Source organism: Streptomyces sp. NPDC093089 (assembly GCF_044754405.1).
Taxonomy (GTDB): domain Bacteria; phylum Actinomycetota; class Actinomycetes; order Streptomycetales; family Streptomycetaceae; genus Streptomyces.
Genome location: NZ_JBIVPA010000004.1, coordinates 400,766 through 458,436 on the forward strand (window position 1 = coordinate 400,766; position 57,671 = coordinate 458,436).

At 70.3% G+C, this 57,671-nt stretch carries 45 protein-coding genes, 1 tRNA gene and 2 pseudogenes (1 of these 48 cut by a window edge); 28 read left to right on the top strand and 20 right to left on the bottom strand.

Annotated elements, in window-relative coordinates:
- Positions 1-11 precede the first annotated feature (11 nt).
- The 5 genes from ACIQFX_RS11810 to ACIQFX_RS11830 all read left to right on the top strand — a co-directional run bounded on the left by ACIQFX_RS11810 (position 12) and on the right by ACIQFX_RS11830 (position 8,656).
- Positions 12-416 (top strand): globin, encoded by a 405-nt coding sequence (locus tag ACIQFX_RS11810; protein ID WP_402461241.1) that lies wholly within the window; start codon positions 12-14, stop codon positions 414-416.
- Between the two features lie 230 nt (positions 417-646).
- Positions 647-4,015: an FtsX-like permease family protein gene (locus ACIQFX_RS11815; RefSeq protein ID WP_402461243.1), complete on the top strand. Its 3,369-nt coding sequence runs from the start codon at positions 647-649 to the stop codon at positions 4,013-4,015.
- 113 nt (positions 4,016-4,128) lie between these two features.
- Positions 4,129-6,933, top strand: a complete 2,805-nt coding sequence (locus tag ACIQFX_RS11820) for an FtsX-like permease family protein (protein WP_402461584.1) — start codon at positions 4,129-4,131, stop codon at positions 6,931-6,933.
- Entirely contained in the window at positions 6,930-7,913 is a 984-nt protein-coding gene (locus tag ACIQFX_RS11825) for an ABC transporter ATP-binding protein (protein WP_402461246.1), read from the top strand. Before ACIQFX_RS11820 ends, ACIQFX_RS11825 begins: the two co-directional genes overlap by 4 nt.
- A 152-nt stretch (positions 7,914-8,065) precedes the next feature.
- Positions 8,066-8,656, top strand: coding sequence for a hypothetical protein (locus tag ACIQFX_RS11830; protein ID WP_402461248.1), 591 nt, complete (start codon positions 8,066-8,068; stop codon positions 8,654-8,656).
- A gap of 141 nt (positions 8,657-8,797) precedes the next feature.
- On the opposite strand, the gene ACIQFX_RS11835 is transcribed toward ACIQFX_RS11830, so the two are convergent.
- From ACIQFX_RS11835 to ACIQFX_RS11870, 8 genes are all read right to left on the bottom strand, one after another.
- Complete coding sequence (locus ACIQFX_RS11835) at positions 8,798-9,187, bottom strand: GNAT family N-acetyltransferase (protein ID WP_402461250.1); 390 nt, start codon at positions 9,185-9,187, stop codon at positions 8,798-8,800.
- The gene (locus ACIQFX_RS11840; RefSeq protein WP_402461252.1) at positions 9,184-9,849 is read right to left on the bottom strand and encodes a hypothetical protein; all 666 of its coding nucleotides are present in this window, start codon (positions 9,847-9,849) and stop codon (positions 9,184-9,186) included. The genes ACIQFX_RS11835 and ACIQFX_RS11840 overlap by 4 nt, the downstream gene beginning before the upstream one ends.
- Complete coding sequence (locus tag ACIQFX_RS11845; protein WP_402461253.1) at positions 9,846-10,271, bottom strand: acyl-CoA thioesterase; 426 nt, start codon at positions 10,269-10,271, stop codon at positions 9,846-9,848. The genes ACIQFX_RS11840 and ACIQFX_RS11845 overlap by 4 nt, the downstream gene beginning before the upstream one ends.
- Positions 10,272-10,276: 5 nt before the next feature.
- Positions 10,277-11,941, bottom strand: coding sequence for an energy-dependent translational throttle protein EttA (gene ettA / locus ACIQFX_RS11850; protein WP_402461254.1), 1,665 nt, complete (start codon positions 11,939-11,941; stop codon positions 10,277-10,279).
- A gap of 253 nt (positions 11,942-12,194) precedes the next feature.
- Positions 12,195-13,625, bottom strand: a complete 1,431-nt coding sequence (locus tag ACIQFX_RS11855; protein ID WP_402461256.1) for a Cys-Gln thioester bond-forming surface protein — start codon at positions 13,623-13,625, stop codon at positions 12,195-12,197.
- 223 nt (positions 13,626-13,848) lie between these two features.
- Positions 13,849-14,355, bottom strand: coding sequence for a single-stranded DNA-binding protein (locus ACIQFX_RS11860; RefSeq protein WP_402461258.1), 507 nt, complete (start codon positions 14,353-14,355; stop codon positions 13,849-13,851).
- A 306-nt stretch (positions 14,356-14,661) separates the two neighbouring features.
- Complete coding sequence (locus tag ACIQFX_RS11865; protein WP_402461587.1) at positions 14,662-16,509, bottom strand: GTP-binding protein; 1,848 nt, start codon at positions 16,507-16,509, stop codon at positions 14,662-14,664.
- Positions 16,510-16,519: 10 nt separating this feature from the next.
- On the bottom strand, positions 16,520-18,142 hold the full coding sequence (locus ACIQFX_RS11870; protein WP_402461590.1) for a dynamin family protein: 1,623 nt from the start codon (positions 18,140-18,142) through the stop codon (positions 16,520-16,522).
- Positions 18,143-18,443: 301 nt separating this feature from the next.
- Here ACIQFX_RS11870 and ACIQFX_RS11875 point away from each other — a divergent pair.
- Together ACIQFX_RS11875 and ACIQFX_RS11880 are read left to right on the top strand one after the other, a co-directional pair.
- Positions 18,444-18,516: transfer RNA gene (locus tag ACIQFX_RS11875), tRNA-Arg, on the top strand.
- Between the two features lie 468 nt (positions 18,517-18,984).
- Positions 18,985-20,187, top strand: coding sequence for an IS110 family transposase (locus ACIQFX_RS11880; protein WP_402461260.1), 1,203 nt, complete (start codon positions 18,985-18,987; stop codon positions 20,185-20,187).
- Here ACIQFX_RS11880 and ACIQFX_RS11885 read toward each other — a convergent pair.
- A complete protein-coding gene (locus ACIQFX_RS11885; protein WP_402461262.1) occupies positions 20,179-20,502 on the bottom strand; it encodes a hypothetical protein in 324 nt (107 codons plus the stop codon). The genes ACIQFX_RS11880 and ACIQFX_RS11885 overlap by 9 nt on opposite strands.
- Before the next feature lie 53 nt (positions 20,503-20,555).
- A pseudogene (locus ACIQFX_RS11890) lies at positions 20,556-20,786 on the bottom strand (DUF317 domain-containing protein); the annotation flags it as partial.
- 61 nt (positions 20,787-20,847) lie between these two features.
- Here ACIQFX_RS11890 and ACIQFX_RS11895 point away from each other — a divergent pair.
- Entirely contained in the window at positions 20,848-21,183 is a 336-nt protein-coding gene (locus ACIQFX_RS11895) for a hypothetical protein (RefSeq protein WP_402461264.1), read from the top strand.
- Between the two features lie 18 nt (positions 21,184-21,201).
- Here the strand turns inward: ACIQFX_RS11895 and ACIQFX_RS11900 are convergent, their stop codons facing one another.
- On the bottom strand, positions 21,202-22,698 hold the full coding sequence (locus tag ACIQFX_RS11900; protein ID WP_402461265.1) for a S1 RNA-binding domain-containing protein: 1,497 nt from the start codon (positions 22,696-22,698) through the stop codon (positions 21,202-21,204).
- Positions 22,699-22,791: 93 nt separating this feature from the next.
- On the bottom strand, positions 22,792-23,151 hold the full coding sequence (locus tag ACIQFX_RS11905; protein ID WP_402461267.1) for a hypothetical protein: 360 nt from the start codon (positions 23,149-23,151) through the stop codon (positions 22,792-22,794).
- Between the two features lie 81 nt (positions 23,152-23,232).
- Between ACIQFX_RS11905 and ACIQFX_RS11910 the strand changes: the two genes are divergently transcribed.
- A complete protein-coding gene (locus ACIQFX_RS11910; protein ID WP_402461269.1) occupies positions 23,233-24,057 on the top strand; it encodes an SUKH-3 domain-containing protein in 825 nt (274 codons plus the stop codon).
- A gap of 55 nt (positions 24,058-24,112) precedes the next feature.
- Here ACIQFX_RS11910 and ACIQFX_RS11915 read toward each other — a convergent pair whose 3' ends face one another.
- The 4 genes from ACIQFX_RS11915 to ACIQFX_RS11930 form a co-directional block, all read right to left on the bottom strand.
- Positions 24,113-26,260, bottom strand: coding sequence for a hypothetical protein (locus tag ACIQFX_RS11915; RefSeq protein ID WP_402461271.1), 2,148 nt, complete (start codon positions 26,258-26,260; stop codon positions 24,113-24,115).
- Positions 26,261-26,447: 187 nt separating this feature from the next.
- On the bottom strand, positions 26,448-27,887 hold the full coding sequence (locus ACIQFX_RS11920; protein WP_402461273.1) for a tyrosine-type recombinase/integrase: 1,440 nt from the start codon (positions 27,885-27,887) through the stop codon (positions 26,448-26,450).
- Entirely contained in the window at positions 27,884-28,096 is a 213-nt protein-coding gene (locus ACIQFX_RS11925; RefSeq protein ID WP_402461274.1) for a helix-turn-helix transcriptional regulator, read from the bottom strand. The genes ACIQFX_RS11920 and ACIQFX_RS11925 overlap by 4 nt, the downstream gene beginning before the upstream one ends.
- A 111-nt stretch (positions 28,097-28,207) precedes the next feature.
- Positions 28,208-28,492, bottom strand: coding sequence for a helix-turn-helix domain-containing protein (locus ACIQFX_RS11930; RefSeq protein ID WP_402461276.1), 285 nt, complete (start codon positions 28,490-28,492; stop codon positions 28,208-28,210).
- Between the two features lie 266 nt (positions 28,493-28,758).
- Between ACIQFX_RS11930 and ACIQFX_RS11935 the strand changes: the two genes are divergently transcribed.
- The 4 genes and pseudogenes from ACIQFX_RS11935 (at position 28,759) to ACIQFX_RS11950 (ending at position 33,364) form a co-directional block, all read left to right on the top strand.
- A complete protein-coding gene (locus tag ACIQFX_RS11935) occupies positions 28,759-29,652 on the top strand; it encodes a hypothetical protein (RefSeq protein ID WP_402461593.1) in 894 nt (297 codons plus the stop codon).
- Positions 29,649-30,342, top strand: a pseudogene (locus tag ACIQFX_RS11940) (ATP-binding protein). Before ACIQFX_RS11935 ends, ACIQFX_RS11940 begins: the two are co-directional and overlap by 4 nt.
- A 904-nt stretch (positions 30,343-31,246) precedes the next feature.
- Positions 31,247-31,693 carry a plasmid mobilization relaxosome protein MobC gene (mobC, locus tag ACIQFX_RS11945; RefSeq protein WP_402461278.1) on the top strand — a complete coding sequence of 149 codons (447 nt, stop codon included), beginning with the start codon at positions 31,247-31,249 and terminating at the stop codon, positions 31,691-31,693.
- Positions 31,694-33,364: a relaxase/mobilization nuclease domain-containing protein gene (locus ACIQFX_RS11950; RefSeq protein WP_402461280.1), complete on the top strand. Its 1,671-nt coding sequence runs from the start codon at positions 31,694-31,696 to the stop codon at positions 33,362-33,364.
- Positions 33,365-33,859: 495 nt separating this feature from the next.
- On the opposite strand, the gene ACIQFX_RS11955 is transcribed toward ACIQFX_RS11950, so the two are convergent.
- Genes ACIQFX_RS11955 through ACIQFX_RS11965 form a run of 3 tightly spaced genes read right to left on the bottom strand, consistent with a single transcriptional unit; the run spans position 33,860 to position 36,817 of the window.
- Positions 33,860-34,396 carry a flavoprotein gene (locus ACIQFX_RS11955; protein ID WP_402461282.1) on the bottom strand — a complete coding sequence of 179 codons (537 nt, stop codon included), beginning with the start codon at positions 34,394-34,396 and terminating at the stop codon, positions 33,860-33,862.
- A complete protein-coding gene (locus ACIQFX_RS11960) occupies positions 34,393-35,361 on the bottom strand; it encodes an FAD-dependent oxidoreductase (protein WP_402461284.1) in 969 nt (322 codons plus the stop codon). Before ACIQFX_RS11960 ends, ACIQFX_RS11955 begins: the two co-directional genes overlap by 4 nt.
- 10 nt (positions 35,362-35,371) lie before the next feature.
- On the bottom strand, positions 35,372-36,817 hold the full coding sequence (locus tag ACIQFX_RS11965) for a carph-isopro domain-containing protein (RefSeq protein WP_402461285.1): 1,446 nt from the start codon (positions 36,815-36,817) through the stop codon (positions 35,372-35,374).
- A 206-nt stretch (positions 36,818-37,023) separates the two neighbouring features.
- Between ACIQFX_RS11965 and ACIQFX_RS11970 the strand changes: the two genes are divergently transcribed.
- From ACIQFX_RS11970 to ACIQFX_RS12010, 9 genes are read left to right on the top strand one after another with little or no spacing between them, the layout of a single operon-like run.
- Positions 37,024-37,548 carry an ATP-binding protein gene (locus ACIQFX_RS11970; protein WP_402461286.1) on the top strand — a complete coding sequence of 175 codons (525 nt, stop codon included), beginning with the start codon at positions 37,024-37,026 and terminating at the stop codon, positions 37,546-37,548.
- Positions 37,549-37,592: 44 nt separating this feature from the next.
- Positions 37,593-38,903 (top strand): glycosyltransferase family 4 protein, encoded by a 1,311-nt coding sequence (locus tag ACIQFX_RS11975; protein ID WP_402461288.1) that lies wholly within the window; start codon positions 37,593-37,595, stop codon positions 38,901-38,903.
- On the top strand, positions 38,900-39,898 hold the full coding sequence (locus tag ACIQFX_RS11980; protein ID WP_402461290.1) for a D-2-hydroxyacid dehydrogenase: 999 nt from the start codon (positions 38,900-38,902) through the stop codon (positions 39,896-39,898). The genes ACIQFX_RS11975 and ACIQFX_RS11980 overlap by 4 nt, the downstream gene beginning before the upstream one ends.
- A 3-nt stretch (positions 39,899-39,901) precedes the next feature.
- Complete coding sequence (locus ACIQFX_RS11985; protein WP_402461292.1) at positions 39,902-41,011, top strand: radical SAM protein; 1,110 nt, start codon at positions 39,902-39,904, stop codon at positions 41,009-41,011.
- On the top strand, positions 41,011-42,129 hold the full coding sequence (locus ACIQFX_RS11990; protein ID WP_402461294.1) for a hypothetical protein: 1,119 nt from the start codon (positions 41,011-41,013) through the stop codon (positions 42,127-42,129). The genes ACIQFX_RS11985 and ACIQFX_RS11990 overlap by 1 nt, the downstream gene beginning before the upstream one ends.
- 16 nt (positions 42,130-42,145) lie before the next feature.
- On the top strand, positions 42,146-42,943 hold the full coding sequence (locus ACIQFX_RS11995) for a radical SAM protein (RefSeq protein ID WP_402461295.1): 798 nt from the start codon (positions 42,146-42,148) through the stop codon (positions 42,941-42,943).
- 23 nt (positions 42,944-42,966) lie between these two features.
- Positions 42,967-44,682 (top strand): carbamoyltransferase C-terminal domain-containing protein, encoded by a 1,716-nt coding sequence (locus tag ACIQFX_RS12000; protein ID WP_402461297.1) that lies wholly within the window; start codon positions 42,967-42,969, stop codon positions 44,680-44,682.
- Positions 44,683-44,687: 5 nt separating this feature from the next.
- The gene (locus ACIQFX_RS12005) at positions 44,688-45,302 is read left to right on the top strand and encodes an HD domain-containing protein (protein ID WP_402461298.1); all 615 of its coding nucleotides are present in this window, start codon (positions 44,688-44,690) and stop codon (positions 45,300-45,302) included.
- Positions 45,299-46,285 (top strand): glycosyltransferase, encoded by a 987-nt coding sequence (locus ACIQFX_RS12010; RefSeq protein WP_402461595.1) that lies wholly within the window; start codon positions 45,299-45,301, stop codon positions 46,283-46,285. The genes ACIQFX_RS12005 and ACIQFX_RS12010 overlap by 4 nt, the downstream gene beginning before the upstream one ends.
- Before the next feature lie 7 nt (positions 46,286-46,292).
- On the opposite strand, the gene gltX is transcribed toward ACIQFX_RS12010, so the two are convergent.
- Positions 46,293-47,669, bottom strand: coding sequence for a glutamate--tRNA ligase (gene gltX, locus ACIQFX_RS12015; protein WP_402461597.1), 1,377 nt, complete (start codon positions 47,667-47,669; stop codon positions 46,293-46,295).
- Between the two features lie 464 nt (positions 47,670-48,133).
- Here gltX and ACIQFX_RS12020 point away from each other — a divergent pair, with 464 nt between their 5' ends.
- From ACIQFX_RS12020 to pglZ, 6 genes are all read left to right on the top strand, one after another.
- Entirely contained in the window at positions 48,134-48,334 is a 201-nt protein-coding gene (locus ACIQFX_RS12020; RefSeq protein WP_356081587.1) for a helix-turn-helix domain-containing protein, read from the top strand.
- A 91-nt stretch (positions 48,335-48,425) separates the two neighbouring features.
- A complete protein-coding gene (locus ACIQFX_RS12025) occupies positions 48,426-49,055 on the top strand; it encodes a DUF1819 family protein (protein WP_402461300.1) in 630 nt (209 codons plus the stop codon).
- Positions 49,049-49,651 (top strand): DUF1788 domain-containing protein, encoded by a 603-nt coding sequence (locus ACIQFX_RS12030; RefSeq protein ID WP_402461301.1) that lies wholly within the window; start codon positions 49,049-49,051, stop codon positions 49,649-49,651. Before ACIQFX_RS12025 ends, ACIQFX_RS12030 begins: the two co-directional genes overlap by 7 nt.
- 4 nt (positions 49,652-49,655) lie before the next feature.
- Positions 49,656-53,147: a BREX system P-loop protein BrxC gene (brxC, locus tag ACIQFX_RS12035; RefSeq protein WP_402461302.1), complete on the top strand. Its 3,492-nt coding sequence runs from the start codon at positions 49,656-49,658 to the stop codon at positions 53,145-53,147.
- Complete coding sequence (pglX, locus tag ACIQFX_RS12040; protein ID WP_402461304.1) at positions 53,147-56,680, top strand: BREX-1 system adenine-specific DNA-methyltransferase PglX; 3,534 nt, start codon at positions 53,147-53,149, stop codon at positions 56,678-56,680. Before brxC ends, pglX begins: the two co-directional genes overlap by 1 nt.
- On the top strand, positions 56,673-57,671 hold the 5' end (the start) of the coding sequence (pglZ, locus tag ACIQFX_RS12045; RefSeq protein ID WP_402461306.1) for a BREX-1 system phosphatase PglZ type A. It continues 1,497 nt past the right edge of the window; only the first 999 of its 2,496 coding nucleotides appear in the window; its start codon is at positions 56,673-56,675; its stop codon lies off the right edge, out of view. Before pglX ends, pglZ begins: the two co-directional genes overlap by 8 nt.

Below are 57,671 nucleotides of genomic sequence, written 5' to 3' on the forward strand. Positions count from 1 at the left end.
ACGATGGAACGGTGAACGAGATTCCCGGGGAAACAGTGCAGGAGCAGACCTTCTACGAGCAGGTCGGCGGCGAGGAGACCTTCCGCCGTCTGGTCCACCGCTTCTACGAGGGCGTCGCCGGGGACCCGCTGCTGCGCCCGATGTACCCCGAGGAGGACCTCGGCCCCGCCGAGGAGCGGCTCGCCCTCTTCCTGATCCAGTACTGGGGCGGCCCGCGCACCTACAGCGACCACCGCGGCCACCCCCGCCTCCGGATGCGCCACGCCCCGTTCACCGTCGACCGCGCCGCCCACGACGCCTGGCTCCGCCACATGCGCGACGCCGTGGACACGCTCGGCCTCTCCCCCGCCCACGAGGCGGAGCTCTGGAAGTACCTGACCTACGCCGCCGCGTCGATGGTGAACACCGCGGACTGACGCTCCCTCACCCCGCCCCGTAGCCGCGGCAAGCCCCGCTCACACCCCGCCCCGGCATGGACGGACACATTCCGGAGAGTGTGCCCCAAATAACGGTCACAATCGCGTCAAGGTCGGTCTGCAAGCGGTTTCCAGCAGCCCGTGCACTCTGAAAGCATCCGAAAGAAGTTCCGGGGGCGTTCGTCGAGCGTTCGACGTGCGTGCCGTGATCAGGGTGGCCAGGGGGACGGGTGACGGGGTTCGTATTTCTGCGCGTCAGGGCGCACCGGCTACTGCTGTCCGCGGCGCTCCTCGCGGTGCTCCTGACCACCTCGGTGCTGGCCACGCTCGCGGCGTTCTCCGGCGCCATCGGGGACGCGGCGCTCCAGGCCGGCCTGCGGGGCCGGTCGGCGGCGGCCGCGTCGCTGCTCGTCACCGGCCAGATCACCGAGGCGAAACGGGCGAGCGCCGAGGCCGCCGTGGCCGACGGCGTGCGGCGCACCTTCGACGGACTGCCGGTCACCGTACGGCGCCTGGAGCGCTCGGGACCGTACGCGCTGCCGCGGAACCTCCAGCCCGCCGCCGCCCGCGAGGGCGACCCCGACCTGACGCACTTCGCCGCCCTCGACCGCTCGCGGCTCACCCTCGTCAAGGGCGCCTGGCCCTCGGCGACCCGGACCGCGGGCGTGGTCGAGACGGCGCTGCCCGAAGAGGCCGCCCGACGGCTGCGGGTGGAGCCCGGCACCGTCCTCGACCTCGGTGACCGGCTCGACGAGAAGCGGCCGGTGAAGACCCGGATCACCGGCGTCTACCGGCCCGTCGACACCGCCGACCTGTACTGGCAGCTCGACCCGGCGGGCGGACGCGGCGTGCGGACCGTCGCGTTCACCACGTACGGGCCGCTGCTCGTCGACCCGGCCGTGCTCGGCGCCGGGGTGCTGAGCACCGGCACCACCTCCTGGCTCGGCTCCGCCGACTTCACCGGCTTCACCACCGACCGGATCGACGCCCTGCGGGCCTCGGCGACCGCCGGCCCGCAGGCCCTCGCCGAGAACACCGACGCGTTCGGGACGACGGTCGCCGCGTCCACCGCGCTGCCGACCTCCCTGGAGCAGACCCAGCGCGCCCTGCTCGTCTCCCGCTCCACCCTGCTGATCGTCGCCGTACAACTGGTGCTGCTCGCCGCCTACGCCCTGCTGCTCGTCGCCCGGCTGCTCAGCACCGAGCGCTCCGGGGAGACGGCGCTGCTGCGGGCCCGCGGCGGTTCGCGGCGCCGCATCGCCGGGCTCGCCGGCATCGAGGCGCTGCTGCTCGCACTGCCGGCGGCCGTCGCCGCGCCCCTCCTGTCCGGACCGCTGACCCGGCTCTTCGCCGACCGGTCCGCCCTCTCCTCGCTCGGCGTCCGGCTCGACACCACGCCCTCGCTCCAGGTGTGGCTGGTCGCCGCCGCCGTGGCCCTGCTCTGCGCGGCGGCCGTCGTCGCCCCCGCGCTCGCCGCCGGCGACGGCTCCGGCGTCTCGCTGCGCAAGGCCCGCTCGGCGTCGCTGCCCGCCCCCGTGCGGGCCGGCGCCGACGTCGCCCTCCTCGCCGTCGCGGCCGTCGCCTACTGGCAGTTGCAGCGGCCCGGCGCCGCGGGCGGCACCCTCGGCGCGGACGAGGACGGCGGCGGCTCCATCGACCCCGTGCTCGTCACCGCGCCCGCGCTCGCCCTGCTCGCCGGCACCGTCCTGACCCTGCGCCTGCTGCCGCCCGCCGCCAAACTGGCCGAGCGGCGCGCGGCGGGCGGCCGCGGCCTCTCCGCCGCCCTCGCCGGCTGGCAGTTCAGCCGCCGGCCGCTGCGCGGCGCCGGCCCCGTCCTCCTCCTCGTCCTCGCCGTGGCGATGGGCATGCTGGCCATCGGGCAGAGCGGCTCGTGGGAGCGCTCGCAGCGCGACCAGGCCGACTTCCGCACCGGGGCGGCCGTCCGCGTCCTCGGCGCCGGGCCCGGCGAACCGACGGAGACCGAGCGGCTGGCCACCGTGCCGGGCGTGACGGCCGTGGCCCCGGTGTACCGCGCCGACACGGACGTCGCCGGGAAGACCGCGACCGTCCTGGCCATGGACACCCGCAACGCCGCCGGCAGCATGCTGCTCCGCGCCGACCTCACCGGCACCCCGGCCTCCTCCCTCCTCGCCCCGCTCGTGCCGAAGGCCGTCGACCGGCCCGGGCTCCGGCTGCCCGCGGGTACCCGAACCCTCGCCGTCGACCTGCGCGGCACCGCACCGGGCGGTACGCCCGAGAGCAAGGTCACGGCCGTCTTCGAGGACCCGAACGGCATCCCGTACACGCAGCTGCTGGGAACGCTGCCGTACGACGGCCGCACCCACCGGCTGACCGTCGACCTCAGCGCCATGACCGCGGGTCCCGGCACCGACGGGAGCCGCGGCTCCGGCGGTCTGCTCACCCTCACCGGCCTGGAGACCGAAGGCCAGATCGTCGACGGCGCCACCCACACGCAGTCCGTCCACGTCGAACGCTTCGCCACCGCCCGGCCGGACGGCACCGAGCAGGCGCACTCCCCGGGGCGGGTCCTGGCCTCCTGGGCGCACACCGTCGAACAGACCGAGAACGGCGACCCGGGCGGCGGCGGTGCCGCCCGCGGCACCGCCGGTCCCGCGGGCCCCGACGGGCGCCCCGCGCCGTACACCGTCTCGTTCGTCGTCACCGGCGGCGTCCCCGACGACAGCCACTGGGAGCCGGAGGAGTACACCCTGCGGATGGACGCGCCCAGGGCTCCGGCGCCCGAGCACCTGCCCGCCGTGGCCACCGAGGCCTTCATGCAGGCGACCGGCGCCGAGCCCGGCGACCCGATGGAGGTCTCCGTCGACGGCCGGCAGCTCGAGGTCTCCGTCACCCGCGTGGTCAAGGAGCTCCCGACCACCGGACCCGGCGCCCGGGCCGTGTCCGCCACCACGCCCGTCGCCACCCCCGAGGACGGCGGCGCGATCCTCTTCGACCTGGCGTCGGCCAACCGCTACCTCGCCGCCGACCCCGAGCAGAGCTCGACCCTGCCGCCCACCGAGTGGTGGTTCACCGTCGCACCCGGCCGCGCGGACGAGGTCGCCACGGCCCTGCGCGCCCGCCCCAACGCGGACCCCGCCCAGGTCCTCGTACGCGACGAGGCCGCCGGCGACCTCCTCGGCGACCCGCTCGGCGCCGGCCCCAACGCCGCCCTGATGGCGGTCGCGGCCGCCGCCGCCGCACTCGCCGCGGTCGGCTTCGCCGTCGGCTCGGCCGGCGCGATGCGGGAACGGTCCGCCGAGTTCGGCGTCCTCCAGGCGCTCGGCACCCCGCGCCGCCGACTCGCCCGGCTCATCGCCGCCGAACAGGGCATCCTCATCGGCATCGGCCTGCTCGTCGGCATCGGGCTCGGCACCGTCCTCGCCCGGGCCGTCGTCCCGCTCGTCGTCCTCACCGGCCAGGCCGCCCGCCCCGTCCCCGAGGTCCTCGTCGAACTGCCCCTCGGCCAGGTGGCCCTGCTCCTCGCCGGCGTCGCCACCCTCCCGCTGGCCATCGTCGCCGCCATCGCCCTGCGCCGCACCGATCCCGTCGTGACCCTGCGCCACCAGGGAGACCACTGATGCCCGCCGCGGACGACGCCGTGAACGGCGGGACGCCCGGGTCCCCCACCGGACCCGCCGACCCCGCCCCCGGAGCCACCGACACCCCCGCCGCACGCAGGAAGGCCCCCGACATGTCCCCGTCCCGGTCCGACAAGCCCGCCCGCGCCGTGGCGCCCTGGGTGCGGACCCGGCTGCGGACCGCGCCCTGGGCCGCCGTGTCGCTCGCCCTGCTCGTGTTCGTCACCGCATACCTCGCGGCGGCGCTGCCGCGCGCCGTGGACACGTACGAGACGGAGGGCCTGCGGCACGACATCCGAACCGCCGCGGCCCGCAACAGCGTCCTCCAACTGACCTCCGAGGCGCCCGGCCTGGAGCTCCGTCAGGCCGAGCGCGAGAAGAACCTGGCCCCCGACGTGCTCCGCAGGCAGCACGACCAGGTGCTCACCCTGATCCCCGAGCCGCTGCGCGTCGACCCGCGGCAGACCGTCCACGGTGTCCGTACGGTCACCCGGGTCAAGGGCCTCGACCCGTGGCTGCCCCGGCCCGACGGGATCTCCCCCGAGTTCCTCCTCTCCTCCCCGTCCGACCTGGCCGGCCACACCACGCTGCGGCAGGGCCGGGCCGCCGCCGGAACGGCACGCCACCCCGAGGCGGTGGTGTCGGCGAAGACCGCCGAGTCCCTCCGTCTGAAGCCCGGTTCCGTCGTGCACGTGCCGGGCCGGGTCAGCGCCGAGCCGATCGCCGTGACCATCACCGGGATCGTCGAGCCGCGCGACCCGGAAAGCGCGTACTGGGCCGTCGAGCCGCTCGTGCGCGCCCCCGCCCTCGCCACGCTCGTCGGCGACGAGATCAAGTACTACTGGCAGGCGGCACTGCTGGTCGCCCCCGAGTCGGCGCCCGCCCTGCTCGCCACCCTCGGCGACCCGGAGGTCTTCTTCCGGTTCATGCCGGAGGCCGACCACCTCACCACCCGCGACACCGACCGGCTCGCCACCGTGCTCGACTCGGTCGACGGCGGACCCGAGCTGGTGAAGATCCGCCGGGTCATCGGACCCACCGGCGCCTTCAGCACCGAACTCGACACGATCGTCGGCTCGTACCGCTCGATGCGCGACGCGATCAACCCGGTCGTCGCCGTCGCCGTCTTCGGCATCGGCGCCGTCGCGGCGGTCGTCCTCGCCATGACCGGCGGTCTCTTCGTCGCCCGCCGGGACAGCGAGCTGGCACTGATCCGCTCCCGCGGCGCCTCGCTCACCGGCATCGGCCTGCGCCTGCTCGGCGAGACCACGGGGGTCGCCGTACCGGCCGCCGCCCTCGCCCTCGGCCTCGCGGTGACGACGGTCCGCGGCCCGGACGGCGGATCGGGCGGCATCCCGCTCGCGCCCTCCCTCCTCGCCACCGCGGCCGTCGCCCTGATCGCGATGCTCGTGCTGCCCCTGCGGGCCGTCGTCGTCCACCGCGTCCCGCGGCTGCACGGCGGCCGGGACGACCTGCTCACCGCCCGTCCCTCCCGGCGCCGCACGGTCCTCGAACTCACCGTGCTCGTACTGACCGTCGGCGCCGTCGCCTCGCTGCGGCTGCGCGGCACCGCCGACGGGGACCACCTGGTGAGCGCCGCCCCGGTGCTCGTCGGCCTGATCGCGGCCATGCTGCTCGTACGGATCTACCCACTGCCGCTGCGGTGGGCGGCCCGCCCGGCCCGCCGGATGCGCGGGGCCGTCGGACCGCTGGCGCTGGCCCGCGCCGGACGCTCGTCCTCGACGGGCACGCTCCCGCTGCTCGCGCTGGTCCTCGCGCTGGCCACGGCGGCCTTCGGCGGCTCCGTCCTCGCCGGTGTCGCCGACGCCCGCGACAGGTCCGCGCTCCTCGCCGTCGGCGCGGACGCCCGGATCGAGGGCTCGGTCGAGTGGACACCGGTCCCGGCGGAGCTCACCGAGAAGGTACGCGGTACGGCGGGGGTACGGGACCTGGCCCCCGTGCAGGTCGAGTACGGGGTGTCGCTGCCGTCCCTCGAGGGCGTCTCCGCGCTGCCGATGACCGCGCCGCTCGTGGGCGTCGAACCCGGCTCGTACACCCGGCTCGCGCAGCGGACCGGCTTCGGTCCGTTCGCCGCCGGGCTGCTCGCCTCGACCGGGCGGGGCGGCCCGGGCTCGGTCGCGGACACCGACCGGGTGCTGCCCGCGATCGCCTCGCCCTCGGTCGCCGAACGGTTCGGCGAGAAGCCGCTGGAGATCGTGTCGGCGGCCGGCGTCTTCCGGGTGAAGGTGGTCGCGGTCCGGTCCACCACCCCGGCCCTCCCCGACGCCGACTTCCTCCTCGTCAACGCCGCCGACCTCACCCGCCGGGTGCCCACCGCCCTGCTCGTCACCGGGTCGCCGAACGCCACCGCGCTGCGCACCGCCGTGACGGACTCGTCCGGGTCCGGCGACTTCCTCGTGACGACGCGCGGCGAGGAGCGCGCCGCCTACGTGGACTCGCCGCTCCAGTCCGGCGCCGAGGGCATCTACCTGGGCGCGATCGGCGCGGGCGCCGGGTACGCGATGGTCGCCGTGCTGCTCTCCCTCATGCAGAGCGCGCCGGAACGGACCAAGCTCCTCGCCCGCCTCCGGACGATGGGCCTCACCCGCAAGCAGGGCCGGCGGCTGCTCGGCCTCGAAGCGCTGCCGCAGGCGGTCCTCGCGGCGATCGGCGGCACGCTGGTCGGCTGGGCGACGGTTCCGCTGCTCGCCCCCGGCATCGACCTGTTCCGGCTGGCGCTCGCGACGGCGCCGGGACTCGCCCGACTGGACAGCGCCCCGCTCCGGGCGGACCCGTGGTCACTGGTGCTGCCCGCCGTCGCCGTCGTCCTCCTCACGGGGCTCGCGGCGGCGGGACAGGCCTGGTGGGCGGGGCGCAGGGGCTCGATCAAGGAACTCAGGGCAGGAGACGCACGATGACCAAGACCGGGACCCCGAACGGGACGACGCTGACCGACACCGGTTCGGACACCACCCTCGAAGAGCTGGAGCGGCGGGCCACGGCGCGGCGCGACCGGCCCTCGTACGGCCACGACGCGCTCATCGCCTGCGACCGCCTCGTCCGGATCTTCACCACGGACGGCGTCGAGGTGCAGGCGCTCCAGGGACTCGACCTCCTCGTGAAGGAGGGCGAGCTGATGGCCCTGGTCGGCGCCTCCGGCTCCGGCAAGTCGACCCTGATGAACATCCTCGCGGGCCTGGACGTGCCGACCGCCGGCGCGGCCCGCGTCGCCGGCTGCGACCTGCTCGCCATGGACGGCAAGGCGCGCCTCCGCTACCGCCGCGAGGTCGTCGGCTTCGTCTGGCAGCAGACCGCCCGCAACCTCCTCCCCTACCTGACGGCCGCCCAGAACGTGACCCTGCCGATGCAGTTGCGGGGCCGCTCCCGGCAGAAGGCCGAGCGCGCCGAGGAACTGCTCGCCATGCTCGGCATCTCCGAGATCCGCGACCGGCGGCCGCACCAGCTCTCCGGCGGCCAGCAGCAGCGGGTGGCCATCGCGGTCGCCCTGGCCAACAACCCGGCCGTGCTCCTCGCCGACGAGCCGACGGGCGAGCTGGACTCCGCCACCGGCGAGCAGGTCTTCGCGGCCTTCCGCCGCGCCAACGAGGAGCTCGGCACGACGATCGTCATCGTCACCCACGACCAGGCCGTCGCCTCCGAGGTCCGCCGCACCGTCGCCATCCGCGACGGCCGCACCTCCTCCGAGGTGCTCCGCCGCACCGAGGTCGACGAACTCGGCCAGGAGTCCCTCGTCGCACGCGAGTACGCCATGCTCGACCGCGCCGGCCGCCTCCAGCTCCCCGCCGAGTACACCCAGGCCCTGGGCATGGAGCACCGCGTCGCCCTCGAACTCGAACAGGACCACATCGGGGTCTGGCCGGACGACGCGGAGCACTGAGCCGGGCCGGGGGTCCGAGGGCCGGCCTTCAAGGGCCCGCGCAACCGCGTACCGCCGAACCGGCGTCCCCGCCCACGGACCTGACCGCAGCAGTCGACGTCCACGTCACTCCCGACGGGGACCGGTCGACGTCACTCCCGGGGGGGGGACCCATGGGGAAGGCCCTGCCGTACGCCGGGGCGCTGCTCGTGCCCGCGCTCGCCGGAACGCTCCTGTGGACGTGGGCGGACCGGAGCCTGCGCAGCCCGCACGGGCTGCCCACCGCGCTGGGGGTCGCGGGCGGACTCGCGCTCACCGCGGCCGCGCTCCTGGCGCACAACGCGCTCTTCCGCGAGGGCGGCAGCATCGCCGCCGCCGTCCTCATGCTCGCGGGCCTCACGGCGGTCTGGGTGGAGGCCCGGGACTCCGCCGTCCGCGGCGCGGTCGCCGACTGCGTGGTGCTGGGCGAGGTCAAGGTGACCCACCACCCGACCTTCGGCGAGGGCGCACCCGAGGCCAGGACCCTCTACCACCACACCCTGGACTGCGCCGGCGGCTACCCCACCGACTTCTCGGCCGAGGAACGCATCGGCTCCTCCGGCACCGCGGTCCGCATCGCCTACGACCCCGCCCACCGGATGGACCCCGTCCTGGAACGGCAGAACAAGGCCCACGGCTCCCCCGTCGTCCCCGCGTCCCTGCTCGCACTGTCGGCGGCACTGTCCGCGGTCGCGATCTCCCGGGAAGGGCGCGGCGAGGAGTGACGGGCGCGGGGCGACGCGGCTTCGGGCGCGCGGGCTTCGGGCTTCGGGCTTCGGGCTTCGGGCGCGCGGGCTTCGGGCGGAGTCAGGCCGCCCTGAAGCCGTCAGGTCGTCAGGCCTTCAGGCCTTCAGGCCTTCAGGCCTTCAGGCCTTCAGGTCGATGAGTCCGGCGGCCGTGGGTCGGAAGCCGCAGCGCTCGTGGAACACGGCCAGGTGGGGCTCGTAGTCCACGTGCAGCCAGTGCGCGCCGCGCTCCCGGGCGGCCGCGGCGGCGGCGCGTACGAGGGCGACGCCGAGGCCCTGCCCGCGCGCGTCGGGGTGGACGGTGGTGTCCAGCAGGAAGGCGTGCACGCCTCCGTCGCCGACGACGTTCACGTACCCGACGAGCCGCCCGGCACTGCGAGCGGTGACCCGGAGCATGCTGCGGGCGAGGACGGGACCGAAGTCGGTGTCCCGGTGCCCGGGCCAGGCGGCGTGGAAGAGCGTGTTGAGCTCGTCTCCGGTGAGGGGGCCGTCGACCCGCAGGTCGGTCACCGGGGTGCGACGGTCAGGGACATGGAGGCGGTGCGCAGCGCGATCGAGCCGTACGGGGTACGGAGCCGCAGCCACGGGCCGGAGGCGAGGAGCGCGACGGCGCCCTCCTGCTCCGCCGGGGGCAGGAAGCCCAGCGACTGGGCGGCGTGCACGGCGCGCAGGGGCAGTCCGGTGGTGCCGAGGGTGCGGGACCAGATGTCGTGACCGATGCGGTCGCGCTCCGCCCTGGTCCGGCGCTCCTCGGGCAACTCCTCGTCGCGGGCGCGGAATTCGGCGATCGCGGCGGCGACCGCGCCCCGCATCGCGGCGGCGTCCGGCAGGCCTTCGACGGGCCGCCAGCCCGAGCGCGGCGGCAGGACGCCCGCCCAGGGCGGTCCGGTCACCGAGTCCGGGACGACCGCCTTGCCGGCCGACTCCTCGATGCCTTCGAGGAGCTCGCCGGCGGAGACGGTGACGTCGAGGTCCACGGCGTCGACGAGGCGGGCCGTGCGGATCGCCAGTACCTCGAAGGACGCCGGCCGCCCGAAGACGGCCAGCGCCCCGCCGCCCGCCTGGAGGCGGACGGCGGCGGCCCGGTCGTAGTGGACCAGCCGGGTCAGGAAGGCGGCGAGGGCCGCCGCCTCCCTGGCGTCGGCGAAGTGGAGCGGTGCGAGGACGGTCATGCGGCGGCGGACATCCCGTCGTCCACGAACTCCTCCAGGAAGCTCCGCTCCTCGGAGGTGATCCGCCGCGGGCGCTGCGCCTCCAGGTCGAAGGGCACGACGATCGTGGACGCGCGGACGTAGGTCACGTCCGGGTCCTTGATCTCGTAGGCGATCGTCAGCGACGCGGCGCCTATCTTCGTGACCCACGACTCGATGGTCACCGGCTCGTGCCGGTGGACCAGCGGCCGCACGTAGTCGATCTCGTGCCGGGCCACGACGGACCCGCCGGAGAACGAGGGGGAACCGTCCCCCGGCGCCAGCCGGAACATGAAGTCGATCCGCGCCTCTTCCAGGTACCGCAGGAAGACGACGTTGTTGACGTGCCCGAAGGCGTCCATGTCCGACCAGCGCAGGGGACAGCTGTAGATGTGCCTCGTCACGGACCTCAGCCTCGGGTCAGCTTCTTGTACGTGGCCCGGTGCGGACGGGCGGCGTCCGCGCCGAGGCGCTCGATCTTGTTCTTCTCGTACGACTCGAAGTTGCCCTCGAACCAGAACCACTTCGACTCGCCCTCGTACGCGAGGATGTGCGTGGCGACCCGGTCCAGGAACCAGCGGTCGTGGGAGATGACCACGGCCGCACCCGGGAACTCCAGGAGCGCGTTCTCCAGCGAGGACAGGGTCTCGACGTCGAGGTCGTTGGTCGGCTCGTCGAGGAGCAGCAGGTTGCCGCCCTGCTTGAGGGTGAGCGCGAGGTTCAGGCGGTTGCGCTCACCGCCGGAGAGCACGCCGGCCGGCTTCTGCTGGTCCGGGCCCTTGAAGCCGAACGCGGAGACGTACGCGCGGGAGGGCATCTCGACGTGGCCGACGTTGATGTAGTCGAGCTCGTCGGAGACGACGGCCCACAGCGTCTTCTTCGGGTCGATGTTGGCGCGGCTCTGGTCGACGTACGAGATCTTGACGGTCTCGCCGACCTTGACCGAGCCGGAGTCCGGGGTCTCCAGACCCTGGAGCATCTTGAAGAGCGTGGTCTTGCCGGCGCCGTTCGGGCCGATGACGCCGACGATGCCGTTGCGGGGCAGGGTGAAGGACAGGTCGTCGATGAGGACCTTGTCGCCGAAGGCCTTCGAGAGGTTCTCGACCTCGACGACGATGGAGCCCAGGCGCGGGCCCGGCGGGATCTGGATCTCCTCGAAGTCCAGCTTCCGCATCTTGTCGGCCTCGGCCGCCATCTCCTCGTAGCGGGCGAGACGGGCCTTCGACTTGGCCTGACGGCCCTTGGCGTTGGACCGGACCCACTCGAGCTCTTCCTTGAGCCGCTTGGCGCGCTTGGCGTCCTTCTGGCCCTCGACCTTGAGTCGCTCGGACTTCTTGGTCAGGTAGGTGGAGTAGTTGCCCTCGTAGGGGTGGGCGCGGCCGCGGTCGAGCTCCAGGATCCACTCGGCGACGTTGTCGAGGAAGTACCGGTCGTGGGTGATGGCCACGACGGTGCCCTTGTACTGCGCGAGGTGCTGCTCCAGCCAGTTCACCGACTCGGCGTCGAGGTGGTTGGTGGGCTCGTCGAGGAGCAGCAGGTCGGGGGCCTCCAGGAGGAGCGCGCAGAGCGCGACGCGGCGCTTCTCGCCACCGGAGAGGTTGTTGACCGGCCAGTCGCCGGGCGGGCAGCCCAGGGCGTCCATGGCCTGCTCCAGCTGGGTGTCGAGGTCCCAGGCGTTGGCGTGGTCCAGGTCCTCCTGGAGCTTGCCCATCTCGTCCATGAGCGCGTCCGAGTAGTCGGTCGCCATGAGCTCCGCGACCTCGTTGAAGCGCTTCAGCTTCCCCATGATCTCGGCGGCGCCCATCTGGACGTTCTCCAGGACGGTCTTCGTCTCGTCGAGCTTCGGCTCCTGCATCAGGATGCCGACGGAGAACCCGGGCGACAGGAACGCGTCACCGTTCGACGGCTGCTCCAGGCCCGCCATGATCTTCAGAACGGTGGACTTACCGGCACCGTTCGGGCCGACCACACCGATCTTCGCGCCCGGCAGGAAGCTCAGCGTCACGTCATCGAGGATGACCTTGTCGCCGTGCGCCTTGCGCGCCTTGCGCATCGTGTAGATGTACTCAGCCAAGAGAAACCGTCCGGCAAAGAGTGAGTGGGCAGATACACCCCATCTTGCCTGACCGCCAGCCTCCGGCGGAAACCGGTTCGGGTGGAGCGGGGGATCGGAGGGGGGCGTGCGGGGTGGAAAACAGGGGTGTGACGTGCGACGACCCCGGACGCGGGTGCGGTCCGGGGTCGGGCGGGAGTACGAGGCGGGCACGTGTGACGTGGATCACCCCGTGGGGGTACCGGGCGCGGGGCCCGGTACCCGTGGGTGGTACTTACTGACCGGCGGTCTTCTTCTTGCGGAGGAAGAAGACGGCGCCGCCGCCGACGACGACGAGCGCGGCGGCGATGCCGGCGATCATCGGGGTGGCGTTGGAGCTGCCGGTCTCGGCGAGGTCGCCGCCACCGGTGGTGCCGGCGGTGGTGTCACCCGTGGTGCCGGGGGTGGACGGGGAGGGCTCGACCGAGGGGGAGGTGGAGGGGGTCTCGGAGGGCTGCGGGCCGGGGGTGGCCGTCTTGCAGTCCAGGACGCCCTCGAAGGTCTCCTTGAAGCCGTTCGGGCCGGTGATCGTGAAGTTGTAGGCCTCGTCCTCGGCGAGCGGGACCGCGATGGTCTTCTTCTCACCGGCGGCGACCGTGTACGAGGTGCCCTTCAGGTCGAAGGTCCAGGCCTCGTCGCCCGCGTTGGAGGCGATGACCTCCAGGCCGCCCTTGGCGCAGTCCTTGGCGACCGTGACGGCCGGGACGGCACCCTTCTTGGCCCAGGAGACGCCGGCGTTGGCGGCGATCGTGGAGTCGCTGGAGTCGGCCAGGATCATGGTCTGGCTCGGGTCCTCGGCGCTGACGAAGGCGCGGCCGAGCGGGACCTTGGTGGTGGCCTCGGCCTTGACCTCGGCGGTGCCGTCGGTGGTGCCGGCCGGAACGTTGACGTAGACCTCGTCGCCGTCCTTGGCCGTGGTGACGGCCTTGCCGGTCTTGTCGACGAGGCTGACGCCCGCCGGGGCGCCCGCGACCATCGAGAGGACGGCCGAGGAGGCGTTGGTGCCGACCTTGATCGGGCCGATCCGGTCACCGGCCTTGCCCGAGACGGAGGACGGGGAGAGGCTGAGGGAGGCCTCGGGCTCCTCCACCTTCGTGGCCTTCTCCAGCAGGTACGCGGTGAGCTTCTTGCCCTGCGCGTCCTTCGGGGTGGCGTCGATCTTGTCGGAGAAGTGCCAGATCGCGGCCTGCGTGGCGGCGGCGGCGGTCTCCTCGGTCAGACCCTCGACCCCGGTCTTCTCCGCGAGCCCGGTGACCGAGACCTTCGGGTAGGAGTTCTCCAGGATCCAGAGGATCTTGCCCGCGTCGGCGTTGTTGTGGAGCGACGACTGGTCCCAGCCGACCTCCTTGTACTTGAAGTTCTCGTGCGCGCCGGTCCAGAAGTCGATGCAGTAGGTCTGGAGCTTGCCGCCGTTCTCGACCTTCATCTCGAAGAGGCCGGCGCCCACCTCCCGGACCACGTCCTGGCCGTTGACCTTCCTGACGTAGGTCACCGTGTCGGCGATCTTCAGCTGGCCGAGCGTGGCGGTGGCGCCACCGCTCGCACCCGGAACCTCATCGGCCGCAGCCGGTCCCGCGACGGCTATCGCGCCGGTGGCGACGAGGCCCGAGACCAGGGTGGCAGCGGCAAGGCGGCGAACAGTGCCCCGCCCACGAACTGAAAACATTGGATTCCCCTCCGGGCGGCAGCTCCGCGAACTTGGTCGATTCACGTGGGGGGAGCGCACGCCAGCAGACTCACAGACTCGATGGGCTCACGTGCCACATGAGTACCCGGGAATCCTAGGGACGCGGAACCCCCCGGTGCCCGGCCATACGGTCCGATAACCATTCCGTCTCGGAATCGTTATCCACCAGGCGAGTTGGTCGACAAATCCCCACGACGCATGGTCAGGAGGCGGTTACCAGAAGCGTCGTCGCCTCCTCCCCGGCCACTTCCCACGGGTCCCGGTCCACCCCTGGCGCCGCACCGGGCGGCTCCCCCTGAGCCGTTCCGACCAGCGGCCGAGGCCCTCCGTCGGGGCGGAGTTCGGGGTCCGGTCGGGCCGCGCGGCGGAAGGCCGCGGTCCCGCGGCTGAGATCGTGCCCCACGGCGAGCGCCGCGACGTCCACGAAGGTCTTGCGCTGTCCGTCGCGCTCGTCCTCACGCACCTTCAGGCGGCCGTGGACCACCAGCGGTTCGCCGACCGACACGGAGGCTGCGAGGTTGGCGCCGAGCGAGCGCCAGGCCGAGACCGTGTAGAAACTGGTGGGCCCGTCGGACCAGGTGCCCTGCTCGCGGTCCCAGCGGCGCGCGGTCACCGCGAAGCGGAACCTGGCCACCCCGCCCGCAGCCGTGTCCCGGTACTCCACCGCCGTCGCCACGTTGCCGACGAGCGTCACGGTCGTGTCGTTCATGTCCTGCCCCCTTGTTTCCCGTTGCGGCCTGCGGCCCGGACCCGTTGTCCGTTGCCCCGGGTTCGTTGCCCGTTACCCGTCACGTCCCGGGTCGTCCGCCGTTGCCCGGCCGCTGTTCGCCGGCCGCCGTTGGCCGACTGCCGTTGGCCGGCTGCCGTTCCGCGGCCGTCCCGTCCTGTCGTGTCGGCACCATGGTGGAGCGTCACGGGAAACCCCGCCGGGGCCTGTGGACGACCGGGCTTATGGGGACAACTCCCCCGCCCGGAAGGGGGACACCAGGCAAAGCGGAAGGGGGCGGGACCCGCGCTACCGTCCCCGTACGCCCGTGCGCGTCGCACCCAGCCGGGCCGTCCCGGGGCGGGCTCCGCCGACGATCCGGGCCGACGGGCGGGTGCCCACCACGGTGGCGTACTGCTCGCGCACCTCGCGGTAGCGCACCAGTTCCGCGGCCACGGGGTCGAGCACGCGGGCCCGGCCGCAGGCGGCGGCCGCCTCGCGCAGGCGGCGCTCGGCCTCCTGCCCGTACCGGCGCGCCGGGCCCTTCACGGCGCCCTCGCAGGCCCATTCGACGAGCGGGCCGCCGATGATGCCGCCGAGCATCACGAGGACCGGCGGCAGGAGGCCGGGCGGGACGACGCCGATGATCTGCCCGATCAGCCAGAGCGCGCCGAAGACCTGCAGGAGCGTCATCACGACCTGGGCGAGGACGGCCGCGGGCCACCAGGCGGGGCGCGGCGGCCGGGCGGCCGGGTCGCCGATGGTGACCGTCAGTTCGTCCAGGGCCTCCGGCAGCCCGTCCGCGCCGCGCTCCGCGGCCTCGCGCACGGCCTGCGCCCAGGGGACGGGCAGTCCCCGCGAGGCCTCGTCGGCGACGATCCGCACGGCCTGCTCGACGCGCTGGCGCGCCGTCATCTCCTCCTCGACCGGGGAGGCGGGGTTGGGGTCGGTGAAGCCGTGCGCGCGCATCCGCTCGTACCGGCGGTAGAGCCGCAGCCAGGGCGTGCCGCAGGCGCGGATGGCGCCCCGGCGCCAGACCCGCTCGGCGGCCTCGCCCGCGGCCTGGGCGCCGACGGCGACGGCGAGCCGGTCCGTGAAGGCGTCCCGGGCCCGTTCGTCGAGGCCGGACCGTCCGTCGGCGACGTACGCCGGGCGCAGCCGGGCCGCGGCCGCGTCGACGTCGGCGGCGAGCCGGCGTTCGGGGGCGGTGCGTTCCTGGACGAACCGGGCGACGAGTTCGCGCAGTTCGGGTACGCCCTCGCCGGTGAGGGCGGAGACGGGGAGGACGGTGGCGCCGGGTTCGCCGTGCTCGCCGAGGGCCACGCCGTCCTCGTCGAGGAGTCGGCGGAGGTCGTCGAGGACGAGGTCGGCGGCCTCGGTGCCGAGCCGGTCGATCTGGTTGAGGACGACGAAGGTGACCTCGGCGTGCCCGGCGTACGGCCGCAGGTAGCGCTCGTGGAGGGCGGCGTCCGCGTACTTCTCGGGGTCGACGACCCAGATGACGGCGTCGACCAGCCCGAGGGCCCGGTCGACCTGGTCGCGGTGGGCGGTGACCGCCGAGTCGTGGTCGGGCAGGTCGATGAGGACGAGCCCCTGGAGTTCGGTGTCGGCGGCGCCGCCCGCGAGGGGCTTGCGGCGCAGCCGGCTGGGCACGGCGAGCCGGTCGAGCAGCCCCGCCGCGCCCTCGGACCAGCTGAGCGCGATGGGCGCGGACGTGGTGGGGCGGCGCAGGCCGGTCTCGGAGACGGGGACGCCGGCGAGGGCGTTGAAGAGCGTCGACTTGCCGCTGCCGGTCGCGCCGGCGATGGCGATCACGGTGTGCCGGGAGGAGAGCCGCTGCCGGGCCGCGGCCTCGTCGAGCACCCGCCCGGCCTCGGCGAGGGCCTCGCCCTCGACACGGGCGCGGGAGAGTCCGACGAGCTCGTGGAGGGCGTCGAGGCGGGTGCGGAGGGGACCGCCGTAACTCCCGCCGAGGGGCGGCAGCGTGTCCTCCTCCCCGCCGTCGCCGGGCCCCCGGACGTCCGCCCCGGGGAGTACGTCCTTGGCGGTGGCCCGTTCGCTCGCGCGCCGCGCGATCAGCCCGTCGTCCCAGCTCTCCCGGCCCCGGCCGCCCGCCCCGCCCCGGTCCCGCCTGCGCCTCCGGCCGTCGGCCGTCACGTCCACCACGTCACTTCTCCTTCTGCAGTACGGAGAGCGCGGCGATCAGCTCCGCCTGCGGCTCGGGGGTCACGTCGAGCGATTCGAGGGGGGCGAGGCGCCGGTCGCGCTCGGCGTGCAGGACGCGGTCGACGTACGAGAGGACCAGCTCACCGCCCTTGTCGCGCAGCCGCAGGGCGGCCTGGGCGCCGAGGAGTTCGGCGAGGCGCTCGCCGGCGGACCGGGTGCGCCGGCCGCCGAGGAGCGAGGCGGCCAGGAGGGCGGCGACGGTGTCGGCCTCGGGCACGGCGGTGCGGGCCGCGCGCGAACCGGAGGGGCGCTCGACGTCGTGCACCTCCTCCTCGGCCAGTTCTTCGAGTACGCGGCGCCAGCGCCGCACCTCCACGCCGATCCGCTCCCCCGCCTCCCGGTCGCCCCCGCCGGTCCGGTGCGGGGCGAGGGGCTCCGAGGCGGGCTCGCGGCGCCAGGTGTCCCGTACGCGCTCCTCGGCGGCCGAGACCGCGCAGTGCAGGAGGGCGGCGAGGGACTCGGCGAGGGCGTCGAGGAGCTCCTCGGCGGTGCTGTCGCGCGGATAGCCGCGCCAGCGCGTCCGGGCGTCGCCCGCGAGGACGGCGCCGCGCCCCAACTGCTGCCGCACCCGCTTGGCCTGCTCCCCGTACGCGGTCTGGACGACGCCGCCGAGGCGGACCGCCGCGGCGTACTGGGCGGCCACCGCGCCGGCCAGTTCGGGGAGGCGGGTGTCGAGGGAGTCGATGATGCCGGAGGCGGTCCGGTCGGCGGCCTGCTGTCGGGCCGCCGGGTCCTGGGCGCGGTGGGCGAGCCAGCCGCGCAGGGCGGCGACGGCGCTGTCGGGCAGCAGACCGCTGCCGCCGCCCGTCGACTCGGGCAGCTCCGGGACGGTGAAGCGCGGCACCTCGCCGAGCCCCGCCTTGTCGAGCAGCGCCTCGAACTGCCGGGAGACCTCCCCGATGACCTGGTGCGGGACGCGGTCGAGGACGGTGACGAGGGTGGCGTCGTACTCCTTCGCGGTACGCAGCAGATGCCAGGGCACGGCGTCGGCGTACCGCGAGGCCGTCGTGACCATCACCCAGATGTCGGCTGCGCAGATCAACTCCGCGGCGAGCAGCCGGTTCTCCACGACCAGGGAATCGATGTCGGGCGCGTCGAGCAGGGCGAGGCCCCGGGGCAGCGTGGCGGCGGTCTCGACCCGGAGCGCGTTCTCCTCGGGAGGGTGCTCCTCCGCCGGGTGGTCCTCGTCGGTCTGCGGCAGCCAGACCCGGGTGAGCTGCGGAAGCACCCGCATCCCCGCGAACCAGTGGTGGTCCTCGGGATGGCACACGAGCACCGGCGTCCTGGTCGTCGGCCTCAGCACCCCCGCCTCGCTGACACGCCGCCCGACAAGGGAGTTGACCAGTGTCGACTTCCCCGCCCCCGTGGAGCCCCCCACCACCGCGAGCAGCGGCGCGTCGGGGTCCTTCAACCGTGGCACCAGGTAGTCGTCCAGCTGGGCCAGCAGTTCCGTCCTCGTCTGCCGGGCACGCGGCGTGTCCGGCAGAGGGAGGGGAAGACGCACGGCGGCGACACGGTCGCGCAGGGCGGAGAGTGCGTCGATCAGCTGAGGCCGTTCGTCCAAGGTCACCACATGCGAAGAATGCCCAATTTATGAGTGTTTTTGAAGCCTATTGCGGCCCTGCGCGCCGAAGAAAGGGGTCACAAGCGGAAGCCACGGCATAACGAGTGCACAACACCCGCCCCGAGCGACGTCAAAAGCGCTGCGCGAATCGCACCTGCCTGCGATTATCGTTCCGCTTCACCGAACCTCCACATCGTGCCACGCAGGTGAAGCAACCGGGCCAAGGCCACCGGAGCCCTATCCTTGTCCCGGCAGACCCCACCCCACCCACCCGGGCCTCCCGGCCCACCATCACCACCCGGCCCCCGTAGCTCAGTGGATAGAGCAGGTGCCTTCTAAGCACTTGGCCGCAGGTTCGAGTCCTGCCGGGGGCGCAACACCGGGACCCTCCTTCGGGAGGGTCCTTTTTGCTGGTCAGGGGATGTTTTCAGCCGGGGGCGGGGGTGCCGAAGAGGGAGCGTCGGATGGCTGAATCCGTCCGGCTGAAACCGGTCAGAGGCGGCCTCTGGCGGCTGGTTTTCCCGAAAACTTCCCGAAGTTTGGGCCGACCCGCAGCCACGCCTCAGTCCGACCGGCGGGCTCTCCTGTGGCGATCACCCCCCCCCGTTACCTTTTTCGTGGCTCCGCAATGGGGCCTCCGGCCTTCGGGTCCGGCATGACTTCCCCCCCCTTGTTGTTCATGATCCGGGGGGTGGTGTCACCGGGTCCGGAGGCATCGACGGACCGCTGATGAGGGGCTTGAGCACCGGCTTCACCCGGGCCGGAAGAGCTCTCCGTAACGTGGATGTGGCAGCTCGATGCCCAGGCAAGGCCGGACGAGAACGTGATGGAGGGGCCTGCACGTGATCGACATCAGCACCATCGACGTCTTCCTCGGCCTGGACGTCGGCAAGAGTGAACACCACGCCACCGCTGTGACCCCGGCCGGGAAGAAGGCCTTCGACAAACGGCTGCCCAACACCGAGCCCAAGCTCCGGGAGATATTCGCGAAGCTCCAGGCCAAGCACGGAACGGTGCTGCTCGTGGTCGACCAGCCGGCCTCGATCGGGGCCCTGCCGCTGGCCGTCGCAAGGGACATGGGCTGCCCGGTCGCCTACCTGCCCGGGCTGACGATGCGGCGGATCGCCGACCTCTACCCCGGCGAGGCGAAGACCGACGCGCGGGACGCGTTCATCATCGCGGACGCGGCCCGCGCGATGCCGCACACGCTGCGGGCGATCGACGGCGAGGACGAGACGATCGCCGAGCTGGAGATGATCGTCGGCTTCGACGACGACCTCGCCGGCGAGGCGACCCGGGTCGCCAACCGGCTGCACGGCCTGCTGACCCAGATCCATCCGTCGCTGGAGAGGGTGCTGGGACCGCGGTTGCAGCACCCGGCCGTCCTCACGCTGCTGGAACGGTTCGGATCACCGGCCCAGATACGCAAGGCCGGCAGGCGCCGCCTGATCACCCTGCTACGGCCGAAGGCACCGAGGATGGCCGAGCGGCTGGTCGAGGAGATCTTCGCCGCGCTGGACGAGCAGACCGTCACCGTCCCGGGGACCGAGGCGGCCGCGCTGATCGTCCCGAGCCTGGCCGGGTCCCTGGCCGCCGTCCTTGACCAGCGCAAGATGCTGGCCGGGCGGATCGAGGAACTCCTGGAGGCCCACCCTCTTTCGAAGGTCCTGATCTCGATGCCGGGCGTCGGCGTCAGGACCGGAGCCCGCATCCTGATCGAGGTCGGCGACGGCAGCACGTTCCCGACCGCCGGCCACCTCGCCGCCTACGCCGGACTCGCCCCGGCGACCCGCAGCTCAGGCTCATCGATCCGAGGCGAACAGCCCTCCAGACGCGGGAACAAGCAGCTCAAACGGGCCTTCTTCCTCTCCGCGTTCGCCGCCCTGGGCGACCCGGCATCGCGGGCCTACTACGACAAGAAGATAGCCCAAGGGAAGCACCACACCCAGGCCCTGCTCTGCCTCGCCAGACGGCGGGCCGACGTCCTCTTCGCGATGCTCCGCGACGGAACTTTCTATGAGCCCCAACCCGCCAGGTCAGGCTGAATCGCCGAGAGCCCGCCTCGCTTCAGCCCACAGTCGTTCGAACTCCTCCTCGGAGATTTCGGCTGCCTCGGGCTGGTCCTGCCAACCGTCCATGGGGCCTTCGGCGAGAACGCCGTACTGCCGTTCATAGCGGAACATCGACGCAAGATCGGCGTGATCACGCAAGTGCAGCACCTCCTCCAGAGAGGCCGCTGTCACCGGTCGGGAGTCCTTCCCTCGGACCTCAACCTGTCGCGCCGCCCAGCCCTCGTCATCGGCCTCGAAATACAGCCACAGATCTTCGTCCTCGTAGTAGGTCCGGAACCAGGTCGCCATGCCGCCATCCTGGCCCACGACCTTGACCAAAGAGATAGGGGCACCCCCCCCGGCCGGACGACGGTGAGCCACCCCTCCGCACCGGCCGACAGGGTGGAGCGGGGCACGGGGTGGGGCGAGACGACCGAAGAAGCGAAGATCGCAACCAAGTCGTGCGGCACGCTGGCGCTGAAGCTGGCGCACCACAGGTACGGATCCCCGACGACAGGCTCGGCCCACGCCTGCCAGCCGAGTCGGCCGGGCCGCGGATCGATATCACGGAGGAGCGGCGGCACCTCCTCCAGGAATCTACGGGGGCAGGCCGATGGCAGGGCGTTACAGTCCGAGGGCAGGAGAGGGGGCCTGATGGCGCTGAACAAGAAGGGTTCTCGGCGGATCACAGTCGACGGGGCCGCCTACCGCTGGCGGATCCGCCGGAAGCCGTCCTACACGCAGGGACTGTGCTGGACGCCTTTGGCCTACGCCGTCGAACTCGCCGACGACGACCGCCCGGGCAGGACGTTGGTTGTCACCACTGGCCAGCCGCACCCCAGTAACTGGCTGGGCGTTGAAGCGGAGCCCATCAGGCCGGATCATGTTGCCGCCAGTATCAAAGAGGCACTGGCGCATGGCTGGGAGCCTGCCGGGTCCGGCTCCCCCTTCCTGCTTGACCAGTCGGCGACTTTCGTCCCGTCGCCTTGATCGTCAGACGGCCTGGGGCTAGAGCCCCGAAACAGCTTGCCGGTGCGAGAGGGTGATTCGACGCCGGACCGTGTCGATGTCAAGGATCTTGACCAGTAGTGCGTCACCCACCTGAATGCCGAGCTGCGGGTCTTCCAGGTGCTCGTCGGCCAGCTCGGAGTTGTGTACCAGCCCCTCGAAACCGTTCTCCACCTCTTCAATGCGTACGAAGACGCCGAACGGTATGAGTTTGGTGACGCGGCCGACGAGGGTCTGGCCGATCTGCACGGTCAGCAGCGGCATCGGATCTTCGTGCAGGGCCTTGAGGGACAGTGATACGCGTTCGCGGACGGGATCGACGTCGAGAATTTCGGCGTTGATCTCCTGACCGACGGAGACGATGTCTGATGGGTGGTCGAAAGGTCGCCATGACAGCTCGGGGATATTGATCATCGCTTCGAAGCCGCCGATGTCCACGAAGGTGACGCCGAAGTCGGCGATCCAGGTCACCGTGCCGGTGACGGTCTCGCCTCGGTAAAGGGTCTTGAGGAAGGCCCAGTTCCGGTCGCTCGGCGTCGGCTCGGTCTGCCAGCGGGCCCGTACCACTCCGTCGTCGTCAGGCATGACAGCGGTGAAAAGGGGCGCACATTCATCGGCATACACGGACAGGAGCGCTGCAGCCTCGGCATTGGACAGCCGGGCGGCCAACTCCGCGAACTCATCCTCGTCAGCGACAGCGCTGTGGATCCGGCCGCCCTTGTCCTGCCAGACACATTCGACGAGGCCCTCGGCGGGGAGGGCACCGATGACTGCGTCGACGTCGGTGGACAGGTCTGGCCACACGGCCAGCCGGGCGCGGGGAGCGATCCCGGCGCGAACCGTGTCGATGGAGTCGCGCGTGAGGCGGTGCCACCGCGAGGCGCCTTCGATGTACGTCTCTTCCAGGAGCCCGGCGCGGCATGCGGCGACTGCCCAGCGCAGACCGGCCCAGAACTCGTCGTCGCCGGGCCGCTGGACATCTGCGCCATCCGTCTCCATCTCGTACGGAGAGGAGTCCAGGCGTTCCGGGAACAGCCCCAGCGCGCGGGTTCGGGCCAGCGCCTCCCCGCAAGGCCGGCTACTGCCGATATAGAGGTACTGGTCCCATCCCACATGGACCGCGAACGCGCCTTCTGCCTCCAGCCGGCACCAGGCGCCGTTGTCACGCAACATGGCGCGCACCAGCTCCAGAGCGATGTCGAGCGGTACCTCTGCCCCATCGTGAAAACCAGTCGGTCCGGCAGGGAAGAGCCCGGCCAATCCGAAGCCGTCCACCAGAGGCTCCGAACCGAAGTGCGCAAGGGACGGGACCTGCGGTTCACGTACGGCCAGGTGATCGACGCCGGTGTCTTGGGCGAAGGCCGCGACCGCCTGAAGATAAGACGCCTCGATCTCGCCGTGATCGCTGACGGTGTCCTCGCTGCCGGTGTAATGCCCGTGTTCGTCACGGTCGGCAGGGTCGTACTTGGTGACGCGGTAGACGTAGGGGAGCTGCACCGTCCCATCATCCAGCACGCTACCTGCCACCCCCGCGAGGAATTCCCATGGAGGTGAGACAGGCTTCCCGAGCCACCGAAGAAGGGAAGCCGCTCACCAGGAGATGAGACGGCCCTTCGGTGTGTGCATGAGCGTCACGCAGCCGATCCAGTCGCCGCTTTCCGGGTACTCCCAGTTGTCCGCGTCGGCCAGGGCGTTCAGTAGTTCCTCGCGGGCGAGGGGCGGACCGGGCTGGAAGCCGGCGCCTCCGCTCGGAGGCGTCCAGGGGATGACGCGGCACACGTCGATCCACCCCCTGTCGATCAGGGGAAGGAGGATGGGAACCAGCTCTCCAGGCGGCGCCGATGCGAGGGGTTCGTCCAGATCGCCGCGGACGCCCGGGAGGATGTCGATCTCAAAGGCGTTGAGCATGAAGGCGCGCTCGGCGGCGGAGAGGTCTTCTGGAGCGTTCACACCGGGATCGTCGCACGGCTGATGTCAGCGGCCACAGGGCCGTCCATTGACGGAAGCGTTCGGCGCCGTCAGGGTCGGTGCATGGATTCCACCTCCGCGTCGCCCGGGCACGCCGCAGCCTGGTCGAGGCTACTGGAGACGCACCGCCTCCGGCCCGCTGACGAGCAACAGGGTCCGCCGTCCCTTGGATGCCTGATCGAGGCAGCCGGCCGCAACGCCACGCTCGGCGCGATGTACCCCTGGGTGTCGATGCAGCAGCTGGGCGTGTCCACGGGGAACAGATGGGAGGAGTGGGGACATGCCCCGCTTCCGGCGATGTTCGCCCGCCCCGACGGGTACGAGGTCACAGGCCGCGACAAGCGGGGAGACGTCGTCCGGCTGGCGACGCCCGATCCGGCAGAGGCCGTCGTGTTCGCAGCGGGCCTGGTGCGCACCGATGACGCCGTGAGGCCGGTGCAGCCGCACCCCTGGTCGTCCGAGGTGGAGCGAGTCCTGCGGGAAGCGGGCTGGCACGCCGGACGGACCGTCGATACGGCGGGTTGGAAACAGCTACTGGAGCAGGACGGCTTCCGCTCTCATGCCGCTGCCGAGAGCTTCCTGCGCGAGTTCGGCGGGCTGGCGGTCGGGCACGGCGGCGCCGGCATCACCCGCGCCAGGGAACCCTTCGACCTGGACCCGCTCCTGGCACTGGGCGAGGCCGACCGGTTCGACGGGTGGGGCGAGGAGATCGGCCACCACCTCGTCCCGGTCGGAGAACTCGCCGGCGGCCACGCGTTCCTCGGGCTGGACGAGGACGGTGAACTGTACGTCGTCGACGACTGGCTGGCCCGATTCGGCCGTATGCCCGAGGCCCTGGAGAACCTCGTCCTCGGTGTCATGCCCGTTCGCATGCCGGAACACGGGTAAGCCGCGGCGCGGGAGGACATCCCGCGCCGCCGGCACAACACTCGTGGTCGTCCGCTCAGGACGCCGCGGTGTTCCCGAACGTGGCGAGGAGCGCCCGGGCGCGGCCACGGAAAGCTTCGTCCTGGCGAATGATGCGGTTCTCGACTCCCGAGCGGACGACGCGGGCGTCGCCGTCTGCGAGGACTTCGAGCCTGCGCAGGTGGTCGCCGTTCAGGGCTGCGCCGCCGAGGGCCTCCAGGGCGTCGCAGGCCCCTGCCGGATCAGCGTCCCACTCGGCCGAGGCCAGGACGGCGGAGGCGAGTGCGGCGTGGTCCAGAGCGGCAGGGTCCGCAACGGCTACGAGGGCCCGGACGACGGCCGGCGCCTGCACCGGATCGCTGAGGGCCGCTTCCAGCCTGGCGGTGAGCGGGCGGCCGGCAGGGCCGAGGAGCGCGGTCGTCCGGGCGGCCCTCACCACCGCCCAGCGGGCCCACTGGCTCTGCGCGGCGCGGTCAAAGACCGACGTGAGGACGGCGACGACAGGTTCAGGGTCTCCTGTGACGCGCCACAGGGCTTCGGCGAGGGCCGTATCCGTGTCCAGCGCGGGCGTGGTGTCCTTGCCCGGGTCACTGAGCGCCCCGCGCAGGAGTGGAGCCAGAGCCGCTCCGCGGGAACCGAGTACGGCAGCGGTCCTGGCTGCGTCGCGCGGATCGCGGCCACCCCGGCCGAGTTCTTGTTCGAGGCATCGCAGCAGCGGCGCGGGATCGTCCGTGAGGTCGTACAGGGCCTTCGCCGCCGGGAGGACATCTCGTTGGGCTGCCGCACGCAGCGCGGTGACGGCCATGTCGCAATCCGCTGGAGCGCAGTCTGCCGCGACGGAGGCAAGGGCACGTACGGCCTGGCCGGGAATATGGGCGACCGCTGCGCACAGCTCGGGCAGCGCAGCCGCCGCCTCGGCGCCCCACCCGGCCAACAGGCTGGTCAGCTGCCACGGTTCGTTGCCGCTGAGCGCCGCGGGCCGGGAGAGGCGGGAGCGAACGGCATCGAGGAGTTCCATGTCGAACGGGAAGGCCGCGCTCTCCGCGTCCCACAGTCCGGTCGCCGCGTCGCGGGCACGCGGGCGGTGCTCGAGGCCGGCGGCGAGGAGTGGGGCAGCCTGCTCGGGTGCGACGAGCACGAGTGCGGCCAGAGCACGGTCGGCGTGATCGTCCTCCCGGTCCGGGTTCCGTCCGGCGAGAGGGGCGAGCACGTCCGCAGCGGGTTCGGCGGCACGGCCCAGCCGCGCCAAGAGAGACGCCATGTCCACCACTGCCTTGTCGTCGACAGCCGCCGCACGCAGGCTCTCCACCAACTGCTGTGGGGCACTGCGCGAGAGCATGCAGGCGCGGTCGGCCGCCCAGGCGCCTTCGGCCCGGACCTCGGCCCGGTTGTCGCGCAGGGCCGCGTCGACCAGGGCGAACGCCGCCTCCCGCTCCGGTCCGTGACCCCGGCCCAGGAGGGTTTCGACGACGGCGGCCAGCGGTTCGCCGCGTTCGAGGTCGAAGTCGGAACGCAAGGAGTCGGCCGGCAGGAGCGACAGCATCGTCGCGTGCAGGGAATTAGACCACGGAGCGTCGGCATCGAGGCAGGCGAAGAGTGCGGCCAACCGCACCACGGCGGGCTGGGACGGGTCCAGGACGGAAACCGCCTCAGCCGCTCCACGCTGCGGGTCGAGCCGAGCGGTCCCGGCCAGGACCTCGGCCCGGACGGCGAGCTCGGTCTCCTCCGCCCAGCGGATCTCCAGGGCGGGCAGGACGGTTCTGCCGTGGCGGGTGTGCGAAACCGCCCAGGCTGCGGTTCGCCGGACGTCCGACTCGGCATCGGCCAGCAACGGCAGAAGCAGCTCCAACTGTGCGGCCACTGCCGCCCGGACACCGCCCGGCGCCACGCCGTACTCGTCCTCGCTCTCGGCCATGCCGCCGAGCAGCCCGAGGACGTCAGCCGTACGGTGGCCCGCCGCCGCGATCCTGGCGAGGAACGGCACCGCTTCCACGCTGGCCGCGTAGACCGTCCCCTGATGCAGCACGCTCCCGTACAGCTCGGACAGCGCTTCGTCCGCCGCAGCGGCGTCCGTGCCTGTCAGAGCCCGGAGCAGGTCGGGAACGTCTTCCGCGCTGCCGTACGCGTGGGAGGAAGAGGCCCAGGGCACAGCGTCCAGGCCGTCGAGCGGGTGTGCGAGATCCATGCGGGGCATGGTGCCATCCGCCCCTGACAGAGCCTCCCCGCAGCCAGCTGCAAGGCTCCTCGGGTGCCCTTCCCCGCTGGTTGAAGCAACCGGCCGCATCACGCGACGGCACATCGGACACATCGGACACAACGGCCTTCAACGCGCGGCTCGGTCGGCAACGCACGAGAAGCACCACGCCGAGGCGTCATCGTGCCCGAGCATCTCTCGACGAAGAGACTGCGGCACGAGCAGGGCCGACACTCGAAGGCAACCGCGGACCGGGCAGGGCCTGGGGGCCTTCGATGCGCTGCTGGAGTTCGGCGATCTGGCCGGTGATGCAGCGGGCGTAGGTGGAGAGCAGGACCGGGACGCTGTTGCCGGCCCATTCGGCGACCTGGGCGGGCGGGATGCCGTTGTTGAGCCAGGTCGTCAGGCAGGTGTGCCGGAGGTCGTACACGCGCTTGCCCACCGGGGAGTTGTACTCGTGCTCGGGCAGGACAGCCTCACGGGCCTTGGCCCAGATGCGCCGGTAGACCGAGCCGGCCAGGAGGCCGCCCTTCTCTCCGGGGAAGAGCAGGTCGCCTGGCTTCAGCTGATCGCGCGCGATCAGGCCCCGAAGGCTCGCGACGAGGGCGGGGTGGACGGGGACGGTGCGGGTGTCGCCGGATGCCCGGCCCTTGAGGTGGCGGGTCTCGTGGGTCTCGCCGTCGTCGGTCCAGTGACTGCCGACCTCGGGCTCTGCCGTGTGGACGCGGAGCTCGCCCCAGCCGGTCGCCGGGAGGACGGCGTCCTCAACCCTCAGGGCGACCGCTTCCTCCGGGCGAAGGCCGGCGTAGTAGAGGGCCGCGAAGAACACGGTGAGCCGGTGGCCGGTGCGGGGGCGGGCGACGATCCAGGCGAGCAGGGCGGCCACCTGGTGGGGGTTGAGGAGGGAGCGCTTGTCGACGGCGCCGGAGGTCTTCGGGGCGGCGTTCTCCTCCTTTCCCTTGGGCATGGGGTTGGCCCGGAGGATGTTCTGGCGGACGGCATGGCGCAGGGCCACGTTGAGGATGCGGCGGTACCGCTTGGCGGAGCTGGCGGCGGCCGGCGTGCCATCGAGGACGGTGTCGAGCGTGTGGAGGACGGCATCGACGTGCTTGGTGTCCTCCCAGGCGCTCATCGGGAGCGAGTGGCGCCGGATCCAGGCCAGGATCGCCCGGTACTCAGGCGGAGCCTCGTTCCGACGGTTCTTGTTGAAGGCGTACTCGCGCAGCGCCTTGCGGACGTCGACGCCCTCGTACTGCACGGGTTCGGCCCGGAGGAGGGCGAGCGTGGCCTTGGTCAGGGCCTTGGCGGTGCTGATGCGGTTGTTCGCCGAGATGCGGGACCACTTCATGTCCACGTACTGGAGGGCGAAGTCGTACCAGGTGATCTCGGTGGACGGCGCAGCGTGGGAAGCAGGCCGGCCGGTGTCCAGGTCGAAGGGCTCGCCATTGTTGGCGGCGACGAGCAGGGTGGCGCGGAAGGACTCGGCGAGCGCGCTCTTCTTGAACGTCTCGCCGTGCCGCCGGCCGTCGACCGACCAGCGGACGGTGTAGGTGGTGCCGCGCTTCCCCTCGTAGACCTCCGTCTTGTAGAAGCGGACCTTGTAGGACCGGTTGGTCACGCGGCGGCCTCGCAGTCGGAGAGCCAGTTCTCCAGGTCGCTGCGGCGAACGCGCAGGCTGCCGTTCGGGAGTTTCACGCACTGGGGCGCGCGTCCCTTCTGGCGCCATTCGTAGAAGGTCGACCGGGAAATCCGGAGCTCTTCACAGAGCTCGTCGACGGTGAGTTTTGCTTCGGAACGGCGGGTGGCGGATATCGGGGGTCGGCGCAAGGTTTCTCTCTTCGGGAATGGACATAGCTCCGGCAGGGACCGGCACGACGGGCGTTCCGGGACCCACAATCATCCGCAGAATTCCCGGTTAGGCTAACCGGCGATCGTCGGCTATGTTGCGCCCGCGCCGACCGGCTCCGGGTGCGTGCGAAGGCCGGCGAGGAGGGCCTGCGGGGCGACCCCGAGGGCCGTGGCGATGGCGACGAGGTCGTCGATGTCGCAGCGCCTGACCGTGCGTTCGATGCGGGAGAGCGCGGTGAACGTCATGGGCCGGCCGAGGGCGGTGACGCGAGCGGCGAGCTGGCGCTGGGAGTAGCCGCGGGTGGTGCGGGTGCGTTCGATGGCGTGGGCGGCGGCTTGTCCGGCGGGTCCGATTTCGAGGGGGCGTGGCGGCATGGGTGGTGTTGTAGCTTGCACGCCGGCCCTTTTGGAAGGGCATTCCTGTCTGCCGTGAGCGATGCGGATCACGCGGCGATTTCCGGCGATGGTTTTGTCAACCGGGATTTCTGGTCTACGGTCACCTGGCCACGGGCGAGACGACTTGTGAAGGGTTCCAGAACCAAGTCTGGACTTTCACGCACCGGGTGTGGCTGTGTTGTCCACGCACCCCGGCGCCGCCGGATTCCCTGCCCCTTCCCGTTTTCGAATGGTGGTCGATCGACATCGCCCGTATCCGCACCATCAAGCCCGAGGCGTTCGCGTCGGAGTCCCTCGCGTCCGTGTCGCTGTCCGCCGAGCGGACCTTCTTCGGTCTGCTCACCCAGGCCGACGACCAGGGCCGCCTCCGCGACCAGGCCGCCGTCATCGCCGGCCAGCTGTGGTCGCTGCGCCGCGAGCACGGGCCGGTGGAGGTCGAGGACGACCTGACCCAGCTCGACGGGGCCGGGCTGATCTGCCGTTACGAGGGCGACGACGGCAAGCGGTACCTGCACATCGTCACCTTCGCCAAGCACCAGAAGATCAACAGGCCCAGCGGAGTGCGCACTCCCCCGTGCCCGCACCACGATCTCGGCGTTCCGCGTGAGCCCTCACCGCAGGTGCTCGGAGCGGTCACGGAGCCCTCCGTGACTCGGCCGGGAGGACTCACGGAGATATCCGCGAACAGCGGATCCGCAGGTCAGGACGGATTCCGTCAGTCCTCACCGCAGACACAGGGAGGGCTCACGGAGCCTGCGGTGAGCCCTCACGGTCCGGATCTAGGACCTAGGAACAGGGATCTAGGAACTACCCCGTCGGGGGGCGCGAGCGCCCCCGCGCCCCAGACCGTCTCGGCGAAGGACCTCATCGGCGAGTACGCCGCCGCGTGCACGCACCGACCGCCCCGAGACGTCCTCAGCCATCTCGGCGGGCAGGTGCGCAAGCTCATCGACGAGGGCATCGACCCCGTCCACGTACGGGCAGGTCTCGCACGGCATCGGGCCAAGGGCCTGCACCCGAGCACCCTGCCCAGCCTCGTCCACGAGGCCATGAACGCCACCACGCCCGCGCCCGCCGCCGCCCACCGCCCGTGGACCAACCCCACCGACGTGGCCGCCGCCTACGGAGGTGACCTGTGACCGCCACCCTCACCCGGGACCCGCACCAAGTCGGCCGGATCGCCGACCGCCTCGGCACCATCCTGACCCAGCGGGGCATCGGCTCCGACGTCATCGCGCACGAGCCGCCGCCGGAGCCCGTCACCGCGCTGGAGCTGGCCGACGCCCGCATCCCCGCCCGCTACCGGCGCGCCCTGACCGACCACCCCCACGTCACCGCCTGGGTGGACGAGATCGCCCGCGCAGGCCGCCCAGGACCGGCAGGCGCACCGGGAATCTCGGAGGGCTCGTCCCTGCTGATCGCCGGCCCCACCGGCACCGGCAAGACCCACCAGGCATACGGCGCCATCCGCGCCCTCCTCGCCGCCGGAGTCCGCCTACGCTGGGAGGCCGTCACCGCCGCCGACCTGTACGCCCGCCTGCGCCCGCGCTCCGGCTCCGAGCGAGCGCGAGCTACAGGCCCTGGCAAAGTGCCCGCTACTGCTCCTGGACGACCTCGGAGCGGCCAAGACCAGCGAGTGGACCGAGGAGCTCACCTACCGGCTGATCAACCACCGGTACGAGCACCTGCGCCCCACCCTGATCACCACCAACCTCCCCACCGCCGACCTACGCACCGCCCTCGGAGACCGCGTCGCCTCCCGCCTCGCCGAGATGACCGAACGCGTCATCCTCGACGGCCCCGACCGCAGGCGCCGCCCCGCGGCCTGACCTCCCTCCCGGGGCACCGGAACACCGCGTTAGTCCCCGGCCTGCGGGGATCCCGACAGGTCCAGCGGGGACCGTACGCGGGACCGAACCCGCCGGAAGCGGGGACCGTCCCCCGCCCTAGGGACCGTCCCCCTGACGACCTGTCGGTCCCCGACGAATACCGGGGACCGGTCCCCGACGCTCGTGGGGACCGGTCCCCAGCCAGAGGTCGCGGCAGAAGCGGGACCGGGGACCGCAAGGATCTGCGCCAGGGGACCGATGAGGCCGGAGGGAACGGGGCGCAACCCGCCGCCACAGGCACGAAACCGCTGCTCAGGGCACCGCGAGGACGGTCCCCGCGTCCGTCCCCTGCGGCGTGCAGAGGCGGTCCCTGGGGAGTTCGCACGCCGGGACCGTCCTGCTCGGTCCCCGATCGGTCCCCAACAGAGCGAGGTACCGCCGCGGCAGGAGCATCGGTCCTGGGGCCGAGTAATGGGGGACCGTCCCCGCTACGAGGCGGTCCTCGATGCGGGACCGACCACCGGGGACCGAAGCCTCGTGGGGACCGGTCCCCAGGGGACCGGGGACCGCGGTGGGGACCAGGGACCAAGGGCTCAGGAACGGGGACCGAGCACGGCGTCCTGCGCAGCCGACCACGGACCCCGCGGATCTCCGACTCAGCTGCGCTTCGCCACCGCGTGCATGCCCTCACCGACCATCCACACAACGACGAGAGAAACGGAGACCAGACATGCGCAACCCGCACCACAAACTTCCCTCCACGCGGCAGGAGGTGACCACCCCTGCCCCGGGCGGAGCAAGGTATGGCGTTGGACCGTCCAAGGGCCGGTCCCACGCGGAAGCCTCCGCCCCGGGGGTGGCGGAGGCAGGTCCCCGGCGCGAGGGCGCGCCAGGGACAGGGGGTGTGCGTGCCGCCGACGAGGCCGCGTTGCGCCGTGTCGCCCGCCGTCGCGCCCGCCAAGAAGTGCAGCGCAAGGAGCGTGTCGACGTCCGCTACAGCGTCGACGAGAAGCAGGCGATCCTCGCCGAGGCCCGCCGCCACAACCTGGCCGGCGCGCATCTCGTCGGCGCCATCGTCATGGCCCACCTGATGGGCGACCTTGCCCTGCCCGAGCAGCGCACCGCCACAGACGACCTGATCGACGAGTACGCGGCCCTGCGCGAGCAGGTCGCCATTATCGGCCGGAATGTGAACCAGATCGCCAAACGCCTCAACTCCGGTGACGAGGCACACCCTGTGGACGCCGCCGTCCTCGCCGAGGCTGGCCGGCTCTTGACCCTGGTGCAGGAGACGGTCACCGCGGTCGACACCGCCGCCCATGTGGCCGCCACGAACCGTTGGGCGGCCTGATTGATCGCGAACATCGTCAAGCCCGGCCACAAAACCCGGGGCGTCCTGAACTATCTCTACGGGCCCGGCCGCGCCAACGAGCACACCGACCCCCACCTCGTCGCCGCGTGGGACGACTTCGTCCCCGACCCCGGCCGCAACCCCGCCGCCACCCTCGCCCAGCTCGCCGACGTCCTCGACCTGCGGGTCAAGCAGGCCGGCCCGAAGGTGCCGAAGAACCACGTCTGGCACTGCTCGATCCGCGCCGCCCCCGAAGACCGCCACCTGACCGACGACGAGTGGGCCGCCATCGCCCGCCGCGTCCTCAACGCCACCGGCATCGCCCCGGCCGGCGACCCCGACGCCTGCCGCTGGATCGCCGTCCGCCACGCCGACGACCACATCCACATCGTCGCTACCAAGGTCCGAGGAGACCTCCGCCCACCACGGAACTGGAACGACTACCTGCGCACCGACAAGGAACTCGTCGCCATCGAGAAGGAGTACGGGCTCCGCCAGGTCCCGCGCGGCGACCGCACCGCCGCCAAGCGCCCCACCCGAGCCGAACAGGAGAAGGCCCGCCGCACGGGAAAAGCCCGGACCTCCCGCGAGCACCTGCGCACCATCGTTCGCACCGCCGTCTCGGCGGCCACCACCACCAAGGAGTTCTTCCGGCTCGTCGAGGAGGTCGGCGCCCTCATCGACGTCCAGTACTTCCCTTCCGGCGACGTCCGCGGCTACAAGGTCGCCCTCGACGGCGACACCAACGCCCAAGGCGAGCCCGTCTGGTTCTCCGGCTCCAGCCTCGCCGCCGACCTCTCCTACCCCAAGATCGCCGAACGACTCGCGACCAGGGAAGCACAGCCTGCCAACCAGACCGAAACCCCGGCCTGGCGACGTCTTTCCATCGCCATCGACCGGATACCCGACCACCTCGCCTACAGCAAGGACCAGGCCGGACAGGCCCACATAACCGTCCTCGCCGAAGCCCTCGACGCACTCCCCCTGGTCGCACCCATCAGCCTCCAGGCCCAGCTGTTGCAGGCAGCCACAACGTTCGAGCGCGCCAGCCGCTCCCGCATCCGCGCTAATCACCAGCAGGCCCAGGCCACTCGACGGGCGGTGAAGGCCGTCCTGCGCGTGCCCCCGCCCAGGGACGGAGCACTCCTCGCAACCGTCCTCGACGCCCTCCTGCTGGCGGTCATCGCCACCCAGCACTGGCACCGCACCCGCAACCACACCCAGCAGGCCGAAGCCGCCCGACAAGCAGCCGAGCACCTCCGTGTCGCCTACCGTGCCGCAGCCACCGAGCCGCTGGCCGTGATCCACCACCGGGGTCAGCGCCTCGCCCGGCCGCTCCAGGAGCGGCAGGCCGCCGCGGTTCGCCAGGTGCTCCCCGACCTGGCCGAGCAGATCCTCGCCGAACCAGCCTGGCCCACCCTCGCTGCCACCCTCAACGACGCCACCACAGCCGGCCATGACCCCGCCGCTCTCCTCACCCAAGCCGCACGCCACCGCGAACTCGACACCGCCACCAACCTCACCGAAGTCCTCACCTGGCGCCTGAAGCGCCTTCCGGACCTGGCAGTCGGAGAGCCCCCGCACGACAGGCCGGCAGACAGAGTTCAGCCTGGGCCTGCCACACCCACGCCAAGGGCGACGCGGTCAGACTCCCTTCCAAGGAACCGCTGACACGGCCCCTGCCCCAAGCGGCTCGGCCGCACGTTCACCGAGTGAGCAGCCAGGGCACCCACTCGGTGAACATCCGCAAGGTTCACCGGGTGAACAGGTCACGGCTCGCTCTCAGGGATGCCGTTCCGCGTCGGAACAGCGACTTCATTCCGGCGCGGAACGCACCCCTTGTTCCGCCCCGGAGCACCGGCGGACCGCTGTTCAGTTTCTGAACAGCGGTGGTGTTCAGAAACTGAACGGCCGTCCTGTTCTGTTACTGAACAAGGCGGCGACTGCCGGTCCAGCAGAACCCGCCCCCATACTGGCGTACGAAGGCGGGCCGTTCCTTCAGGGAACACCGGATGCGTTCCCTGAAGGAACGGCCACCGTGTTCCCCGAGGGAACAGCGCTCGCGTTCCGATTCGGAACACCCGCACCGTTCCGTTTCGGAACAGAGCACCTGTTCCGAAACGGAACAGGTGCGCCACACTCATGAGCGCGCAGGCCGGATCACGTTCAGTCGATCTTTCCCTCCAGCAGCTCCAACGCTTCCTCCCACCGGAAGCGGTCCGCTCCCCCACCCGCCTTCGGGCGGTGCGGCTCGTACGCCCCGACCAGCACGCCCATCTCCCGCACCTGCTCCAGGCTCCGCCCGTACGCTGGGTGCGCGGCCATCGCTGCGTTCACGTACGGCAGCACGACCGTCGGGATGCCCATCCCGTACGCCTCGCACAGGATGCCCAGCGCAAGGGTGTCTGCGATGCCGGCGGCCCACTTGTTGATCGTGTTGAAGGTGGCCGGCGCGACGGCGATGGCGTCGGCGGGCGGGAGCGGGCGCGGGTCGCCGGGACTGCGCCAGGCCGATCGGATCGGATAGCCGGTCTGAGCCTCGATCGCCTTGATGTCGAGGAAGCCGAGCCCCTGTGGTGTGGCTATGACACCGACGCCCCAGCCCTGTTCCTGCGCAGCGGTGATCAGCTTGTGGGCGTCGCCCGCGATGCCAGCGGCGCAGACGACCACATAGAGGAAGGGCTTCCTCGGATGGTCGTTCACTGCCCGTCTCCCCCGTCGGCGGTCAGGAGACTTGCAGCTTCTTCGGCGCAGCCCCACGACAGCGTCACGCCAGCGCCCCCGTGCCCGTAGTTGTGCACGACCGCGGTGCCGTCCTCCAGCCGCTCCGGCTCCACGCAGACCGTGGCCCGGGTCGGTCGGGTGCCGATCCGGTGCTCCAGGACGCGGGCCTCGGCGAGGCGGGGTTCGACCTCGGTGCAGCGGGCCAAGATCCCGGCCGCCGCCTTATCATCGGCCGCGAGGTCGCCTTCGCCGTCGATGGCGGTGCCGCCCAGGACAACGGTGTCGCCGTGGGGGTAGAAGCACAGCAGGTCCGGGGAGAGGCCGGTGTCCTCGGAGAAGAACTCGGTCAGCCCTGGGTTGGTGACGACGACGTGCTGTCCGCGGATGGGCCGAAGGTCAGGGTCCGGGAGCAGATTCTTGGCACCGAGGCCCGTGCAGTTGACGATCGCGGGAGCAGGACCGGCGTCCGCGAGCGAAGCCAGGCGTCGCCGCTCGACCGTTCCCCCAGCGGCATCGAGGCGACGCAGAAGGTAGTCGAGGTAGGTGGGCATGTCGATCAGCGGCACCGTGAACCGGTAGCCGGCCGAGAACCCGGCCGGCAGTTCAGTCGGCTCGCACGGCCGGAAGCCGGGCAGGGTGGTGGCCCAGTCTGGTGGCTCCTCGGCTGTGCGGGACGCCTCCACACCGCTGGTGAGCCGGACGCCCGTCGACGGGTCCTCGGCCAGCTTGCGGAAGATCTCCAGCGACCGTTGTCCCCACCGGTCGACCTTGTCCTTCGGTTCGACCAGGTACGGCCCCCACATCGCCCCCGCAGCCAGCGACGTGACGCCCGGCACCTGTTCGGCGATCACATGCACCGAGGCACCGGCCTCGGCGAGAACGACGGCGGTGGTGAGCCCTGCCACCCCTGCCCCGACAACGACAACGCGCTCCCCTGCGGTCATGATCCTGACCCTAACGGCCAGGTGGCGCCGCCGGGGCGTGTTCGGCGAGGGCATGCTCCAGGGCTGGCAGGAAGCTGCGCACGTGGGCGTTGCGCTGTCGGCGGCGCAGGTCAGCGGCGAGCTGGTGGAGCAGGGCCGCGCTGCGAGGTGAGCGCACGACGTCGAGGCGGTCGGCGACGATCTGGCCGACCTCGCAGGCGGCCTCCAGGTCGCCATGGGCGCTGTGGCCCAGGGCCAGCCAGGCTCCTTCGAACATGGCCCTGCGCTGGCTGGGGTCGCCGCGTGGAACGTCGTACGCCCCGTACCGGAGCATCTCCGCCCCCTGGGCGATGAAGCGCCGTGCCTTCGGGCCGCCGTCCGCCTTCTGCTGCGCGCGGCCCATCTGAATGAGGCCGTACCCCGCCTGGCAGTCCAGGTGGTTGTCGGTGAGGAAGTACATCCAGCGAGGCTCCTCCTGGCTACCGTCCCGGCCGGCGATCAGCTCGCGGGCGGCCCCGCGGGTGTGGGCGAAGTCGTTGTCGCGGCCGGCGGCGGCGTACGCGTACGCGAGCCGCGACAGGACGGATGCCCGGACGACCGGCGGGGCGGCGTCACTGGCGCGACGGGCGGCCTCGCCGAGGGCGATGGCGTCCGCCGGGTGGCCCCGGCTGGCGGCCTGGAAGGAGAGGTCGCCGAGGATGTGGGCGCAGAGGGGCAGGTCGTTGACCTGGTGTGCTGCCCGCAGCGCCGTGGCGAAGTAGCGCTGCGCCAGACCGTGGTCGGCGGCGTCGAAGGCCATCCAGCCGGCCAGCTGGCCGATCTCTGCGAGCGCGCGGATGAGGCGGCTGGCCACAGCGGGAGGGTGACCGCCTTCGCGGATCAGCAGCCCGACAGCGCGGAACTGGGCACCCACGTACGGGAGGTGGCGCGCTCCACCGTGCTCGTCGTCGAGTGCGGAGAGCATGGGCAGGTGTTGCTCGACCTGGTCCACGAGCGGATCGGCACCCACGGACGGCGTGATCCGGGGCGCGTACTGGCCGCGCCCCGCGGTGCCGTCGAGGTACTGGGCGACGATCGCGAGGAGCCCCGCGCCCGAGATCGCGAGGAACCGGCGTCGGTCGACGAGCCCTCCCATCACCCAGTCCTCCACGATCGCCTCCATACCCTGCACGGTCCAGGGCCGTGCGAGATCCGTGTCAGCCGGCACGAGCGCCGAGGAGTCGCCCACGCGGCCCTGCCAGAGTTCGGCCACCGAGACAGGTCTACCCAGTTCCTGGGAGAGCACGTAGGCGGCCATCATCGGTAACGGCGAGCGCGGCAGCGAACCGGCGTCCCGCCAGTGGTACGGCGCCGACTCGGCCACCGTCCCCGCTCCGAACACCCTGTTGAGCTTGCGAGCGAGCGCCTTCGGGCTCCACCCGAGTTCGTCGAGGCACCCCGCCAGTACGGCGTTGGGTTCCCCTGCCTGCGGTGCCACGTTCGACCACCTCTTGCCCCAGTGGTACGGCCATCACTTCTCGCGCCTGCTCATGGTGACGCCCTCGGGCGGCTGATTCACCTCCTTCTCAAGGAAGTTGACCGAGTTGACCCGTTGATCGGGTCCTGCGCGACCGGCCTCCTCCGGTGTTCTTGGATCCCGGCGGAAGGCGCCGCCTTCGGTGCCGACGGAGAAAGGGGTGGGCCTTGAGACACCGCACGAGCACCTCCCGAGCCCGTACGAGCAGCGTGCTGGAGCGCGGCGTCGGACGACCGGCCCCCGTCGCCGGGCAGGCCGACGCCGGGGCCGTCCACGCGACCACGCTGATCACGGATCTGCCGTACGGGCCGAAGGCGGCCGAGGTCGCCCGGGAGGCAGTGGCGGTCGCGCTCCACGGCACCGAGGCGGACCTCCTCGATGACGCCCGGCTGATCACGTCGGAGCTCGCAACGAACGCGTTCGCCTCGGGCAGCCCGCCCCTGGTCCTGTGCGTCGACCGCACAAACCCGACCGCCGGCGGCCTGGAAGTCGAGATCACCGTCACCGACGGAGGCTGCTCTCACCCCGCGCCGTCCTCTCCTCCAGCGTCCGGAGAGGAGGCCGAATCGGGACGAGGGCTCGTCATCGTCGAGGCCCTGGCCGACGCCTGGTCGCTGACGACCGCCGCCCATGGCACCCGCGCCTGGTGCCGACTCACCCGCGGGGTCCGCCCTTCGACCGCCAACACCTGAAGCCCACTCCCGCTATATCCCGACTTCGAAGGAGGCACCACACGGTGCGCATCGACCATGCGACTCCACCACCCCCGCCTACGGCCATACCGGAGGTGGTCCGCCGGCCCCGGGTCGTCGTCGCCCTCCACGAGGGCTTCTACGGCGCGGCGTCGGGCACCGGCTTCAGTAACCGCGCCTTCCTCACGGCGCTGGCCCGCCTGTTGCCGCCGGGCCGCCTCTCCGTGATCACCCCGCACGTGCCGGAAGCGGCCGGAGCGCACGACCGGCGGTGGGCCAGCGAGGTCCAGCAGATGCTGCGACAGGCCAAGGCCGAGGTCATCACGATCCCGGAGGTGCAGGCACCCCCGGACTCGGTCCACGGCTCCGTGCAGCTGTGCGACCTGGCAGGCGAGGCGGCCGTACGCATCGCCGACCAAGCGAGCCGGTGCCTCCTCGTCGGCCTGGACATCCCCTTCCTTGGGCTCGCCCCCTACACGTCGCCGACCACGGACCTGCTGCTCGTGCCCCGCTCCACAACGGCGCTGACGAGGCCCAAGGACATGTCCCGCGTCCGCTGGGAGCGGGACGCCCTGCGGGCGGCGACCGTCCGAGGCGGGCGGATCGGCGCCATCTCGTCCCACATGCGCGGCCACCTCGTCGTCAGTTACGCCGTCCCCCGGGGAAGCATCGTCAGCGTCCCGAACGGACTGATCCAGGAGGAGAAGGCCCCGCCTACGAGCGCGCCACCCCTGCCGTTCAAGGCCCGCGCCGGGTTCCTTCTCGCCATGGGCCGTGCCGTGCCGACGAAGGGCTTCGACGACCTCCTGGATGCGTTGCACCTTCTCAAGGAGCGCGGGGTCCGCGCCCCGCATCTGGTCCTGGCGGCCGTGACCTCGGACGAACACGAGCGCCCGACCTCGTACCAGGAGGACCTGGCGGCGCGCATTCGCGCGTACGGCCTGGACGCGACCCTGATCACGCGCTTCACCCCCTCGATCCGCGCCTGGCTGCACAACCCGGCCCTGCGTGCGGTCGTCGTCCCCTCGCGAGAGGAGCCCTTCGGGCGCATCCCCCTGGAGGCGTTCGCAGCCGGAGCGGGTCCCGTGGTGGCGACCACGGCCGGCGGGCTGGCCCAGACCGTCGTCGAGGGCGAGACCGGCTTCACCGCCATGCCACGTGACGCCAGGTCTCTGGCCGCTGCGCTCCACCGCGCCCTGACCGTCCTGCCCCGCGAACGCGACCGGCTCCGGAGCGCCGGGGCTGCCCTCGTGCGCTCGCGCCACGACTACGAGGCCAGCATCGGCTCCGTCGTCGAACGCCTCGCCCCATGGGCTCTTGTGCCGGCGTCCAGCGCGGAGGGCCGAGCGCGATGAACCGGCCGGTCGTGTTGATCAGTCTGGAGTCCCCGCACTCCTTCTGGCGGCTGTCCGCCGAGCACGAGCAGGCGCTGTCCGCCGCCTTCCCCGGTGTCGAGTTCCGTACGGCGACCGAGGGAGCCGTGCCGCACCAGCTGGCTGAGGCGCACGTCTACTTCGGCTGGACGTTCAAGCCGTCGTGGCTGTTCGGCGCGCCTCATCTGAGGTGGATCGCCTCCCCGGCGGCCGGCACCGACCATCTGCCCGTCGCCGAGGCCCACTCCGTCGGGGTAGCTCTGACTCGTTCGTACGGGTTCCACGGGAGGCCCATGGCCGAGCACGCCATGGGGATGGTCCTGGGCTTCTCTCGCGGGCTGTTCATGAGCCGGCTCGCCCAGCGGAACCGGACTTGGTGGAAGGACGACCTGGCCGAGGAGTTCTTCGACCTGGCAGGGGCGACGATGACCATCGTCGGCTGCGGCAGTATCGGCGAACACCTCGCGCGTGCAGCCCGCTCCTTCGGGATGGACATCATCGGCGTACGGCGGACGCCTCCGGTGGCCGCCGAGGGCGGGATCACATGGATGCACACGTCGGCGGTGCACCAGGCGGTCGCCGTCGCCGACGTGGTGGTCGATCTGCTGCCCGCCAACCGGGCCACGGACCGGTTCTTCGACCACGACCTCTTCACGGCGTTCAAGCCGAAGTCCCTCTTCATCAACCTCGGCCGTGCGGCGACCGTCGACCAGGCGGCCCTCCTGGCCGCCCTCAACGCCGGCCACCTTCGCGGCGCCGCTTTGGACGTCTTCGACCCGAAACCGCTGCCCGCCCGCCATCCGCTGCGGCTCCACCCCCGGGTCGTCCTCACGCCGAAGAGCTCCACTCTCAGCCACACGTACATGAACGAGGCGGCCGCGTTCTTCGCCGACAACCTGCGCCGCTACCTCACCGACCAGCCGCTCAACGGCCTGGCCGAGGTGCCCGCTGCCCGCTTTCCCCTCGTAGGAGGCTGACCGATGCCCGCCACACGCCACCGTGACCTGGCCGCCGCCTTCGCCGCGACCGGCCGCAACCACCCCTACCTGGCCTTCACCCTGAACTCGCTCTGCAACCTGGACTGCGTTTTCTGCAAGCCCCGCTGCATGCCGGACTATGGGCACAAGGACCGTCCTCTGACCGCCTCCGACTACGCGGCTATCGCTGCCGAGGCCGGTGCCTGGGGAATCAAGAAGGCGCACTGCTCCGGTGGTGAGCCGACCCTTCGGGCGGACATCCTCGACGTGATCGCGGGCCTGGCCGACGGCCTCGGGGCCGACGCAGCGATCGGCATGACCAGCCACGGCAACCTGCGCCGCGGTCTGAGCGTCGAGAAGCTTCACGGTGCCGGCCTGACGTACCTCAACCTCAGCCTCCACAGCCTCGGCCCCGACCGGTCCGCCGTGATCATGGGCGGCGGCGACCCGCGCATCACCCGGCGCACCCTCGACACCGCCCTCTCCCTCGGCCTGCGCGTGAAGATCAACTGCGTTCTCCAGCGCACCTACCTGGACGACGCTTTCGCCGTCGCCGAACTCGCCCGCGACCTGCCCATCGCCGTCCGGCTGATCGAACTCCAGAACATCGGCCCCGCCCAGGCACTCTTCGACACCGAGTTCATCAACGAGGCGGAGGTACGCGACCGCCTCCACGAGTGGTTCGCGAACGCCGACGAGGTCCGCAGGGACGAGCTCGGGGTCCGCAGCCCCGGGCAGTACCTCCGCCCCGACGGCTGGGCGGGCTCGATCGGCTTCATCTCCAACTCCAGCTGCGCCACCTGCTCCGACGCCAACCGCATCAAGATCACGCCCACCGGTGTGGCCCGCCCGTGCATCCTCCACAACCGGGACATCCCCCTGAAGCCCCACCTCGCCGAGGGCACCCTCGGCGACGCCTTCGCCCACCTCTTCCAGGCCATGCTCGACCGCAACACCAACGATGCCTGGCAGGGCTTCCACTACGTCGACTACGACCTGCGCTGGGACCGGATGGAGCGCCCCGAAGGCGCCCCGGTCCTGCCCCTGCTCCCGCTCCTGACCACGGACGGGGCCGGGCCCGCCTGCGCCCGCGCCTCCACGGGGGAACGGTGATGACGGTGGTCGAAGCGCCGCCCCTCTACTCGGGGCTCGGAGCGCTGTACGAACGCGAGCTGGACGCCCACGGCGTCGGGGCGGTGATGCTCACCCACAAGTGGCAGCCGGCCGACCTGCTGGCTCCCCACTCCGACATCGACGTACGGGTCCTCGTTCCCCAGGCCCCGGCGAACTGGGAGGAGTGGAACCACCGCCTGGCCGCCGCGCACACCGCCGCCGTCGGTCGGGAGGTATCCCACCGACGCCTCCTGGAGCACCCGCCCGGCTTCGCGTTCACCGTGGCCGAGGCGGACGGACGGCTCGTCTCCGCGCCGGAGCTCGCGACCTGGTCGCTGATCAGCGGGAGCGCCCGGGACTTCCAGCGCTGGAAGTCCCGGGCCCAGATGGCGCCCTGGTGCGAGGTCGACGAACGGTTCTACCGGGGAATCCTCCAGGGGCGGCTGGGCGGCCGGTACCAGCTGGCAGCGGACAGCACCGACAACGTGGTGGAGAACATCGCCGCGTACCGGCGCCACTGTGTGGCCTGGCACTACCTGGCCCCATGCTGGTTCGCCGCCTCCGCGCTCGCGACACGGACCCGCTGCCCCGGTAAGACGGCCGCCCTCACGCAGTGGAGGCCGGACGGGCTCGACGGGTACGCCGAGCTGTTCCTCGGGCACGCCGAAGACCGACCCGATGCCCGTCCGCGGAGTCCGCGGCACCTGCTCCGCACGGCCCATGTCGCTCTAGAGGCTGCGATGCGCCGCGTCCCCGACACCAACATCCCCGTCGGCCAAGGCGAGGAACAGGCCCGTACCGACTGGGTGATGACAGCCGGGATGCTCCGTGTCCGCGTCGCCCGCTGGATGTACTACCTCGACCCGCCGCCCGGCGTGGCGACCGACTACCTGATCCGGCGCGAGGCGAAGGAACTCCAGTCCGCCGCATGGACCCTGAACGCGCTCGCGGCGGACCAGAGCACCTCTGTCCAGCGGCTGGCCGCCCGGATGGCGACGCTGATACCCACCGGACCGACCACCGCCGGCACCCTGCGCGCGACCCTCTCGCTCTGGCACCGGCAGAAGTCCACCGTGCAGGACTTCCTCAGCCTCACGCCCGCTGACGTCCACCCCTGACCCAAGGAGTTCCGACATGCCCGCGCGTGCGCCCCTGCCCCGCGCCCTGAAGACGGCGAAGATCAAGATCACCACGAAGTGCAACCGGTCCTGCGACTTCTGCATCTTCGCCGACGGCGCCCAGGGCGAGAACATGTCCCAGGAGCTGTTCTCCACCATCCTGACCCGGCTGGAGACCATCCCCTTCCAGCAGCTGCACATCAACGGCGGCGAGCCCACCGTGCACCGGGACTTCCCCGCCCTCAGCGACGCGGCCCGCACGCGCCTGCCGGACAAGGTCATGGTCCTGGGCACGAACGCCATCACCCTGGCCCGCAACAAGCGGATCATGGAGGCCACCCTCCGGTCGTACGACCAGGTCCTCATCGGCTGCGACGACGAGCACGAGAACTACGACGAGGTCCACGCCGTCGTGCCCCGCCTCCGCGCGGCAGGCAAGACCGTAGTCATCAACAGCGTCCTGGAAGGCATCAGTTCCACCCGCCTCACGCAGCTCGCGAGGCTGTGCGACAGGTACGGCGCCATCCATGTCACCAACCACGTGCACCACGTCGACGTCGGCCAGCCGGCGAACGAGCTGCGCGGCATCTGCGACCGCTACCTCGACCAGCACCTGATGATCGAGATGGACGGGTCCTGCTACCGCTGCTTCAACGCCATGGCGAAGGACGACAGCGAATTCAGCATCTGGGACGAGGACTTCGCTGCCAAGGTGTTCGCGCCCCGAGGTCACCACTTCCGGTTCTGCCTGCGCTGCCACGAGTACACCGACTCCGGCGCCGCCCTCCTCCCCGCCCCAGCCCTCGCCGTCTGACCCCAGACCGGAGGTACACCACCATGCCCGCAGTCCTCGGACTGAACTTCCACCACGACACCAGCGCCGCCTTACTCGTCGACGGTCGCCTCTACGCGGCCGAGGAGGAACGCTGGAGCGGCGTCAAGCACAACCACCCCACCCGCAAGGGCACGCTCACCTCCCCGACCCGCGCGCTCCAGTGGTGCCTGGAGGCCGCCGGCCTCGAACCGCATGACATCGACGCCGTCTGGGCCGCCTCCATGCGCCCCAACCCCGCCGCCGGCTGGTGGCTGGCCGAGGAGCGCGACGAGCTCGCCGCCCTCCTGCCCGCCCCACTCGGCGAACACCTCCGCCTCCTCTCCCACCACACGGCCCACGTGCTCTCCGGCTACCTGCTCTCCGGCCACGACCACGCGGCGGGCCTCGTCATCGACGCCGGCGGCTCCTCCCTGGGCTCCGACTTCGGCCCTGGCCGGGAGCGCGTCACCGGGTACGACCTGCGCCCCGATCGCATCGACCGCCTCCACCAGGGCATGCCGACCGTCGTGCCCAGCCCGGCCGGCCCCCGGCGCGTCCACTCCTCCCTCGGGCACTTCTACCGGAACCTCGCGCGGCGGGTGATCCCGCCCGGCGACGAGCCCGAGGGCAGCATGATGGCGCTCGCAGCCTTCGGCGATCCCCAGCGCTACGGAGCGCAGATCCGCGAGCTGGTCCGGCTCGGCGACGACGGCGAGCTCCGCATCGATCACCCCTGGGGTTCCGCGGACAGCAGCACACCACTGCTGCTCGGGGGCCGGGCCTGGACCGCCGACAACGTCGCGGAGCAGCCGGACCATAAGCGGGCCGACCTGGCCGCCGCCGTCCAGGAGGTCTTCGCCGAATCGGTCGTCCACATCGCCCGCCACCTGCAACGGCTCACGAGGGCCTCGGCGTTGGTGTTCTCTGGCGGGTGCGCCCTGAACTCCCACCTCAACGGTCAGCTGGCCGCCGACAGCGGCTTCGACACCCTCATCGTGGCACCGGCCCCGCACGACGCGGGCACCGCCGTCGGCGCCGCGCTCTACGGCTGGCACTACCAGCTCGGCCAGGAGCGCCTCCCTGTGCCGACCGACGCGGCCTGGGGTCCGCACCCGGGCGCCCTGCCGGCCACCGCAGTACCGACCGGGTACCGCGCGCTGACCGGCCTCGGCCCGGGTCTGGCGCCCACGGTGGCCACGCTCCTCGCGGAACACCACATCGTCGGCTGGGTACAGGGACAGCTTGAGTTCGGGCCGCGAGCCCTCGGCCATCGCTCGATCCTCGCCCACCCCGGCCACGCCGCCACGCGAGACCGGCTCAACGCGATCAAAAAGCGAGCCACCTACCGCCCCTTCGCCCCGGCCGTCCTCTCCGAGCACGCCACGGAGTGGTTCATGTCGGCGGGCGACCCCTTCATGAACCGTGTCGCCCGCGTCCGCCGATGCCGAGCGGACCGCATCGCCGCAGTCACCCACCACGACGGCACCGCCCGCGTGCAGTCCGTCGCCGCCGACCACCAGGGCCTGCGCGAACTCCTGGACCACTTCCACGACCGCACCGGACTACCGCTACTGCTGAACACGTCCTTCAACCGCAAGGGCACCCCAATCCTGCGGACCGCCGAGCAGGCCGTGTCGGCGACGGCGGACCTGGGCCTCGACGCCCTAGCGGTCGGGGACACCTTGCTGCTCGCCGACCACGTTCCCGACCCCCGTGCCACGGCCCTCCGTAGGAGGTGAGGCGGATGAACCCCACCGACCTGGACCACGTCCTAACCGTGCTCGGCGCCGCCGCGTGGGCCAGGGACGAGCAGTCCCGCGCGCGCGTCGTCGGCGCCCTCGCGCTCACGGTGTACGACGGCCACACCCGCGACCAGGGCACCCCGTACCTGGAACACCCGCTGGCCGTTGTCACGCTCTTGCGCACCGAGATCAGGGTCAGCCACCCCGAGACCCTGCTCCTCGCCCTCCTTCACGACGCCCTGGAGGTGGCCCCCGAATCGGAGGCGCTGCTCGTCCAACACCTCGGCGCCCCTTTCACCTGCCGCCTGCGGGCGATGACAGCCGACCACCGCCTCGAACAGCGCCCCAAGGCCGCCGGCGACGAGTCCAGCTGGCGCTTCAAGCAGGCCGCGCTCCCGTCCGAGGACCTCCTCGTCCGGCTCGCCGACCGCCTCCACAACCTGCGCGATGTCGCCGCCTCACCCAACATCGACCGGCGTCGGCGGTTCCTCCAGAGCCTGAAGGACTTCTACCTCCCGCTCGCCGACGCCGCCTGCGGCCTCAGTCCCCACCTGGCGGCCATGCGCGCACTGCTCCACACCGAGTACGTCCGACACCAACAGGAGGTATGTCCGTGAAGCGGGTCGTCTACTCGATGGAGCCGGTCGGTCGGACCGGTGGCCGGGTCTACCTGCGGATGCTCCATGAGGCGACGGCCGACGACGTGGAATGGCGCACGATCCCGGACCACAAGCGCACCTACAGCGTCCGCCGCTGGCGCAAGCTCCGCCACCTCGCCCGCCTGGCCCCGACCATCCGGGCGCTCGACAGCACCACCGGCACCTTCATGTGGGACGACCTGAGCCTGTTGCTCTTCACGCCGGAGATGCGGGCCCGCACGGTGTTCCTCCTGCACCACTACGAGCCGCTGCAGCACGACTCCGCCCCGGTCGAGGCCATGCTCTGGGAGCGCCTGTTCCGCGCGTTGCCCCAGTGCGCCGCCGTGGTCTGCGTCTCCCCGTACTGGGCCGACTTCCTCCAGGCCCGAGGCGTCCGCAACGTCCGGGTGATCTACAACGCCTTCGACATGACGGAGGTCGAGCGGGCCCGCGGCTTCGACCGGACCGAGTGCCGCGCAGAGTTCGGTCTGTCGCCGGACGTGATCGGCGTGTACGCGGGCAAGGCCGTGCACTGGAAGGGCACCGAGAGGGTCTCGGCGGCCCTGGCCGACACGCCCGGGCTGCGGGTGATCACCAGCGGCAGCAACACCATCGGCTTCGACGGCGCCCACTACGACGTGGAGCGCGAGCGGTACTTGCGGCTGCTGTGCGCGTGCGACGTCGGCGTCTTCCTCCCCCAGATGCGGGAGGGCTGGAGCCGCTGCGCGGCCGAGGCGCTGCTGCTCGGCCTGCCCTGTCTGATCCGCCCGGTGGCCGGCCTGGGCGACCTCGCCGCGCTGACCGGCCAGCCAGCCCCGGACCTCGGCCGACTGCCTGCGCAGGTCCGGGAACGCGCAACGGCACGCCAGACCGAGGCCAAGGCCCCGTACGAGGCCCTGGCCCGCTTCGATCTGAACTACTTCGGCAACGCCTGGGGCGACCTTCTCGCGAAGATCGCCTGACCGGCGGCTACGCCTGCGCGGCGGCCAGCTTCTTCGCCGCCGCGTCCAGACGGGCCAGCACGCGGTCCCGGCCGAGCAGCTCCATGGACTCGAACAGCGGGAGTCCGATCGTGCGGCCGGTGACCGCGACCCGGATAGGCGCCTGGGCCTTGCCCAGCTTGAGGCCGTGCTTCTCGCCGACGGCGAGGAGGACGGCCTTCAGGTCGTCCGCCTTCCAGTTCGCGACGGTGGCGAACTCGGCGCGGGTATCGGACAGGATGTCTCCGGCGCCGGCCTTCATCGCCTTGTTCCACGACGCCTCGTCCTCGACCGGCTCGTCGAGGAACAGGAAGTCCACGTAGCCGGTGATCTCCGACAGCAGCGCGATCCGGGTCTGAGCCAGCGCCGCCGCCACCTCGAACACGTCCTTGTCGAACGCCTCCGGGGCCCACGGCGCGTGCGGAGCGACGAGCCACGGCGCGCAGGCGTTGACGAACTGTTCCGGCGAGAGCGCGCGGATGTAGTCGCCGTTGAACGCCGTCAGCTTCTTCACGTCGAAGAAGGCCGGCGCCGTGTTGACGTCCTCGATCCGGAAGAGCTGCTCCAGCTCCTCGTACGGCATGATCTCCCGGTCGTCGCCGGGACCCCAGCCCAGGAGCATGAGGTAGTTCACCATCGCCTCGGGCAGGAAGCCCTCGGCGAGGTAGTCCTCCAGCGCGACCTTGTCACGGCGCTTGGACAGCTTCTGCCGCTTCTCGTTCACGATCACCGGCAGGTGCGCCCACACCGGCGGCTTGGCGCCGAGCGCCTCCCACAGCAGCTGCTGCTTCGGCGTGTTCGAAAGGTGCTCCTCGCCGCGGATGACCTGCGTGATGCCCTCGTCCAGGTCGTCGACGACGTTGGCGATCAGGAAGACCGGGGACCCGTCACCGCGGGCGATCACGAAGTCCTCGATTGCGCTGTTCGGGAACGCCGGCTCCCCGCGGATCAGGTCGACCACGACGGTCTCGCCCTCGTCCGGCGTCCGGAACCGCAGCGCCCGGCCCTCCTCGAAGGCCAGCCCTCGCTCCCGGCAGAACCCGTCGTACCCGAGGTGGTCCGACCCGGTGCGCTCCTTCAGCTGCTCCCGGGTGCAGTCGCAGTAGTACGCCCGGCTGGCCGCGAAGAGCTGCTGGGCCGCTTCCCGGTGCCGGTCGGCGTTGTGCGACTGGAAGTACGGGCCCTCGAAGGCCGCGTCCTCGCCGTGGATGCCGATCGCCGCGAGCGCGTTAATGATCCCGTCGATCCACTCCGGCTTGTTCCGGGCCGCGTCGGTGTCCTCGATCCGCAGGACGAACGTGCCGCCGGACTGTCGCGCCGCCGCCCAGTTGTAGAGAGCGGACCGTGCACCACCGACATGGAACATGCCGGTCGGGGACGGGGCGAAACGAACGCGAACCGGAGCAGTAGACATGCGCTCCAGAGTACCGACGCCGGACACCCGCCCCGGACCACTCCCCCTACCCCCGCACCGTCGATTTCCGGCCGTCCTCGCCCCTCTACTCGTACGTCTCCTTCCACCGCTCCCGGTGCCGCCGGTCCCCTTGTCCCAGGCCGTTCACCGCGCCGACAGTACGAGGATCGAACTGCTCGTAGATGTCATCGGCGGCCATGCCCTTGAGCCGCTTCCTCAGACGGGCGCTGTCGGCATCACCGCAACCAGGAGTGAGGCGTCCATACTCCTCCGTGCTCAACGCTAGACCGGGCAAGACACCAAGTAGTACGTCGTAGACCTGCTAGACCCAGCTAAACCGGGTATGACCCGCCCAGATGCCGGTAGGGTAAGCGTGGCTGATGTGCTTACGTTGACTGCCGACTGGAGGCTCCACCGTGGCTGAACCGTGGCTTTCCGCCGACGACATCGCCGCCCACCTCGGCATCACGAAGGACACCGTCTATGGGTGGATCGCCGAGAAGGGCATGCCGGCCCACAAGCTCGGCCGTCTCTGGAAGTTCCAGACCAGTGAAATCGATGAGTGGGTGCGCAGTGGCGGTGCCGCGTCATCGAGTGACCACACAGAGTCAGGCTGACCTGAGAGCTCTCCGCCCACTGGGATGGCGTCGGTGTCGGCTGAGTGCTGTATCCTGATTAACTTTCCTGATTCCCGAAAGGAGGTGCCCCGTGGTGGAACGGACCGCCCCTGCGTCGCGCTATGCGCTCTCGTTCACCAGTGGTGCCCTCCTCATGCGCGAGGCTTCCATCGCTGCGCCGCTGTACCTGCGCGAGCGTGACTGGTCGAAGGTGTGCGCAGTGATCGAGCAGGACAACCTGCTCCAGGCTCGCACGGTCGCGTCGGGGCGACGCCTCACCCGTGAGGTCACCCAGCGACTTACCGTGCTCACCGACGGTGAGATTGAGGTGCTCGTCGACGCGCCGGCCACTGAGCGCGGGCACCTGTTGTGGGCGGCTGCCTGCCGCCGCTATGACCTGATCGGCGAGTTCGCCGAGGAGGTGGCGCGTGAGCGGTTCCTTCTGCTGGCATCGACGCTCACGTACGAAGACTTCGACAGTTTCGTTCGCGGCAAGGCTCTATGGCATACCGAGCTGACTGAAGTCAAGGGCTCGACGCTGCGCAAGCTGCGCTCGAACGTGTTCCTGATGCTTAACGAGGCCGGCCTGCTCTCCGGCCGCGGACACCTGGTCCAAGCCGTGCTATCGCAACGGGTCGCGACTGCCTTGTCCACGCGTACCCCGAGCGATCTGCGGTTCTTCCCCACCAGTGATCACGATATAGGGAGGGCCGAGTGGTGACGCCGATCGAGCTGTCCAATCAGGAAGAGCATCTGTTTCAGGTGCTCAGCGGCAAGCGGTTCCTCCAGATGGAGGGCCTGAGCAACGAGGTGCCGTTCTTCATCTACCCCTACGACCCCGAGGACGCCCTCGTGGTCGCGGGGGCCAAGAAGCGCATCAAGAACCGACTGGCCAACAAGGGCATTGAGGTCCGTGAGATCAATCTCTACGACCTGTCGGTGGAGATGCTCAAAGAACGCGGAGTCTGGGATCGCTTGCTCGCCCTCGAACCGGATCAGGACAAAGCCGACTTCCGCGAGCTGCTTCAGGGGATGCTCGACCCGCAGGACCACATCTCGCCTGCGATCCGCGCCAAGCTCGCCGAGGGCGACTTCGACATCTTCTTCCTCACAGGCATTGGCGAAGTCTTCCCGTACATCCGCTCACACAACGTGCTGAACAACTTGCAGAGCGTCGTAACAGGTAAGCCGATGCTCTTGTTCTTCCCTGGCCGCTACGAGCAGTCCGACACGTTGGGGTCGTCGCTCGTGCTGTTCGGGCGACTCAAAGACGACCAGTACTACCGAGCCAAGAACATCTTGGAGCAGGAGGCGTGACTCGATGCAGCTGAACGCGATCTTCGCCAAGGACGTGCAGCGTCCGATCGAGGGCGTCATCAAGGCTGACGACACCGCGCACCTGGGCACTGAGGTCGACGAGTACGTCCTGACCAACGAGGCAGCCAAGGGCCTCGAACCCCTGCTTGAGGCGTACACGAACTACACCAACGCGAACGGTGTGTGGATCTCGGGTTTCTTCGGCTCCGGTAAGTCCCACTTGCTCAAGATGCTCGCCCACCTGCTCGGCGACGTAGACGGGCAGGAGTTCCCGCGCGAGCGTGTGTCTGAGAGCTTCCGGTCCAAGGCGCAGGGAGCGTTCCTCCCAGCCTTGTTGACCAAGGCCGACCGCATTCCCGCCAAGAGCTTGCTGTTCAACATCGATCAGAAGGCGACGCTCATCACGAAGGACCAGGGCGACGCACTGTTGAAGGTGTTCGTCAAGGTTTTCGATGAGAGCTGTGGCTACTACGGCAACCAGGGCCACGTGGCTCGATTCGAGCGGGACCTGGACAATCGCGGCCAGTACGGGGCGTTCAAGGCTGCGTACGCACAGATCGCGGGACGCGACTGGGCGCATGGCCGTGAGGAGGGTGTACTCGAAGAGGCCAACGTGGCCAAGGCATACGCCGAAGTCAGCGGCCAGACCGAGGGGACGCCGACCAACATCCTGACGAAGTACCGCAACGAGTACTCGGTGTCGATCGAGGACTTCGCCAACGAGGTCAAGGCGTGGATCGACAGGCAGGCCGTGGGCTTCCGGCTGAACTTCTTCGTGGACGAGGTCGGCCAGTTCATCGGGTCCAACACGCACCTGATGCTGAACCTCCAGACGATCGCCGAGTCTCTGAATACCAAGTGCCAGGGGCGAGCGTGGGTGTTCGTCACTTCCCAGGAGGACATGGACAAGGTCGTCGGCGACCGCACCAAGCAGCAGGGCAACGACTTCTCCAAGATCCAGGCGCGATTCAGGACACGAGTCAAGCTCACCAGCGCCGACGTTGAGGAAGTCATCCGCAAGCGGCTGCTGGAGAAGAACGAGGTGGGTGAGTCTGCGCTGGCGACGGTGTACGCCGAGCAGCACGCGAACTTCAAAACACTGTTCGACTTCGTTGACGGCGCGAAGATCTACCGCAACTACACGGACGAGGCGCACTTCGTCGACACCTACCCGTTCGTCAGTTATCAGTTCCCCCTCTTCCAAGCGGCGATAGAGGGCATCTCGGACCACAATGTGTTCGAGGGCCGCAACAGCTCGGTCGGTGAGCGCTCCATGCTCGGCGTCGTGCAGCAGGTCGCCAAGGACGTCGGCGACGTCGAGGTGGGCAGACTCGCGACCTTCGACCACATGTTCGCTGGCGTCCGTGCCTCGCTGAAGTCTGCCGCGCAGCGCTCGATCGATGTCGCCGAGCGCAACCTCGACAACGAGCTTGCTGTGCGCCTACTCAAGGCGCTGTTCCTGGTCAAGTACGTCGAGGGCTTCCACGCGACCCCGCGCAACCTGACCGTGCTCGTCTACGACCGGTTCGGGCTTGACCTGCCCGCACTGTCCAAGCAGGTACAGGAGGCCCTGACGCTGCTGGAGACTCAGACGTACGTGCAGCGCAACGGCAACGTCTACGAGTACTTGACCAACGAAGAACAGGTCATCGAGGAAGAGATCAAGAACGTCGACATCGACGCCTCAGAGGTCAGCGGCCGCCTGTCTAAGATCCTCTCGGGTGAAGTTATCCGCACCAGCAAGCTGCGGTATGCCAAGAACGGCCAGGACTTCGCGTTCGGCTACAAGCTCGACGACCAGGTGTACGGACAGCAGCGCGAGCTGACGGTTCACTTCATCACCCCCGAGTACCCGTACGGTCCCGAAGAGATCCGGATGCACAGCGCCGGCAAGGACGAGCTGCGAGTCATCCTGGAACCAGACGAGCGTGCCTTGTCCGACCTGCGGCTGCTCATCAAGACCGAGAAATACACCAAGCGCAAGCAGACGACCTCGCTCTCGGCGATCGAGGACCAGATTCTGCGCTCCAAGGCGACACAGAACGCCGAGCGCGAGAAGGAGCTTGTCACACGCATCCGCCGGGCCGTCGGCAAGGCAGAGCTCGTCATCAACGCCGCCGATGTGGCTTCCACCTCGCAGGACGCCGTCGTCCGTGTGACCGACGGCTTCCAGGACCTTGTCAGCCGTACCTACACCCAGCTCAAACTGCTCGGCGGGATCACCTACAGCGAGCAGCAGGTCGCCTCGTTTGCCAACCCCGATCCGTCGGGCATCTTCGACGACTCGTCGCTGTCCCAGCTCGCCATCCCGGGCGAAGAGGTGCTCTCGTTCGTTCTGCGGCGTGACCGGCTTGGTGAGCAGGTGACTGTCAAGACGATCGCGGGTGCTTTTCAGGCGAAGCCCTACGGCTGGGACCTCGCCTCGATCGAGGTCGTCATCGCGTGGCTTGTCGGCGCCTCGAAGCTCACGGCCATCGTCGACGGAAACGCCCTGAAGCGCACTGAGGTCGCGGCGGTGCTGCGCAACACGCAGAAGCACTCGCACGCGGTGGTCGCTCCACAGAAGGTCTTCGACGGGCGCAAGGTCGCCGCGCTCCGTACGTTCTGCACCGACTTCTTCGACGAGGCAACGGCCGCGCCGAAGGACCCCCTGGAGCTGGCCCGGCACGCTAGCGACAAGCTGCGCGGCAAGCTCGATGAGCTGAAGGCGCGGGTGAACGGGTCGAAGTACCCGTTCGTGGAGCAGCTGGCCGCCCCGATCGCGCTGCTCGAACAGGTCGTCGACGAGCCCGACGAGTGGTACCTGACCGAGTTCGGCCTCGGCGACGAGCTGCTCGACGCCAAGGAATCCGTGATCGACCCCATCCAGTCGTTCCTCAACGGAGGCCAGCGCGCCATCTACGACGAAGCCGCCACCCTGCTCGCGGTGAGCACGAACAACCTCGGCTACCTGCCCGCCGGCAGCGACACCGAGGTGAAGCGGTTGCTCGAAGACCCCAACGCGTTCCGTGGTAACCGCATGACCCAGCTCAAGCAAGCCGCGGAGGCGCTCGGCAAGCAGGTCGACGAAGCGCTCGCGACCAACCGTGCCACGGTGATTAAGGCCATTGAGGCACGAAAGACCGAGGTGCTCGGCAGCGCTTACTACGAGAACGCCACCGAAGACGCACAGCAGAGAGTCATTCACACGGTCGACCAGGTCGTCGATCGAGTCGGTAACGAGCGGCAGATCGGGCTCATCCGTGAGCAGGGGAACAGCTTCGAGGAGGAGACCTACCCTGCGTTGCTCGATCAACTCGTCTCTTCGGCCCGCCCGGCGGGCGACACCGACGATCCCGCACCCGCGCCGGCCAAGCAGACGGTCTCGGTCAAGACCATCTCCGTGACAGGTGCTCAGGGTGTGCTGGAGACTGCCGAGGACGTCGATCGGTACCTTGACGCACTCCGTAGCGCCCTGCTGTCCACACTCAACGCCGGAAAGCGAATCACGCTCTGATGGAAACCGCTCCGCTCAAGTCCTTCGCCGCCTGGGCGCGCGCCGCACTCATCCGCGAGGTAGCGGCCCGCATCTCCGTCGTGCTCGCTCCCGCCTCGCCCGAGCAGGTCGAGCAGCGCACCGCCGTCGCGGCACTGGAGAAGGCCGTCAATGCGGCTGGCGGAGGCGGCACGGGCCGCGCCGCTGTAGCGGACAAGGTTGCCTATACCTGGTTCAACCGCATCATCGCGCTGCGGTTCATGGACGCCAACGGCTACACCGGGATCGGAGTCGTTTCGCCCGAGCGAGGCCGCGAGGGCGGCCAGCCGGAGATCCTTGCCGAAGCCAAGCGCGGGAACATCGACAGCACGGTCGTCACCAACATGCGCACCGCTGAGACAGTGACGAACCTGCTCAACAGCACGCGCCGCAGCGACGACCCACAGGGCGAGGCGTACTCGCTGCTGCTCGCGGAGTACTGCCGCCACTGGAACCGCTCGATGCCGTTCATGTTCGAGCGCGAGGGCGACTACACCGAGCTGTTGATGCCCGCGAACCTGCTCGCCGACGACTCAGTGCTGGCCCGTGCCGTCACCGTGCTCACGGAGGACGTCTGCCAGGACGTCGAGGTCATCGGCTGGCTGTACCAGTTCTACATCTCCGAGCGCAAAGACGAGGTCTTCGCCGGGTTCAAGAATAACAAGAAGGCCGGCGCTGCCGAGATCCCCGCTGCCACTCAGCTCTTCACCCCACACTGGATCGTTCGCTACCTCGTCGAAAACTCCGTGGGACGGCTCTGGCTGCTCAACCGGCCCGCTTCCCGGCTCGCCGATCAGATGGAGTACTACATCGCTCCGGTCGACGAAGAGACCGACTATCTCAAGGTCGCCGGCCCCGAGGAGCTGAAGGTCCTCGACCCCGCATGCGGCTCCGGGCACATGCTCACCTACGCATTTGACCTGCTGTATGCCATCTACGAGGAAGAGGGCTACGCGCCGTCTGACATTCCGGGGCTGATCCTTGCCAACAACCTCTATGGGACCGAGATCGATCCCCGTGCCGGTGCCCTGGCCGCGTTCGCGCTCACGATGAAGGCGCGCTCTCGTCAACGGACCTTCTTTAGCAAGCAGGTCGAGCCGAATGTCTGCGTGTTTGAGCCGATCTCATTCACGTCGACCGAGTTGGACGCGCTCGTCACTGATGACGGTGACCGATCCGAGGAGGAGGCGTTTTGGAACCAGTTCGAGAACGCTGACACCTTTGGGTCCCTCATCCGGCCCGACATCAGCCTGACGACGCGCCTCGGGCAGGCTCTTGAGCGTCGGCCAGTTGGGGCCGACCTCATTCAGGCGAGCATGGTCGACCAGGCTCGGCGCGCTGTTGCGCAGGCCGAATTCCTCGCGCGACAGTACGCGGTTGTCATCGCGAATCCTCCGTACATGGGCTCCGGGAACATGGGGCCCCTCCTGTCCGAATTCGCCCGCGACCAGTACCCCTCCACCAAGGCCGACCTATTCGCGATGTTCATGAAGCGTTGCCTCCAGCTGACGCGTATCGGGGGCTGTACGGCCATGATCACCATGCAGTCGTGGATGTTCCTGGCCTCGTTCGAGAGGCTTCGGCAGAGCATCCTCAACACGGCACCTCCGTCCTCCATGGCCCATCTAGGTGAGCGCGCCTTCGACACGATCGGCGGTGCAGTCGTTTCCACTGCCGCATTCGTCCTGCAGGTCGGCAGGTCGCCGAAGGCTGTGGGCTCTTACATGCGCCTCGTGGAGGGCAGGAATGAGGCCGAGAAGTCGGCAGCCCTGGGGAAGATCGCCGCCGCAGGTGACGGTGGCGCGAGACCGGATATTTTCTGGAGCTCCTGTGAAAGCTTCTCTCAGATTCCTGGCAGCCCCGTGGTCTACTGGCTAACAGATTCCGTCCGCGGTGTGTTTACGCAGGGGCGCCCTCTCGGTGAGGTTGCCGAGTTGCGTGAGGGGCTATCGAGTTCAGACGCGAATCGCTTCGTGCGACTGTGGTGGGAAGTGTCCATGCGCTCGTGTGAGCTTGCCGCAGACAGTCCTGCAGCTGCGCGAGCGAGCAAGGCCAAGTGGTTCCCCTTCAACAAGGGTGGAGATTTCCGCAAGTGGTATGGAAATCAAGAGTATCTGATCAACTGGAGAAATGGCGGAGAGGAGATTCTGGCCGAGCGGCCTAAGTCGACCGTTCGTAGTCCCCAGTTCTACTTCCGCTCCTGTGCCTCTTGGTCGAAGATCTCATCGGGATCTCCGGCGTTCCGCAGATATCAGGAGGGCTTCGTCCTTGGATCTGCGGCCAAGTCGATCTATGTGGGATCGGGGCAGGCGCAGTCAGAGGATTTCCTGATGGGGATCTGCAACTCCTCGTTGATGCAGCTGCTGCTCGAAGCGAAGTCGCCGACGATGTCGTTCGTGGCCGAGGACGTCGGCAGTCTGCCCATCATCGGGGCATCGATGAACGCCGGCGGCGAGTCCATCATCGACCAGCTGGTAGAGAACTCCAAGGCGGACTGGGACGTATTCGAGACCTCTTGGAACTTCATGAAGTCTCCGATCGTCGATTGGTGCACCGACGGTAGGGTTTCGACGGCGCTCGATGCATACTCCGAGCACTGCGACACGCTTTCGCGGCAGCAGCGCTCGCTCGAAGAGTCCAACAATGAGCTGGTGGCAAAGCTTTATGGCCTCGAAGGCTCGGTGCGATGCGATGTCCCCTTGGATCGAGTGACTTTGAACCAGAACGTTGCGTTCAGATATTCAGGAAAGTCAGAGGAGCAGCGCGAGGCACTGTTCAAGCAGGACGCCGTGAAGGAGCTCATCTTCTACGCGGTGGGATGCATGTTCGGCCGCTACAGCCTCGACGTACCAGGTCTGATCCTGGCCGAGCAAGGGGCGACCCTGCAGGACTATCTCGCCAAAGTTCCTTCGCCGAGCTTCGAGCCCGAAACAGACAGCGTCATTCCGATCGTCGACGGGGACTGGTTCGAGGGCGACATCGTGGCCCGATTCCGCCAGTTCCTGCGGGCCGCGTTCGGTGAGCAGCACTTCGCGGAGAACCTCCGATTCGTCACCGAGTCGCTCGGAGTTAAGGACCTGCGCGACTACTTCGTGAAGTCGTTCTACAAGGACCATGTCCAGCGGTACAAGAAGCGCCCCATCTACTGGATGTTCTCCAGTCCCAAGGGATCGTTTAACGCCCTCATCTACATGCACCGCTACACGCCGTCGATCACTTCGACCGTACTGAACGAGTACCTGCGCGAGTACAAGGCGAAGTTGGAGGCCAGCCGCCAGCACCACGAGCGTCTGTCCGCAGGGACGGGCACGCCGAGGGAGAAGGCTGCCGCGCAGAAGGAGGTCGACCGCCTGCGCAAGGTGCTGCTCGAACTCGACGAGTACGAGCACGACGTGTTGTACCCGCTGGCGACCCAGCAGGTGCAGATCGACCTTGATGACGGCGTGAAGGCGAACTACCCGAAGCTCGGTGCCGCGCTGAAGAAGATCCCCGGTCTTGAGGCAAGCAATGGCTGAGACATCCGCCGTCCGGTCTCATCTGGAGCGGCGCTTCGAGACGCACCGGGTGGTGTTCTGGCACGACTCCGAGGGCGGGTATGCCGATGGCCTCGACTCGCTCGGCTTGGAGGGCGTCGAGATCCTACGTGTCGCCAACGACGAGTACGCGGTCAAGTACAGGATCCTGCACGAGGATCCTGACTCGAAGTTCCTTGTCTACCGTTCGGGTGCCGTGCCGGCGGGGATCGGCAACTGGTTGCTCGACCTTGAGCTGGCCTACGGGGTGTTCACCGCGGACAGGGCCTCGCTGGTACAGCAGGAGCTCGGGCTTGCCGGCGACGATGTCGGCGAGGTTGTGCAGGCCCACGAGAAGTTCTTCCAGGCGGCGAAGCGGGTGCAGGTCCTTAAGGGGCTGCTTCACGCGGATGATGACAAGCTGGTGTTGCAGGCCAAGATGGTGGCTGTGCTGCTCGGGCAGCGTGAGCACAGTCTCCTGGAGATCACCCGCGCCCTGCTGGTCGAGAGCGCCGGCGGCGCGGATGACAAGTACGGCGTCCTCGTCGAGTACGGCCTTGACGACTTCCACTGGCAGGGCGTCGCCTCGATCTACGGCTACACGTCGCAGAGTCCTAGCATCGATGACTTCGTGCTGTGGATGTTTCGGCAGGCCGCCGCAGGGTTCAAGTCCGAACGGCCGGGCGGACTGCGGAACATCCAGCTTGACTTCGCCAGCCTGCGTTACGACGTCCGCAGCCAGCAGGCGATGACCACGCTCGCAGCTCGTGTAGCTCGCGACCTGGACTACGCGAGCACGATCGAGGACACGGGCTTCCGGGACCTGCTGGACAACGACCTGTTCGAGGAAGTCGACCAGAAGATCATCAGCGATCTTGCGAGTGCTGTCGCCGACCGCACAGTCGCAGCCCGTGAGGTCACCGAGGTCATCCGCAGTCGGCAGAACAGCTTCTGGATCGACGGGTACCGCAAGCTGTACTCCGCGATCGGCAGC

Coding starts and splice junctions, on each gene's coding strand:
- ACIQFX_RS11820 (WP_402461584.1), top strand. CDS start 4,129: ATGTCCCCGTCCCGGTCCGACAAGCCCGCCCGCGCCGTGGCGCCCTGG.
- ACIQFX_RS11825 (WP_402461246.1), top strand. CDS start 6,930: ATGACCAAGACCGGGACCCCGAACGGGACGACGCTGACCGACACCGGT.
- ACIQFX_RS11830 (WP_402461248.1), top strand. CDS start 8,066: ATGGGGAAGGCCCTGCCGTACGCCGGGGCGCTGCTCGTGCCCGCGCTC.
- ACIQFX_RS11840 (WP_402461252.1), bottom strand. CDS start 9,849: ATGACCGTCCTCGCACCGCTCCACTTCGCCGACGCCAGGGAGGCGGCG.
- ACIQFX_RS11855 (WP_402461256.1), bottom strand. CDS start 13,625: ATGTTTTCAGTTCGTGGGCGGGGCACTGTTCGCCGCCTTGCCGCTGCC.
- ACIQFX_RS11860 (WP_402461258.1), bottom strand. CDS start 14,355: ATGAACGACACGACCGTGACGCTCGTCGGCAACGTGGCGACGGCGGTG.
- ACIQFX_RS11885 (WP_402461262.1), bottom strand. CDS start 20,502: ATGGCGACCTGGTTCCGGACCTACTACGAGGACGAAGATCTGTGGCTG.
- ACIQFX_RS11895 (WP_402461264.1), top strand. CDS start 20,848: ATGGCGCTGAACAAGAAGGGTTCTCGGCGGATCACAGTCGACGGGGCC.
- ACIQFX_RS11910 (WP_402461269.1), top strand. CDS start 23,233: ATGGATTCCACCTCCGCGTCGCCCGGGCACGCCGCAGCCTGGTCGAGG.
- ACIQFX_RS11915 (WP_402461271.1), bottom strand. CDS start 26,260: ATGGATCTCGCACACCCGCTCGACGGCCTGGACGCTGTGCCCTGGGCC.
- ACIQFX_RS11930 (WP_402461276.1), bottom strand. CDS start 28,492: ATGCCGCCACGCCCCCTCGAAATCGGACCCGCCGGACAAGCCGCCGCC.
- ACIQFX_RS11960 (WP_402461284.1), bottom strand. CDS start 35,361: ATGACCGCAGGGGAGCGCGTTGTCGTTGTCGGGGCAGGGGTGGCAGGG.
- ACIQFX_RS11980 (WP_402461290.1), top strand. CDS start 38,900: ATGAACCGGCCGGTCGTGTTGATCAGTCTGGAGTCCCCGCACTCCTTC.
- ACIQFX_RS11985 (WP_402461292.1), top strand. CDS start 39,902: ATGCCCGCCACACGCCACCGTGACCTGGCCGCCGCCTTCGCCGCGACC.
- ACIQFX_RS11990 (WP_402461294.1), top strand. CDS start 41,011: ATGACGGTGGTCGAAGCGCCGCCCCTCTACTCGGGGCTCGGAGCGCTG.
- ACIQFX_RS11995 (WP_402461295.1), top strand. CDS start 42,146: ATGCCCGCGCGTGCGCCCCTGCCCCGCGCCCTGAAGACGGCGAAGATC.
- ACIQFX_RS12000 (WP_402461297.1), top strand. CDS start 42,967: ATGCCCGCAGTCCTCGGACTGAACTTCCACCACGACACCAGCGCCGCC.
- ACIQFX_RS12005 (WP_402461298.1), top strand. CDS start 44,688: ATGAACCCCACCGACCTGGACCACGTCCTAACCGTGCTCGGCGCCGCC.
- gltX (WP_402461597.1), bottom strand. CDS start 47,669: ATGTTCCATGTCGGTGGTGCACGGTCCGCTCTCTACAACTGGGCGGCG.
- brxC (WP_402461302.1), top strand. CDS start 49,656: ATGCAGCTGAACGCGATCTTCGCCAAGGACGTGCAGCGTCCGATCGAG.
- pglX (WP_402461304.1), top strand. CDS start 53,147: ATGGAAACCGCTCCGCTCAAGTCCTTCGCCGCCTGGGCGCGCGCCGCA.